Here is a 56,660-nt window from a genome sequence, read left to right as displayed (position 1 = left end):
TCGGGCTTCGGCGGCGTAATTGCCCCAACCCATCGCACTGCTGCCCGCCGCCATGGCGAAATTGCCGCTGCCGACGGCGCTGCCGTCCGCCCCCGTGGCCGAGTTGTAGAAACCGACGGCGCTGCTCCCGGCGCCACTCGCGCTGCTGCCGATGCCCACGGCACTGGCGCCGGCCCCGGTCGCGCCATCGTTGTTGTAGTTGCCAGCCGTCGCATCGGTCGAATTGACGCTGAAGAAGCGCACAGGCGTGCCGCCACCACTGACGCCCGCGATGGCCGCGTTCAACTGGCCCAGGTTCACCGCGTCAGTCAACTGTGTGCCGGCGGCGAGGTGGATGATCTGGCGTTGCGCGGTGCTCGAACCCACGGCCACGGCGTAGTCGCGGTCGGCGACGGCCTGATAGCCGATCGCGGTGCTGCCGATGTTCAGCGCCTGCGACTGGTAGCCGAAGGCGCTGCTGTAATTGCCCGTGGTGCGAACCCCCGTACCCACGGCCAGCGATGCCTCGCCGCTGGCAATCGCACCGTTGGAATAGGCATCCAGGGCGCCATCGCCGTCGATGTCCACGTTCGGTTCCGGGATGCCTTCCCCCTGGAAGAACGTGGAGATCGCCAGGCTGCCACTGCCCCAGGCGGTGGCGTAGTTGCCCAGTGCCGCACTTTGCTGGCCCTCTGCGCGGTTGTGTGCGCCCAGCGCGCTGCTGCCGAAACGGTTGGCGGTGTTGGCGTAGCCGAGCGCGTTGCTGTTGCCGCCATTGGTGAGGTTGAGGTTGCCCAGCGCGCTGCTGCCATATCCGTTGGTGGTGTTGGAATGACCCATCGCATTGCTCAAGGCGCCGCCTGCGGTGTTGGCATAGCCGAATGCGCCGCTCTCCTGTCCGCCGGCCGTGTTGCCACTGCCGAAGGCGCTGCTGGCCCGCCCCGACGCATTGTTCTGATAGCCGAAGGCGTTGCTCCCCTGACCCGTGGCGGTATTGTCCATCCCGTACGCACTGCTCGCCGTACCTCCCGCCACGTTGCTGAGGCCGAAGGCACTGTCCAACTCGCCGGCTTCATTGCCCGTGCCGAAGGCATTCCCGTCCCTTCCGACCACGACGTTGTCGCTACCGAAGGCATTGCCTTCGCCAAAGAAATCATGAAGGTCCACGACGTTGCGGTTGCCGAAGGCATTGCCGACGCTGGCGCTGTTGCTGGAGCCAAAAGCATTGCCGTCCGTGGCGGTGTTGTTCCTGCCGAAGGCCTGAGCCGACCCCTCGCCGTTCAAGGCCCGGTTGCCGTAGCCGATGGCGTTGCTTTGGCCATCGACCGTGCTGTTGTCGAAGCCGAAGGTGCTGCTGCGCTCGCCTCCTGTCAGGTTACCTACACCCACCGCAGTGGCGTAATCCGCCGATGCCACCACGCCCGCGCCCAGCGCGACCGACGATGTCCCCGTGGCGTGCGACGTCTCGTCCATCGCATAGAGGCCATCACCGTTCTTGTCGTACCAGCCGGACAGCACGATGCTGGCCGCGCCCGATGCGATGCCGGCGTAACCGAACGCAATGCTTCGCATCCCGCTCGCCTGGTTGAAAAGACCGAACGCACCGGCCCATTGGCCGCTGGCAAGATTTCCGTTGCCGAACGCCGTGCCCTCGAAGCCGGTCGCCACGTTGTAGTTGCCGAATGCCATCGAAAACTGTCCGCTGGCATTGTTGCGTTCGCCGTACGCGCTGGCGCCGACAGAACAGGTGGAATTGTCTGTCCCGTGTTCGCTGCCCTGGTTGGTCGTCGCCCCGGTCGGCGTGCCGGCGGTATTGATGCACGGGCTGTCGGCCGCAAGCGCAGGCATCGACAGCGCGCCCAGCAGGGCCAGGCTCAGAAGGGAAACAGCTGGCGCGGGCCGGCGGCCATTGGCTTGCATGTTCATGACTCCCCACTTCGGATATGGCGTCGGCGGAATGCCGGCCTTGAGGGGAGATGCGGAATGCGGGGACGAATCCGTTCATGCCGCGCTGGCCGTCGAGTCACATCGCGCCTGTGCGACACTCCACCCCGGCTCAACGGATGCCGGGCGAACCACGTGGAACCGCTATCCCCACCCGAGGTAACCCGCCTGCTGGCGCGCGCACGCGACGGCGATGCGCAGGCGATGGATGCGGCGTACTCGGCGGTCTACGCCGAACTCAAGCGCGCCGCGCGCCTGCAGCTGCGGCGCATGCGCGACGTCTTCGAAACCACCGCCCTCGTGCACGAGGCGTACCTGAAGCTGGGTGGCGCGCAACTGGCCGCGCAGGACCGCAATCACCTGCTGGCACTGTCGGCCCGTGCGATGCGGCAGGTGCTGGTGGACGATGCGCGCGCACGCAAGGCGGACAAGCGCGGTGGCGGGCAGGATGCGCTTACCCTGGGCGCGGCCGACATGGCCGGCGACGCCGCCGCGGTCGAGGTGCTGAAGCTGGACGAGCTGCTCGAAGCGCTGCACCGGCTCGACGAGCGTGCCGCGCAGATCGTCGAACTGCGCTATTTCGGCGGCTACACCGAGCCGGAGGTGGCGCGCATGCTGGACATCAGCGAGAGCACGCTGCGCCGCGACTGGCGGCGGGCGCGCGCCTTCCTGCTGAAGGAAACCACATGACCGACACCGCGGCGGAACGACAGCGGCGTGCGCTGGTGGTGTTCGACGCCGTCATCGACCTGGACGACGATGCGCGCGAGCCCCAGCTGCAGGTGCTCTGCGGCGACGATGCGCAGCTGCTGGACGACGTCCGCGCGATGCTGGCCGCAGATGCAAGCGAGGCCCAGCCGTTCCTCGGCAACGCGGCGGCCTGGGGCGAGGCCCTGCGCGAATCCGGCGAGGCATCGCACGACGAGGGCATGCCCGGTCGCCGGCTGGGCGCATGGCGCGTGGTCTCCGTGATCGGCCACGGCGGCATGGGTACGGTCTATGCGGTGCAGCGCAGCGATGGCGCCTACGCGCAGCAGGCGGCCCTGAAACTGATCCGCGCGGCGGCCGACTCGCCGGCGGCGCGCGAGCGCTTCCTGCGCGAACGCCAGCTGCTGGCGCAGCTGCAGCATCCCAACATCGCCACGCTGCTGGACGGCGGTTTCAGCGACGACGGCGATCCCTACTTCGTGATGGAGTTCGTGGAAGGCGTGCCCATCGACCAGTGGTGCGATGCGCACACGCTCGATCTGCGCCAACGGGTGAGGCTGTTCGGGCAGGTGCTGGACGCGGTGGCCCACGCGCATCGCCACCTGGTCATCCATCGCGACCTGAAGCCGTCCAACCTGCTGGTCGACGCCGACGGCCGCGTGAAGCTGCTCGACTTCGGCATCGCCAAGCAGCTCGAAGGCAGCGACGCCACCGCCACCAGCGACCGTGCGCTGACCTTCGAATATGCATCGCCCGAACAGTTGCATGCCGCGCCGGTCACCACCGCCACGGACGTCTGGCAGCTGGGGATCGTGCTGCACCGGCTGCTGAGCGGTTCGCACCCGTTCGGCCTGACACGCGACACGCCGCTGGCGGCGCAACTGCAACGGCTGGAACGCGAACCCGAACCACTGACGCGCGCCGCCTCGCACGCCAACGCGGAGCAGGCCACGCAGCGTGGTGAAACCGACGGTGCGGCGCTGGCCAGAGCGTTGCGCGGCGGCCTGGCCGTCATCGTCGAAACCTGTCTGCGGCGCGAACCCGAGGCCCGCTACGCGAGTGTGGACGCCCTGGCCAGCGACCTGCAGCGCTGGCTGGACCATCGTCCGGTGCAAGCGGCGCACTTGGGCAAGGGTGCGCGTGCGGCATTGTGGCTGCGGCGCAATCGTTTGCTCGCCGCGGCGGTTGGCGCAGTCGCGTTGGCGCTCGTCGCCGGTACCGGCGTGGCGCTGTGGCAGGCGAACGAGGCGCGAACGCATGCACGCGTTGCCGAGCAGCAACGCGGCGAAGCGCAATTGCAGGCCCGCCGGGCACGCCAGGCCCTGCTCCTGATGCAGGACGCGCTGTTCGGCGTGGCGCCGCAGGGCCAGTTGGAGGCGCAGTTCAGTCTCAATGATCTGCTGGTCCGCGCACGTGAGACGCTTGAGCAGGATCCGGCGCTGGATACGCATGCGCGCAAGGCGATGCAACGCACCTTGGCCAATCTCCATGCCGCCGGCCAGGACTGGGCCACCGCCGAAACGCTGTATCGACAAGGACTGCAAGACCCTGCGCCACCCTACGACCGTGACGACGCAACGGAGCTGGCCGCGCATTTCGGCAATTACGCGCAGGTGCTGGGGGTGACGGGCAAGCCGAAGGATGCGATCGTGGCCGCCAGGCACGCCGCCGACCTGCGCATGCAGTACCTGCCCGACAACGTGTTCGAACAGGCGGTCTCGCTGCGCAACCTCGGCGACGCCTATCTGGGCAACGGCGAGAACGACAATGCGCGCAGGAACTACGAACAGGCAATCGCTGCGTTCAAGCGCGTCGACATCACCGACCCGATCCAGGCAATCGATGTGCTGGTGGCTTCGATCGGCTTGGCCCGCGTGCTGAACGCGCAGGAACAGTACACAGCGGCGTTACAAACGGTTGAGGACGCCACAGCCTTCGCCGACAAGCAGGGACTGGCGTCGAGCTGGGATGGACGAGCGGTACTGTTGAGCCTGAAGGCCACAGCGCAGAAGCACCTGGGCGATGCCGAAGGCGCGCTGGCCAGCTTCCGCCAGGCGACCGACATCGCCGGCCGCATCTACGGCGCGGACAATCCTGCACTGGTCAATGGTCACATCGGCATCGGCGGCGCACTGAACGACCTCGGTCGCGCACACGAGGCACTCGAGGCCTACGCGCATGCAGAACGCATCATCGCCGGCAAGGCGGTGCAGCCCGGCACGGAGGCGAAGATCCTGGCCGGGCAGGGCATGGCCTGGGGCACGTTGGGCGATGCCGGCAAGCGCGCCGACCACTATCGCCGCGCATTGGCCACACTCGACAAGGTCGATACTCCACCGCTGATGGAGCTCAAGCGCAGGATCAGCGCCGAGGCATCGGCCACGCCAGAAGCGCGCTGACCGCAGACCTCGGCAGCCATCACCCGAAGGCCTGCCGCAGCGCACGCCGCCAGCCCGAGCTACAGCATCTCCGCCAGCGCCTGCGGTTCCACGCCGAGGAACCGACGGGCGAAGCCGGCGGCCATCGTCTTCGCCTGCTTCACCTGCGCGTCGTTGCCGGACTGCTTGCCATCGACGTAGAACACCAGCGGCAATCCAGCACCGGCCAGCAGCGTGTTGTACAAGGCGGTCTTGTCCGCGTTCGACGCGCGCGCGATGTCCGAACCCGCCAGCGTCGCGTTGAGCGAAGCGAACAGGCGTTCCTCGGCCGCGGCATCCGGTTCGGCGTCGGTACTGACGATGTGGGTGGCGACGATGAAGAACGTCATTGCACCCGCCAGCGTGTTGTCCCAGCCCTTGCCCTTGTACTTCTGCGCGAACAGTTCCTTGCCCGCACCGGCCAGTTGCAGGATCTGGCCGCGCTCCTCCGGCGTGCTGCCCAGGCTGTCGGCGAGGCTCTTCACCGAGGCATCGCCGGTCACCGGACTGAAGCGGGTGGCGGTCGGCGAAGGCGGCGCCGCCACGGACGACGAGGCGTACTCCGCGCAGCCTGCGGGCACCTTGTCGCCCTTGCGCTTCCAGTCCTCGCACATGGTCCGCATGGCCATGTCGCCGTTGATGCGGTCCATCATGATGCGGTTGTTGTCCATGAACACCTGGTAGGACGAGCGCTGCGCATGGGCTGCGGGCGCGACCGCGAACAGGAGCAGGCAGAGCGATGCGATGACAGGCGTGGACATGGGTGTTCCTCGTGGAATAGGTGGTGGGGAGGTGGATCGAGGCGACGACGGATGCGTGATCCAGGGGCTCACTGGAGCTTGAAGGCGCCGGTCAGGGTCACCCCGTAGATCGCGCCGTCGCGGCCGATGCGCCAGGCGGGGCCTTGCGACCCGGTGCGCCGCGGGTCGGGTTCGATGCCCCAGCCGCCCTCGAAGTCGAGGTTGTGGCCCGGCACGGTCGTGGTCCACAGCAGCGTGCCGGTTCGACCGTCCAGCGCTTGCAGGCTGTAGTCCTTGTTTCGGCCGTCTGCGGATGCCCGCCGTTCCGATGCGTAGAGCACGCCACCGGCCGATGCGAGTACGTGGATCTGCGCGGACACGCTGCGACGCCATGCCGCCGCGCCGTCGGACAACCGATAGCCCCACAACGCGCGGGTGCCGCCTTGCACGACTTCGACGACGAGCACGTCGCCCACGGCGACGCGGTTCTCGATCAAGGTGCCCGCGATTGGCTGGGTCGTCCATGCGATTGCACCGCTGCGTGGATCGAAGGCGCGCAGGGCATCGCCCGTCGGCTTCGTGCCATGCGCTGCAGCACCCAGCAGGCCCTGCACGCGGATGATCGCCTTGCCACCCGCCACCATCGGAACGCCATCGTCCGATCGCCACGCGCCACCGCCGCCGCTACTGCGCTCGACTGCGGGCTGGTCGGTGTGCCGCCACAACGTCTCTCCGGTACGCACATCGATGGCGTGCAACTGTCGCGTGGCGGGATCGGGCTGGTCCTTGCTGCGCGCGGAGAGCAGCAGGACATCGTCCGTCCGTGCGGCGGGACTGAAGGTGGGCTGGTAGTGCGCATCATCGTTGCGCATCGCCAGGCGAAACCCGCGGTTGCGCCAGAGCACCTGGTCGAGCGAAGGATTGAAACCGATCAGGTTGCTGACGCCCTCCCTGTTCGATTGATTGACGCCGGTAAGGCTGCCGCCGAGGCCGCGCAACGTCACGTTCGCGGCCGGCGTCAGCGAGCGCACGATGCGCCCCGCCTTGACGTCGACCACGTAGTAGTCGGTGGGTTCGCCGTTGTCGCGCGGATAGACCATCAGCACTTCGCCCGACGGCAATTCGAAGAAGGCCACGTTGCCGGTCGTTCCGCGCCGGTTGCCGACCGTGCAGATATCCGCAATCCGCCAGACGGTTTTCCCGGTACGCAGGTCCAGCGCCGACAAACCCGCATTGCCGTCGTTGTTGCAGCTGCCGGTCAGCATCAGCTCGCCGACCAGCAGCGGCGACCACGCACCCCACCAGCCGGGGCGCGTCTGCCACACGATCTTCGGTGCTTCCAGGATCGCCGGGGCCGGGAATTCGCGGCTGTTGCAGGTGGTACCGAAGGTGCGTCCCATCGCGCCAGGATCGGCACAGACAGGTATGGACGGCGCAGTGCGCAGGCGCGCGATGGCGGCGGCGCGGGCGGCCGGGGAGTCGTCAGCCTGTCCTGCGACTACGGGCCAGACCGGCGACACGGCAAGGACAGCAAGCAGGGAAATGGCGCGAACTGCGCGAGCGGTCATGGCTGTCATGGCGAACCCTCACAGCCGTCGACGGGGGTGAGTGTGAAATGCTCGTCGCCGGTGGTCTGCCGGGTGTGGTCACCGGCAGTCGTGCTGCCACCACCTTGGGTGGTCAGCCTCCCTGGCTTGTCCTCACCGTCGGGAAACACGATGGTGTACGTGCCCCGGCCCTTCCATTGCAGCCCGGGAATGTTCGGTGTGCGCACCAACGCGTAACTGCCCTCCATCCCGCCGGTGAATTCCGCACCGAACAGCTTGCCGTTCAACACGAAGGGAGCATCAAGGCCACACACCACCTGATTCACCGGATCGCCGCCGCCGGTCACCCGGTAGCCACTCTTCTTCGTATCGAACGACAGCGTGGCCTTGCCCACGCCACGCTTGCTGCGCGCCTCGAAGTCGATGCTGGCGCGCTCGCCCTTCTTCGCGGGATTCCGGTAGTCGAACGTCGCATCGGCCTTGACCTTGCCCTGCGGGTCGAGCGCGCTGGCGCCCTTCAGCGTGGCCTTGACCGTGCCGCCGGTCGGCATGCCGTCCTTCTTCGCCCGCGGCTCGGCGAACACCGTGTAGCGCGTGTCCGGCTTGGCGCCCTTGCGCTTGTCCGGCGTGCTGCGCAGCTTCAGGTCCACGCAACGGCCCGATTCCCATGGCGCCTTGCCGCCGCTGAACGAGCCTTGCAGCATCATCTGCGCGAAGGCGCGCATGAGGTTCTGCGTGCCCGCCACCATCTTCTCGGTATGGGCGGCTTCGGCCGGGCGGAATATGCTGTAGCCGCTGTAGTCCAGACTGCCGCCAGCCGGCTTGCCGTCCGGCGTGAAGCCGGTGTCCTGGTAGTACGACAGCGGCCCGTTCGCACCGTCGCCCTTCATGTCGATCTGGAAGAACTCGGAGGCGTTCGTCTGATCACCGCTGCCGATGGGCAACAGGTGGGCATCGTCGTCCAGCCAGCGCTCCTGCCGGTAACGCAGTGTCACTGCACCACGCTTGCCCCCCGCTCCCATCGTCGATGTCATCTCGAGGGTGACCGTCAGCTTGCCCGTGGCATCCGGGCAGGCGTCGATACGGACCTCCGTCTTGACCTTGCCGGTGACGCCGTTCTCGTTGATCGTCTGCTCCAGCGTCGTGCGCATGCCGTCCTGGGCGATGTCCATCTGCGCCGGGCCCCCATCGCCGTCGAACTTGATCGGGCCGTTCTGTGCGGCTTGGGCAACCTGCGCGTTCGACAGGCCACCGCTCACCAGGCTGCCCGTCAGCGCACCGCCGACCAGGCCGTAACCGGCCCCCATCATGCCGGCGTCGATCCCCGTACCGTCGAACGCTGCGGGCACCATCTTCGGCACCTGCGTCTGCGCCACCAGCGCCGACCGCTCTACCGCCAGGCCGAAGGCCTTCAAGGCGGCGATGGTCGGCGCTTCGCCTCCCAGCGCCTGCTCGACCCCGTTGGCCTGCATCAGCTTGTAGTGCAGCCAGTACTCCAGATGCGAAGCCTCGCGCGCGGACGGCAGCGGGCCTTCGGCCTGGAGCCTGGCCACGGCAGCCTGCATCGCGTCCGGCGTTGCCGCGGCAGGTGCCGCGGGCGGGGTGTCCTGCTGCCCGGGCGAACAGGCAGAGAGCAGCAGGGCCAGCGAGAAAGCGACGAACAGGCGGTTGGGGGTCATGGCGGTGTTCCGGTGGGCGGTCTCCGGTTAGCGGAAAACCGTCGCCGATCCAGTCACCACTCTGACGCCACCCGATGACACCCGCGCCGGTACGGTGCCGTGTTACCAGACGCGGGGTTGTCGGGACGTGCGCAGGACCCGCCTCGACATTCGGCGCGGATCCTCCGTGCATCGCCCGGCTGCAACGTCGCTGTCAGCCGGCCTGCGGTCGTAGCGTGCGCATGGCGCACGCTACGCGCTGGAGGTTACTGCGTGACCTTGATGATGCCGCACGCCACGCGTGCACCGGCGTTGCCGGCCGGCTGGCTGGCGTAGTCGTCCGGTGCGGCGTGCACGATCAGGGCACGGCCGGCGACGTCGTTGACGGCACCACCGCCCAGCGTGACGCCTTCAATGTGTGCATCGACCTTCGCCACGCCATCCGCATTCGCGGTCAGGTTGTTCATGTCGCCGGCGTGGTGCGCGCCGCTGCCGGCCTTGCCGTGCGCGGCGTTGAACGGATTGAAGTGCGGACCGGCGCTGCTGGCGTCGGCGGCGCTGCAGTCGCCCTTCTCGTGGATGTGGAAGGCATGCGTGCCGTTGGCCGGCAGGCCACCGATTTCGCCCGTCAGGTGCAGGCCCTTGCCCATCGGCGTGAGGGTGACGCTGCCGCTGACCAGGCTGCCGGACGCCGAGGCCAGCACGGCGACGGCCTGTTTGGCGGTGCTGGTGGTGGGGACGACGGTGGTCGTCGTCGACGCGGGCGAGGACGGAGACGGCGTGGTGCCGCAGGCGGCGAGCGCGAGGGCGGAAGCGGCGGCCAGCAAGGCAATGCGCATGGGAAGCTCCGGTTGCAGGGTGTGGCCGGCTACCGTAACGACCGATACCTTCATGTTCAATGAAAACGGAGGCGACCCGTCACCCGCGCTTGCGGCCGGGCCCCAGCTTGCGCGTCACCGTGTTGCGTCCCACGCCGAGCTTCGCCGCCGCTTCGGCGCGGCGACCGTGGGTCAGTTCCAGCGCCACCTCGAGCAGCGTGCGGTCGAGCCGCTCGCGCGCCTCGGCGTGCAGCGACTCCGCGCCTTCCAGCAGGCGACGCCGCGCCCATTCGCCGAGCGCGTGGTCCCACTCGCCGCGTCCGCCGGCGATCGGCGCGTGCGACAGCGCGCCCTGCAGGTCGGTGGTGTTGATGACGTCGGCCGGCGCCAGTGCGGCGAGGCGCCAGCAGACGTTCTCGAGTTCGCGCACGTTGCCGGGCCAGTCGTGGGCCTGCAGCAGGTCCAGCGCGGGATTGCTGAAACGCTTCGGCGCGATATCCAGCTTGCGCGTGGCCATGGCGAGGAAGTTCTCGGCCAGCTGCGGCACGTCGGCGCGGCGTTCGCGCAACGGCGGCAGCTGCAGGCGGACCACGTTGAGGCGGTGCAGCAGGTCGGCGCGGAAACGGCCTTCGGCGACCAGCCCGTCCAAGTCTTGGTGGGTAGCGGCGATCACGCGCACGTCCACGCGGATCAGTTCACGCCCACCGACCCGGAAGAACTCGCCTTCCGCCAGTACGCGCAGCAGGCGCGTCTGCAGCGGCAGCGGCATGTCGCCGATCTCGTCGAGGAACAGCGTGCCGCCGTCGGCCTGTTCGAAACGGCCGGTGTGGCGCTTCTGCGCGCCGGTGAACGCGCCGGCCTCGTGGCCGAACAGTTCGCTTTCCAGCAGTTCCGAGGGAATCGCGGCGGTGTTCAGCGCCACGAACGGTTTGCGCGCGCGCGGCGACTCGTGGTGCAGCGCATGCGCGACCAGTTCCTTGCCGGTACCGGTTTCGCCGGTGATCAGCACCGACAACGGCGCCTGCGCCAACCGGCCGATGGCACGGAACAGCGCGCGCATGGCCGGCGTGTCGCCGATCAGTTGCGGGGTGGGCGCGGCGTCGCTGTCCTGCGTGGCGTCCGCCGTCTCTTCCGCATCCGGCAGCGTGCGCGCGGCCAGCGCGACCGCGTCGTCGAGGTCGAACGGTTTCGACAGGAATTCATGCGCGCCGCCGCGGAACGCACCCGCGGTGCTGGCGACGTCGGTGTAGGCCGACATCACGATGACGGGCAGCTGCGGGTGCGTGGCCTTCAGCTTGTCCAGCAGCACCAGGCCGTCATCGCCCGGCATGCGGACATCGGTGAACAGCAGATCGGGCGCGCCGCGCGCACCCAGCGCGCTCAGCGCGGCGGCGGCGCTGTCGAAGCCGTCCACCGCATAGCCGGCGTCGCGCAGCGCGGTGGCGAGCACGAAGCGCACCGAGCGGTCGTCGTCGACCACCCAGATGCGGCGTGCGTCGGCGGCCGGGGTGGCGGCCAGGCGATCAATGGACATGACGTTCCTCGTCGGTGTCGTGCGGCGATTGCGGCAGCAGCAGGGTGAAGACCGTGTGGCCGGGGCGCGAGCGGTAGGTCAGCGACCCCTGGTGCTCGCGCGCCACCTGTTGAGACAACGCCAGGCCCAGGCCGCTGCCTTCGGCGCGACCGCTGACCAGCGGCAGGAACAGGTGCTCGGCGAGCGCTTCGGGCACGCCTCGGCCGTCGTCGACGATCTCCACCCGCAGCGCCATCGCGTGCAGGTGGTCGTGGATGCGCGACCCGTGTTCGACGCGGGTGCGCAGGATGATGTTGGCCGCACCCGCCTGCAGGGCGTTGCGTACCAGGTTCCAGACCGCCTGGGTCAGGCGGTCGGCGTCGCCGGACAGTTCCGGCAGGCTGGGGTCGTAGTCGCGCTGCAGGCGCACCGACCAGCCGCCTTCGTTCTCGGCCAGGCGCAGCACGCGCTCCAGCACGGTGTGGATGTTCAACGGCGCGTGCGGCCGTTGCGGCGAGGGCGACAGCAGTTGTTCCAGCAGGGTGTTGAGGCGGTTGATCTCGGATTCGATCAGTTCGATCAGCTCGCGCTCGTCGTCGTTGTCGTTGCGGTGCGCGGCCCGGCGGGCCAGCAACTGGGCGGCGCCCTTCAGGCCCGCCAGCGGATTGCGCAGTTCGTGCGCCAGCCCCTTCAATGCCGCGCTCAACGCATTCGGCAGCACCTGGGTGGGATCGAGCGCGGGAAACTCGTCGACCGGGTGCGCTTCCAGCAGCCAGCCGCCGCCCTCCAGCCGCGACAGCCAGCCTTCGGCGAAGCACGGCGACTCGCCCGGCATGCCCAGCGCCAGCCGGTGCAGGCGCAGGACGTCGCGGTCGGTGTTGTCAAGGAAGCGCGCCATGGCGTCGCCTTCGATCTCCAGGGCCGCCAGCGGTTGCCCGATCAGGCGGCGGGTACTGACGCCCAGCCAGCGGGCGAAGGCGGGGTTCACGCCGCGGATCAGGCCGGCGGCATCCGCCCAGGCCACCGGCGTGCTCAGCGCGTCGGTGGTGGGTTCGAAACGCATGGGGGACGGGGCCGGAGACGACATTGCACCAGTTTAGTGCAACGCCGTCCCCGGCATGCCATCAGGCCTCGTAGGCCGATTCGCCGTGCGCGGCGATATCCAGGCCCTCGCGCTCGGCGTCCTCGGCCACGCGCAGGCCGAACACGACCTTGGCGATCAGGAACGCGACCACCGACACCACGCCGATCCAGACGATGGTCAGGCCCACTCCGGTCGCCTGCTTGATGACCTGCGCGACCATGTCGAAGTCCTCGGGACCCGGGCCACCCAGCTTCGGCGAGTTGAACACGCCGGTCAGGAGGGCGCCGACGATGCCGCCGACCGCATGCACGCCGAACACGTCGGCGGTGTCATCGACCTTCAGCAGGCGCTTCAGGCCGGTGACGCCCCACACGCAGACCACGCCGGCGATGAAGCCGATGGCGACGGCGCCGAACGGACCCACCAGGCCGGCGGCCGGGGTGATGCCGACCAGGCCAGCCACCGCACCCGAGGCGACACCCAGCGCGGACGACTTGCCCTTGAAGATCTTCTCGGTGAGCGCCCAGGCGATCACGGCGGCGGCGGTGGCGACCAGCGTGTTGATGAAGGCCAGTGCCGCGCCCGCGTTGGCTTCCAGGTTGGAGCCGGCGTTGAAGCCGAACCAGCCCACCCACAGCAACGAGGCGCCGACATACGTCAGGGTGACGTTGTGCGGCTTCAGCGCGGTCTGGCCGTAGCCCAGGCGCTTGCCGACGAAGTACGCGCCGATCAGGCCGGCCACACCCGCGTTGATGTGCACCACGGTGCCGCCGGCGAAGTCCAGCGCGCCCAGTTCGAACAGGTAGCCACCGGTGGCCCACACGATGTGCGCGATCGGCAGGTAGCCGAAGGTGAACCAGATCACCGAGAACAGGATGACCGCGGCGAACTTCATGCGCTCGGCGAACGCACCGACGATCAGCGCGCCGGTGATGCCGGCGAATGTCGACTGGAACGCGACGAACACGTACTCCGGCAGGCTGACGCCGTCGGTGAACGTGGCGGCCAGCGTTTCCGGCGTCACGCCCTTCAGGAACAGCTTGTCCAGGTTGCCGACCCACGCGCCTTCGCCCGATAACGCCAGGCTGTAGCCGTAGACGATCCACAGCACCACCAGCAGCGAGAACACGGTGATGACCTGCACCAGCACGGACAGCACGTTCTTCGACCGCACCATGCCGCCGTAGAACAGCGCCAGGCCGGGCACCACCATCATCAGCACCAGCAGCGTGGATGTCAGCATCCACGCCACGTCGCCCTTGTCGACCGTCGGTTCGGCGGCGGCTTCCGTGGGCGCCGCTTCCGGCGCGGGCGCTTCGGTGACCGTCTCGGTGACAGTCTCGGCGACCACCTCGGCCGCAGGCGCGGCGTCTGCGGTCGCTTCAGCCGCCGGCGGCGGCGCGGGGTCCTGCGCGATGGCGGTCGCCGCCACGCCCAGGGTCATCAGGCCGAACGACGCGGCCAGGAAAAGCACGTGCGCACGGGTCTTCCACCCGGACAACAGTCGAGTCTTCATGTGGGGCTCCGAGTGTTAGAGCGCGTCCGCGCCGACTTCGCCGGTGCGGATGCGGATGACCTGGTCGATGGTGGTGACGAAGATCTTGCCGTCGCCGATCTTGCCGGTGCCGGCCGCCTGCTGGATGGCCTCGATGACGGCCTCCAGTCGCTCGTCGGTCACGACGGTTTCGATCTTGATCTTGGGCAGGAAGTCGACGACGTACTCGGCGCCGCGGTACAGCTCGGTGTGGCCCTTCTGCCGGCCGAAGCCTTTCACTTCGGTCACGGTGATGCCGGACACGCCCGCTTGCGACAATGACTCTCGGACCTCGTCGAGCTTGAACGGCCGGATGATGGCGGTGATCAGTTTCATGCGCATACCCCGATGGTGGATGGAACCGGCCGACCGGAGCCGGCCGGCGGTTTCAGGTCACCGGTGCGCGCAACCCCCTGGCCGCGTGCACGTGATCGGTGCGGAGCGATGCATGAACCGCCTCCGTGCCTGCCGCGATCGACTGCGGCAGGAGCGGATGACGTGGGAGGGAGCTGCGGTTCATGGACCTCTCCTGTGTTTCCCCGGTTACAGCGTTGGTGCGATCTCCGTGAATCGAAGACGGGTGGTGCCCCGGTTCCCCAACCGGTCGAACGCATCGCAGGACGATGCGCTCGATAAGGTGCGGCGATGGCGACGGGTGGGAGGGGAGATCCGTCGCCATCGCCGCGAGAACTCAGTGCGCGCCCGCTGTGCCGTGGAGGACCGGCGTGCGGCCCTCCACGTGCATCGCGATGTGCGCGTACGCCGGCATCAGCTGGCGTAGTACAGCTGGTATTCCAGCGGGTGCGTGGCCGCGCGGAACTTGGTCACTTCCTGCATCTTCAGCGCGATGTAGGCATCGATGAAGTCGTCCGTCATCACGCCGCCGGCCTTGAGGAAGTCGCGGTCCTTGTCCAGCGCGTCCAGTGCCTGGTCCAGGCTGGAGCAGACCTGCGGGATGTTCTTCTCTTCTTCCGGCGGCAGGTCGTACAGGTCCTTGTCGCTCGGCGCGCCCGGATCGATCTGGTTCTTGATGCCGTCCAGGCCGGCCATCATCAGCGCGGTGAAGGTCAGGTAGCCGGACTGCAGCGGATCGGGGAAGCGCATCTCGATGCGGCGCGCCTTCGGATTGGCGACCCACGGAATGCGGCACGAAGCGGAACGGTTGCGCGCCGAGTAGGCCAGCATCACCGGCGCCTCGAAGCCCGGCACCAGGCGCTTGTAGCTGTTGGTGCCCGAGTTGGAGAAGGCGTTGATGGCGCGGGCGTGCTTGAAGATGCCGCCGATGTACCACAGCGCCAGCTGCGACAGGCCACCGTAGCCGTCGCCGGAGAAGAGGTTCTGGCCGCCCTTGGCCAGCGACTGGTGCACGTGCATGCCGCTGCCGTTGTCGCCGACGATCGGCTTGGGCATGAAGGTCACGGTCTTGCCGTTGCGGTGGGCGACGTTGCGCACCACGTACTTCATGCGCTGCAGCTCGTCGGCCTTCTTGACCAGCGTGTTGAACTTGGCGCCGATCTCGCACTGGCCGGCGGTGGCGACTTCGTGGTGGTGCACTTCGACCTCGATGCCGACCTGTTCCAGCGTCTTGCACATCTCGGCACGCAGGTCGTGCAGCGAGTCGGTCGGCGGCACCGGGAAGTAGCCGCCCTTGATGCCGGGACGGTAGCCGCTGTTGGCGCCGTCGTAGCTCTTGCCGCTGTTCCAGGCGCCTTCCTCGGAGTTGACCTTGAAGAAGGTGTTGCCCATCTCGTTGGCGAACTGCACCGAGTCGAAGATGAAGAACTCGGGTTCCGGGCCGAAGAACGCCAGGTCGGCGACGCCGCTGGCCTTCAGGTGGGCTTCGGCGCGCTTGGCGATGCCGCGCGGATCGCGCGTGTAGCCCTGCATGGTGGCGGGGTCGAGGATGTCGCAGACCAGCACCAGGGTCGGGTCTGCGTAGAACGGATCGAGGTAGGCGGTGCTGGGGTCGGGCAGCAGCACCATGTCGGACTCGTTGATGCCCTTCCAGCCCGAGATCGACGAGCCGTCGAACATCTTGCCGTCTTCGAACAGCGAGGCATCCACGATGCTGGCCGGGAACGTGACGTGCTGTTCGATACCGCGCATGTCGACGAAGCGCAGGTCGACGAACTCGACCTTGTTGTCCTTGATCAGCTTTTCAACGTTCTCCAGGGACATCTCGAAACCTCGGGTTGGATAAGAATGTCCGGATATAGAGCAATCGCCGTGCCAACCTCGAATCACCGGCAAGCCATTGATTTACATGGACTGGATTGACGCTGCCTTCACGGATGATCCCTTTTTTGGTGCACTTGTCGGCCGTCACAACCCAAAACAGTGCATGGCCGTTTCCCTTATTCTTTGCCACCCCTTCCCAGCGCTTGGCCACGATGACCGACCTGTTCGCCGCACTGCTGCTCGGCATCCTCGAAGGCCTGACCGAATTCCTGCCCGTCTCCAGTACCGGCCACCTGCTGATCGCGCAGCACTGGCTGGGCGAGCGCTCGGACTTCTTCAACATCGTCATCCAGGCCGGCGCGATCCTCGCGACGACCCTGGTGTTTCGGCGCCGGATCTGGGAACTGACGACCGGCTGCTGGCGTGACGCCGAGGCCCGCGACTATTCGATGAAGCTGGCCGCCGCCTTCCTGGTCACGGCGGCGGTCGGGCTCCCGGTCCGCCTGGCCGGCTGGGAACTGCCCGAGACCGTCACCCCGATCGCCTGGGCGCTGATCATTGGCGGCGTCTGGATGCTGGTGGCCGAACACTTCGCCGAGAAGCGGGGCGATGTCGCCACGATCACCTGGAAGGTGGCGATCCTGGTGGGCCTGGCGCAGGTGGTGGCCGGCGTATTCCCCGGCACTTCGCGCTCGGCCGCGGCGATCTTCATGGCGATGCTGGCGGGTACCAGCCGGCGCTCGTCGGCGGCGGAGTTCGTGTTCCTCGTCGGCATTCCCACCATGTTCGCGGCCAGCGGCTACGCCTTCCTGGAGCTGGTGAAGGATGACGCGCTGGGCAGCGAGAACTGGGGCGAGGTGGCGCTGGCCTTCGCCGCGGCCACGGCGACCGGCTTCGTGGTGGTGAAGTGGTTGCTGGGGTTCATCAAGTCGCACCGCTTCACCGGCTTCGCGATCTACCGCATCGTGCTGGGCGCGCTGCTGCTGTTGCTGATGCCGGTCGGCAGCTGAGGCGAGCGAAGGAGAGAAAGCATGCGGGGAATGAGAACTGCGGTTGTCGCCCTGCTTGCCATCTCCTTGACTGCTTGTGGATGCGGAGGCAATGAAGAGGCTACTGCTGCGGCACGTGCACTGTCGCAGGAGCGCCTCGCCAAGCTGCATGCCGACCTCGCCCGCCTGAGAACACCCGATGACCTGCCATCAGGGCAGTGGCATGCGATGAAGGACATTCCCGCCGAATTCTCCGATCTGCATCCACGCGAGTTGCTCTTCGACGGCCGCTCCGCCCATGTTCATCTGTCCGGCTGCGTCGACGACAAGGTCATGCTGGTCGCAACCGGTCTGGATGGTAACGGCCGGCGGCTTATCCGCCTGCTGCCAGCAGAGGTAGATCGCGGAGCGATCGTGCTCTGGACGGCCCCTCCCGGCGGCGAGCGCTGAAACAACCGCCAGCGACCGTCTTCACCCCATTCCAACCTATCACGCGTTTGCATACCGCCACCCTGATGGAGAACGCCATGAAACGACTGCTGCTGCTTGCCCTGCCGCTGGCCCTGGCAGGTTGCCCGAAACCCGTGGAACAGGCTCTGCCGGCGCCGTCCGCGACGACGGCCGCTGCGACACCGGCCCCTGCCACCGTCGATGCATCCCCACTGCTCTCCCAGTACCACTGGCAACTCATGGACGCGACCGACGCGCAGGGCAAGCGCATCGATGCCCTGTTCGCCCGCGCCGACAAGCCACTGCAACTCGACTTCAAGGAAGGACGACTGGGCGTGTCCAACGCCTGCAACCGCATGAGTGGCACCTACACGCTGTCGGACACCAGCCTCACGCTGGGGCGCCTGACCTCCACGATGATGGCCTGCACCGACAACGCACTGATGGCGCTGGACCAGGAGATCGGCAAGCGACTGGAAGGCACGCTGAAGATCGCCGCCACGCAGGACGGCGTCGCCCAGTTGGCACTCACCACCGCCACCGGCGACAAGCTGCTGTTTGCTGGCAACCCGACCGCCGACACCCGCTTTGGCGGCCACGGTGAACGTGTATTCCTTGAGGTAGCCGCCGAGACCAAACCCTGCAGCCACCCGCTGATCCCCGACAAGCAGTGCCTGCAGGTGCGTGAGGTGAAGTACGACGACAAGGGCCTGAAAGTCGGCACGCCCGGCGAGTTCGAGCACTTCTACGACAGCATCGAGGGCTACACGCACGAGCCCGGCGTACGCAACGTGCTGCGCGTCGACCGCTATACGGTGAAGAACCCGCCGGCGGATGGATCCTCGAACGCCTACGTGCTGGACATGGTCGTGGAGTCGGCCAACGAGAAGCAGTGACGCGTCTGCCACCGATGCGCGTCGTGCCGGCATGACGCGCATCGGCCTGGTGGACCAGCCGCTATAGTGGCGCGTCACCGACTTCGACGCGCGACTGATGAACCACCCCGCAAGGAACGCTTCCCTCCCGTGGATCGCCGTCGCCCTGCTGACCGCATCCGCGCTGCTGATGTGGTGGCCGGCGCTGAGGACGCCGTTCTGGGGCGACGACTACGTCTTCCTGCATGCCGCGCACGGGACCAACGCGGCCGGCGCGCCATGGTGGTCGGATTTCTGGCCGTCGTCGCCGCCGCGGTTCTGGCGCCCGCTCTCGCAGGAAGGCTATTGGCGCTGGATCGATGCGGTGCTGGGCGGCAGCGCGCATGCCGCGCACGTGGTCAGCCTGGTGCTGCACGCGTTGGCCACTCTCGGTGTCGCGCTGTTCGCCTTCCGCCTGGCGCGTGCGTGCCGCTGGGCGAACGCCGGTCGCATCGCGGCACTCGCCGCCGCTGCGTACGGCGCGCTGACCATGCACCTGTTGCCGGTGCATTGGGCAGCAGCGGCGAACAACGCGATGCTGACGCTGTTCACCACGCTGCTGCTGGCGGCCTGGGTCAGCGCGCGCGACAACGCTACCCACCGGTTGCGCCCCCTCCTGCTGGCCTCACTGCCCGTGTGGCTGGCGCTGGCGCTGCTGAGCAAGGAATCGGCCGCGCTGACGCCCGCGTTGATGCTGGTGGTCGCCGCATTCGTCGTCGTGCGCCGGCTCGACCGCGGTGAACTCGTCGCCTGGCTGGCCTGTGTGGCCGTCGTCGCGATCTGGCTGTCGTTGCGCTCGCGTTTCACCGCCAACACCGACGCGTCCTACGAGCTGAGCCTCGGCGGCAACGTGCTGCGCAACGCCGCCTCGTTCGTCGCCTGGCTGTTGAACGTCCCGCGCGAAGCGATGCGCATGGCGGTCGCGGGCGAGCGCATGCAGGGCCTGGCCTGGATCGCCGCCACCGCGCTGCCGATGCTGGCCGCGTGGGCGATCGCCGGCTGGCGCGGCCGCACGTTGCTGACACCGATGCAGTGGTGGTGCGTCGCGGCCTTCGCGGGGCTCGCGTATGCACCGTACTTCCTGTTCGCCTGGAACAGCTACGAGTACTACGCCGCCATCGCCGTGATCCTGCCGATCGTCGTGCTGGCGCGCTGCGTCGCTGCCGACGGTACCGCGCTCGTGGTCGCCGCCCTGATCGCCGTATCGTCGTGGATCGCCGTGGAAGGCACGCGGCGACTGGATCATCCCGGCCTCATCGGCCGTGCGTACTGGGCGGAAGCGACCCTGCAGGCGCTGGAACGGCAACCCGTCGCGACGCCGCTGCACGTCAGCGTGGCGGACGAGCAGCGCTTCTACGCCATCGGCCAGATGGGCCTGGCGTGGCGGCTGGGCGTTCCCCCGGCACAGATCCACGTGGCGCGCGACTGTCCGACGTCGGGCACGTGCCTGGTCATCGATGCCGATGGTCGCTGGCGCTGGCGGCCACCCACCGACTGATGCGGATCACGCCGGCAGGGCGGCCGGTCGGCGCTTGAGCACGACGCGCGTCCTTGGCCAACGGTCGTGCCAGCCGCGCGGATCGTCGTCGTCGGCGAACAGGATCGAGAAGGCTTCGAACGGCACGATGCGGCTCAGGCTGCGCAGCAATGCCTGCCCGAAGGTGATCGGGCGACCGGCCTCGTCGACGACGCGCGTGCGGGTCAGCAGCTTGCCGATGGTGGTTCCCGTGGCCCCTTCCATCAGCGTGTAGTAGACGATGATCGCCGCGAAGCCGATCAGCTGGTCCTGCCACCAGGGCAGCTGTTCCACCCAATCCAGCACCTCGTCGCCGCCGACGATGCCCGCCGCGACCATGCCGAGGAAAATAATGCCGACCACGATGAGCCGGTCGATCATCCAGTGGACGAAGCGCCGGAGTTTCGTCGCCGGCGTGAGTGCCGCCGCCTCGACGGGGGCGTCGGCGACAGCACTGAGGGGACTCTCGTAAGGATTGCCCCCGTCCGGCGGGTTCATCCGCTGACCGTCGCGTTCAACGTATACGTTCCATGCACCAGCGCTTCGCCCAGCACGTGTCCCTGAATCGCGCGTTCGACATCGCCCGCGGTGAAGCGCTGCGGCAGATCGAGCATGGCGACGTCCAACGCGAACAGGCGGAAGAAGTACCGGTGCGTGCGCAGGTCGTTGAACGGCGGATACGGGCCGTCGTAGCCGTAGTAGTCGCCGCCCATCTGCGCGTCGCCGGCGAACCAGCCGGTGTAGTCGTTCAGACCCTGTCGCGCACCGGCCGGCCCCGCGGGTTGCCGCTTGCCCTTGGCGGTGACGCCGTCGCTGCAGCTGCCCGCGGCGATCTCGCGCACGTCGGCGGCGATGTCGGCCATCGCCCAGTGGATGAAATGCGCGCGCGGCTGTTCGACCGGGATCTGCAGGTCGTCGCGGCCGACGGTCTCGGGCACCGTCGGCGCATCCGGGTCGATGCACAGCAGGGCGAAGGACTTCGTGCCGTCCGGCACGCCCTCCCACGCGAGGTGCGGATTGCGGTTGGCGGCGAAGCCGTCCGGCTGGCCCATCGCGAACTCGGCCGGGATGGGGGCCATGTGCTTGAAACTGTCGCTCCACAAACGCATGCGTCGCTCCTGCAGGAAGAGGGGAAATCAGGTTTCCGGATAGCCCAGGCGTACCGCGACCGGCGTCAGCGCAGCGAACGGACCGGCCAGTGCCTGCGCGTAGTGGCGCCAGTGGCCTTCCGGGAAGCGGCGCGCACCGGATGACGGCGGCAGCGGCAGTTGCGCGCCCAGGGCCTGGCCCAGCGCCTGCGCCACGGCACCGGCGTCGTCCTTGATCGCGTCCATGCGGATCAGGCGGCTCGGGTACAGGTCCTGCTCGTGCAGGTCGGCGATCTGTGCGAACAGGCCGGCCAGCCAGGTCGCGCCGGCTTCCAGATCATCCAGCGCCAGCGGCGCGGGCGAACCGAAGGCCAGCCAGTCGATCAGCGCATCGCGCGGATCGCGCACGGCCACGATCAGCAGCGCCTCCGGCAGGTGCGGCCGCAGCGCATGCAGCAGCGCGTTGTCCCACGAGATCAGCCAGTCGACCACGCCGGTATCGACCGAGCGGTTCTTCAGCGTGGTGCGCCAGTCGGCGATCAGCGCTTCGCCGGTCAGTTCGCCCGACAGCAGGCGCGCCGGGGTGAAATAGCTCTGGAAGCCATCCTTCGGAGGCTCGGGGAGGAAGCGGTCGCCACGCAGGCGGTCGCTGACATAGCCCAACACGCCGGCGAGCGATTCGACCACGGTGCCCGGGGGGCCCCACAGCAGGATCGGACGCGGCTCGGACGAGGCGACGACCTCGCCCAGTTCGGGCCACGGACCGGTCGCGCCGGTCTGTGTCCACAGCGGCAGCCGCGAGGGCGCGAGCTCATGCGCGAGGGCACCCCAGCTGCCGACCGCCTCGGCGTAACGACCGGCGCGATCGCGCACGAACGCCTGCCAGCCGCGCAGGCTGCGCTGCTGATCGGGATTCTGGGCGTTGCTGGCCAACTCGCCGACGCGCGCGATCGCCGCCATCGGATCGCGGCGCAGCAGGCCTTCGACGATGCGCTGCTCACCGCTGGCGCGGCCGGGATCCAGTTCCACGATGCGACGCGCCACGGCTTCGGCGGCATCGTCTTCGCCGGCGGCGTCCAGCACCGACATCTGCGCTTCCATCGCGGGGATGTGCTGCGGCATCGCCGCCACCCAGCGATCGACGACGCTGCGCGCTTCGGCGCTGCCGACGGTTTCGAACAGCAGGCGCGCCAGCCACAGGTCATGTGCATCGGCCGTCGTGGCAAGCGCGGCATCCAGCGTGTTGCGCGCATCGTCCTGCGCGCCCAGGCGACGCCAGGCCTCGATGATCGCCAGCACCGTGTCGCGGTCGCGCGGCTGTCCGGCGAGGGCGATGCGCAACGCAGCGAGGGCTTCTTCGTTCTGTCCGGCGGCCAGTCGCAGGTGGCCGATGTAACGATGCAGCGCCGGCGCGTTGTTGATCGCCACCAGCGGCACCAGTTCGTCGGCGGCATCGGCGGGTCGGCCCTGCCGGCGGATCAGGTCGGCGATCAGGCTGCGCAGGTTGTCGGAGCCGGGCACCTTTTCGACGACGGTGCGGAACGCCTGTTCCGCGAAGGCCCAATGGCCCATCCCCATGTGGATGAAGCCGAGCGCGTAGCGAAGCTGCACATCGTCGGGCGCCTGCTGCAGCGCTGCGGAGACGATCCTGATCGCCTCGTCCGCGTTACCGCGGCGCAGGGCCACCATGCCGGTGATCGCCGCCAGCTGCGGATGGTCGGGTGCCACGCGCGCGGCCAGGCGGGCCAGCCGCTCGGCTTCGTCCAGGTCGCCGCGGCCCAGGGCCAACTGGCCCTGGATCACGTAGGCGGTGAACTGGTTGGGATCCAGCACCGTCGCCTGGCTCAGCGCCGCCTGGGCGTCCTCGTTGCGGCGACTGCCCACCAGCACGCCGGCGCGCGCCAGGTGCAGGTCGGCATTCTCCGGCGCCAGCGCGATGGCGCGGTCGATGGTCGCCAGCGCCGCGTCGGGCTGGCCGCCCTGCATCTGGGCGGTGGACAGCCAGCGCAGCGCCTGCGCGTCGTCGGGGCGTTCGGCCACCAGGGCTTCGGCGGCGGTCAGGGCCTCGGCCACGGCGCCACGGCGCAGGGCGTCCAGAATCGGGTCGTACATTGCGGTTACCAGCGTTCGGTCAAACGCCGATTGTACCGGGGCTTCCCGGCTCAGGCGGCGCTGCCGGCCAGGCGCTCGGCCACCCAGCGCTCGGCGTAGCCATCGCCGGCGGCGTTCTCGATGAAGGCGCAGTGGCCACCCCACGGCGCGATCTCCAGCGTGGCCTGCGCCGGCAGCGCCCAGTCGCGGAACGTGTCGAACGGGATCACCGGATCGTCCTCGGCCATCAGGATGTGCGTCGGCACGCTCAGGCCGGCCAGCCGCGTCCCGGAAATCGCATAGCCGTCGAAGTAGGCGTCCAGCGTGCCGAACGCCGTGTGCCGCTGCACCAGCCAGTCGGTCAGCGCGCGGATGTCGAGCGCCAGCACGGTGTCGTCGAAATCGTGGCGCTGCGGGAACAGGCTGCGCTTGCGCTCCAGCGAGCGGCGCCATTTGCGCGCGAAGTACCAGTCGTACAGCGGCAGCCCGTTCTCGATGCTGTCCATCGTCGTGGCCGGATCCAGCAACGGGCAGACCGCCGCCACGTGCGCCAGCGCCAGCCCGGCCTCCGGCGCGCGCAGCGCCAGCCGCAGCGCGAAGTTGCCGCCCAGCGAATAGCCCGCCACCCGCATCGGCACGTCGCCGGCGAACCGCCGCGACACGTCCAGCGCGGCATGCACCACTTCGTCCAGCCGGTTGGAGTGGAACAGGTCCTCGTTGAGGTGGTGGGTGTCGCCGTGGTCGCGGAAGTTCAGCCGGAACACGTCGAACCCGCGTGCCAGCAGCTGCGCCGCGGTCAGCCGCATATAGTTGGAATCCGCACTGCCTTCCCAGCCGTGCAGCAGCAACACCAGGCCACGCGCCTCGCGTCCTGCCACCTGGCTGTGGAAGCCCTGCAGGCGGACGCCGTCGCCGCCGTCCACGATGTGCTCCAGCGTCACCGCGCCGCTGGCCGCCAGCGCGCGCAGCGCACGCCGACGGCGCAGCGCACTGGAGCCCAGCACCGATTGCAGGTGCGGGTTGCGCAGCCAGCGCGGGGGACGGAAGTCGGCGGCAGTTATCATGGGGTCATCGCGGCAGGATCGGCACGAGGGTGGCACCGGCGGGCCGAGTATTCCCTCGAATACGTCGGAATGCCGTCACGACGGCCGCTCAGGCGTCGGCCATCGCCCGGACGATGCGCTCGCGCGACAGGTCGGCGATGCGCCGGCGGCCTTCCACGTCGGCCACGCGGATCGGCTCCAGGAAGCAGATGTCGGCCGTGCGTGCCGGTTCGCCCAGCAGGCGCACGAAGTTGGCGAAGAAGCTTTCCTTCGGCCCGAACGCCACCACCGGCTGCGCGCTGCCGCGCGCGCCATAGCGCAGCGCCACCGGCTGGACCGGCACGCCGGCTTCGACCGCGGCCAGGAAGATACGCGCATGGAACGGCCCTACCGAGCGTCCATCGCGGGTACGGCCCTCCGGGAACACGCCGACCGGCCGGCCCTCGCGCAGGCGCTGCATCATCGCCTGCAGCACGCCACCCAGCGATTCCTGGCTGCCGCGCTGGTGGAAGATGGTCTGCCCCTGCGCCGCCAGCCAACCCACCACCGGCCAGCCACGGATCTCCTGCTTGGCCACGAAGCCCATCATGCGCTGGCTGTGCAGCGCCTCGATGTCGATCCAGCTGACGTGGTTGGCCACGAACATCGTCGGGCCCGGCAATGGCGTGCCGATCCGGCGCAGGCGGAACCCGAAGATCCGCATCAGCCCACCGGACCAATGCCGTACCGCCACGTCGCCGATGCTCTCCTCGCCCACGCGGATCCACACCAGCACCGGCGACAGGCACAGCAGGGTGATCGGCAGGAAGACCAGCAGGTGGATGAGCAGCAACGGCACGCGATACGCGTAACGGAATACCCGTGCCACGCCGCTGCCGCCAGCAACATGAACAGGGGGCGGCGTCATGCTGTCACGATAGCAGGAGTCAGGGGTGGAGGGGCAGGAGCGAGTGGAAAGAAGTGAGGAGTGGGGAGTGAGCAAAGGCAAAAGTTCTCGCTTCCCTCACTCCTCTCCGCTCCCCACTAGGTCCTGGGCACGACGGCCAGGGTCAGCCGCGACACGCAGACCAGCTTGCCGTCGTCGTTCTCGATGCGGATCTCCCACAGCTGGGTGCTGCGACCGACATGCAGCGCCCGTGCGGTGCCGGTGACCACGCCGCTGCGCATCGCGCGCACGTGGTTGGCGTTGATCTCCAGGCCCACGACCATCTCCTTCGTGGTGTCCACGCACAGGTTGCCGGCCACGCTGCCCAGCGTCTCGGCCAGCGCCACCGATGCGCCGCCATGCAGGATGCCGTACGGCTGCACCGTGCGCGCGTCCACCGGCATGGTGCCGCGCAGCCAGTCCTCGCCCGCCGCGGTCATGACGATGCCGAGGTTCGATACCAGCGTGTTGGCGGCATGGGCGTTGATGGCGGCGAGATCGACGGGAGCGCGGAAAGCCATGGCGTTTCTCTGGAGGAGTGAGCGGAGAGGAGTGAGGAGTGAGGAGTGAGGGGAGGCAGGAGCGCGGGCGTTACTCACGCCTCACTCCTCTCCACTCACTCCTAGAGAATGGGCACCAGGCCCGCGCCGAAGGCGGTCAGCACGCGCGTGTACAGCCACTTGGCGCCGACATCGACTTCGGGGAAGTCGCCCACCGCCACGTAGCAGCGCTGGAAGGCCGGATCCTTCGGACCGACCGGCAGCGGGCAGTCCGGGCCGGGCTGGAACTCGTAGCTGGTCGCATAGCGCCAGGGCCAGATGTCGAAGATGGGCAATGCCTCGGACACCTTGCCCAGGCTGTAATCCAGCCCGGAAAACAGTGGTGGCTTGGCGCGCGGCGCGATCGTCCAGGCATTCTCCGGCGACATGTCGCGGCGGATGCTCCCGGCCAGCGCCTGCGCGAACGCGGTGTCGTTGATCACCACCGCCGCCTCGGTGTTGTAGTTCTCCGAGCGCGGGTCGAAGTTGTGCGTGCCGATCACCGCGATCTCGCCGTCGATCACCATCGACTTCGCATGCAGGCCCATGCGCACGCCCGCACGCTTCAGCGGCAGCGGCTCGGCCGCCGCGCCGCTGCTGAAGAACGACGGCCGCGACTCGGTACGCTGCAGGCGGCGCGTGGTTTCGCCCGCGCCGGCATCGGAGGCCGACCTGCTGGAGGGACCGATCGAACCGGAAGGACCGCGCATGCCGCGGCTGCCGATGCCCTCCGGCGCGGCCACCGGCGGCCCTTCCGGCATCAGCGCGGCGTAGTCCACCGGCGCGTCTTCCGGGAACGGCTTGTACTCGTGGATCCGGAAGCCGAACTCGCGCAGGTAGCGGCGCTTGTACTTGAACGACATCGAATAGACGATCGGGTTGTCGGTCGCGGCCAGGCTGTTGGTCGACACGGTCACCTGCGGCGGCGGCTGGCGCTTGCGCATCTCGCGGAACATCGCCTGCGCCTGCTTCGACATCACCAGGTACGGCGTCTGCAGCAGCACTTCCGACTGCGCGCCGCGGATCAGCGCTTCCAGCTCCGGCGCCGCGGGCGCGTCGTCGTCGCGGCGCTCGCGCCGGTGCTTCTGCGGCAGGTCGGCGATGTAGCGCACCGCCCCGACCTGGAACGCCGGTTCGACGAACAGCCTCTCCACCACCTGCGGATCGCTGGCCTGCGCACTCGCGGCCTGCACGCGCTCCGGGCGCAGGTAGCGCGGCACCGGCATCGCCGGCACGCCCTCCTTCAGCAGCGTGCGGCCGACATCGTTCAGCCGTTCGGCGGGCACGCTGCGGCGCGCGTCCCAGAACGCCTGGAAGTTGATGGCCATCGCCGCCGCTTCCGGTCCGGCCACCAGCACGTCGCGGTCGCGGAAGTTGTACTCCGCATCCCAGTCGAAATAGTCGTCCTGGTAGTTGCGGCCGCCACTGATGCCGATGCGGTCGTCCACCAGCAGCAACTTGGTGTGCATGCGCTGGTTGAAGCGGCGGAAGCAGCACAGCACGCTGCCTGCGTAGTCCAGGTAGTTGAGCTTGGCCTTGCCGAAGCTGGGGTTGTAGATGCGGATGGCGAAGTTCTGGTGCGAACCGGACAGCGCGGCGAGGATCTCGAGGTCGGCGATCGCCGACAGCTGGTCGATCAGCACCCGCACCTTCACCCCGCGCCGCGCCGCGGCCAGCAGTTCGTCCAGCACCAGCCGCGCGCTGTCGTCCTTGTCGAAGATGTAGGTCTGCAGGTCGATGCGTTCGCGCGCGCTGCGGATCAGGTTCAGCCGCGCCAGCAAGGCGTCGGATCCCTTGTCCAGCATCACCGCGTAATGGCGCGGCGACGCGGCGGTGGATTCCGCGCGCGCCTGCGCCGCCAGGTCGTACAGCGGCGACGCGACCGCGCAGGCATCGGCCTGCGTGCACTCGACCACCGTCGAGCGGGCGGCGGCGGCGATGCCGGCGGCGCGGTCGCGCTGGCGGTCGGACAGGCTGGCGCAGGCCGTGCCCAGCAGCGCAAGGCACAGCACCGCGCCCCGCGCGGCGAGTCGGGGGAAACGGCGGTTCACGGGGTTTTTCCGCTCCGGATGCGCGCGCGCAGCACGAACACCACGCGGTCGCTGACCGCCAGCATCCAGTCGTCCATGTCGTAGTCGCTGCGGCGCACCGCGCCGGTCGCCACCACGTCGCAGTCGACCGCGGCGCGCGCGCAATCGGCGGGTGCCACCTGCAGGCTGCGTGGCCGGCTGATGCCCTTGATGCTCAGGTCGCCCTCCAGCGTGCCGCCGTCGTAGAGCAGCATCGGGTCGTAGGGTTTGGAGGTGAAGGTGACCACCGGATAGCGGTCGGCATCGAAGAACTTCTCGCTGCGCGCCCAGTCGCCATAACGCTCGTGGTCGATGATCTCCACGTCGCGCGTGTACATGCGCAGGCGCACCTGCTGGCGTCCGTCCGGCAGGTGCTCCACCGAGCCTTCGTAACGCCGGAACACGCCGTCCAGCACCTGCCCCCAGCGCGTGCGCAGTTCGAATCCCAGCCGCGTGTGCGCCGGATCGAAATCATTACGCCCCTGCTGCGCCAACGCGGGCGCGGCGCACAGCAGGGCCAGGCACAGCACGGCCAGCCAGACGGCCAGCGGCAGATCGGACTTCATGGCCACCAGAAGGCGGAGAGCTGCGCCACACCGGGTTCGATCGCTGCATCCACCGGCAGCGTCAGCACCACCACGCCGCCGGGCGGCATGCCGCGGTACTCGCTGGTCACGCCGGAATACATCAGCGCGGCCAGCTGCTCGAAGCCCGGGTTGTGGCCCACCATCAGCAGGCGCTCGGCCTCGCGGTGCTGGTCGGCCAGGTCGGCCAGCGTGCCGGGCGTGGCCTCGTAGATGCGCTCTTCCAGCCGCTGCTCCACGTAGCCGATCGCCGCCAGCACCGACTCCAGCGTCTCGCGCGCGCGACGCGCCGGCGAACACAGCACGCGGTCCGGCACCAGGCCCTGCTCCTTCAGCCAGCGCGCCACGGCCTCGGCCTCGGCCAGGCCCTGCGGCGACAGGGGACGGTCCAGGTCGGACTGGCCGGTGGTCGCCGGTTCGGCATGCGCATGGCGCAGCAGGATCAGTTCACGCATGGGGTACTTTCTCCTAGGCCCTAGGCCTTCTTGATCCATTTCAACAACGGTTCCCAGTCGGCCTGGTGCTCGCGCACCTGGGCCGAGCGGTAATCGAACAGGCTGCGGCCCAGGCCGGCCATGACCACGTAGGCCTGGGTATCGCGCAACTGGGTGATGACCGGGTACGGCCAGGTCTTCAGCATCTCCACCGCCTGCTGCGAGGCGTTGGTCCACGGCTTGCTGCGGTTGACCACCAGCCCGACCGGCAGCTTGCGCTTATGCACGCGCGGCACCTTGGCCATGGTGTTCAGGAAACCCACCGTCGCCTCGATGTCCAGCGCCGACGGCAGCACCGGCACCACCACGGCGTCGGCCTGTTCCAGGAAGCTGTCCAGGTCGTCGGCCATCGCGCCGGCCGGCGCGTCGATCACCACCCGCTCGGCGTCTTCCGGCAGCCAGGCCTTCCAGGCGCGCTTGCCGCTGGCGTCGATCGGCAGCACCGCGGTGTCCAGTTCCGCCCGGCGCTCGGCCCAGCGGGTGGAGGAATGCTGGGGGTCCACGTCCACCAGCACGGTGCGTTTGCCATCCAGTGCGAAGTACGCCGCCAGATTGGTCGCCAGGGTCGTCTTGCCCGCGCCGCCCTTGGAGCTGGCGACCAGAATCGTCTTCATGCGCGCACCTCGTTGCTGGAGAACCCGGAGGGTACACCGGGGGCGGTGAAGCGGAAACCGGGAATCGGGAATGGGGAATAGGGAATGAATTGTCCGGGGGCCGGCGGCTGCGTGGACCTGCGGACTCGGTTGCCCGAGGGGCATCGTTCGTTCTGGCAGGTGCCCGCTCCCGCCGAGGCCACGATCCCGTTTCCCCGTTCCCCGTTCCCGCCCCTGCTATCTTTCCCGTCCCCACGGACCGGACGCCCCATGAACGAGCTGCAGGACCTGACCGCGCTGATCCGCGCCAACACCCCGCTGATCGTCGTCGAGACCCAGGACGAGGCCCGCGTGGTGGAACTGTTCCGGCAGGCGCTGGGCCAGGTGTGGCGGGCGCTGTTCCGCTGGAGCATCACCGAGGGCCTCCGCCGGCTGGACATGGACCGCGAGGACGACGCCGTCGGCCCGCCCGACGCCAGCGCCGCCCTGCAGGCCATCAAGCAGGCCGAGCAACGCGGCATCTACCTGCTGCTCGATTTCCACCCCTACCTGGGCTACGCGAGCAGCCAGCGGCAGCTGCGCGACATCATGCAGCGCCGCCACAGCCTGCCGCACGTGGTGGTGCTGGTCGGCGCGAAGATCGAACTGCCGGCCGAACTGGAAGCCCTGGCCGTGCGCTTCAACCCGCGCCTGCCCGACGCCCACGCGCTGCTGAAGATGGTGCGCGAGGAAGCCGAGCACTACGCGCGCGAACATGGCGGTCGCCGCGTCGAGGCCGATGGCGAGGCGGTCAAGCAGATCGTGCGCAACCTGCAGGGCCTGAGTCTGGTCGACGCGCGCCGCATCGCGCGCCAGCTGATCTTCGCCGACGGTGCGCTGACCGCCAGCGACCTGCCGGCGCTGAACAAGCTGAAGTTCGAGTTGCTCAACCGCAGCGGCCACCTGCATTACGAATACGACACCGCGAAGTTCGCCGACGTGGCCGGCGCCAGCCGCCTGAAGCGCTGGATCGAGCAGCGCCGCGCGGTGTTCGTCTCCGGCAATCCGCCGCCCGGCCTGGACCTGCCCAAGGGCGTGCTGCTGCTGGGCGTGCAGGGCTGCGGCAAGTCGATGCTGGCCAAGGCCACCGCCGCCGGCTTCGGCGTGCCGCTGCTGCGGCTGGACTTCGGCACGCTGTACGACAAGTACCACGGCGAGACCGAGAAGAACCTGCGCGCCGCGCTGGCCTCGGCCGAACAGCTGGCGCCGTGCGTGCTGTGGATCGACGAGATCGAGAAAGGCCTGGCCAGCGGTGGCGACGAGGATGGCGGCGTCTCGCGCCGCGTGCTCGGCTACCTGCTGACGTGGATGGCCGAGCGCAAGGCTGGCGCCGGGAGTGGACAGGTGTTCCTCGTGGCCACCGCCAACCAGGTGCAGGACCTGCCGCCGGAGCTGCTGCGCAAGGGACGCTTCGACGAGATCTTCTTCGTCGACCTGCCCTCGCCCGACGCCCGCGTCGAGGTGCTGCGCGTGCACCTGGCGCGCCGCGCGCTGGACCCGGAAGGCTTCAAACTGCCCGCACTCGCCGCCGCCGCGAACGGCTTCTCCGGCGCGGAGCTGGAACAGGCCATCGTCTCGGCGATGTACGCCGCGCATGCCGAGCAGAAACCGCTCGACACCGACCTGGTGATGCACGAGATACGCAGCACCCGCCCGCTATCCGTGCTGATGGCCGAACAGGTGCAGGCGCTGCGAGAGTGGGCGCGGGAGCGGACGGTGCCTGCGGACTGAAGGGCTGCGAATCAACCCGCGCGCGGAGGCGAAACGACGATCAGCGCTGGGGAGCGGCGTATGGGTCCATCCGCATCATCGTCGTCAGCTCTTGCAAGCTGGACGCTTTCGTCTCCACCGTGCACGTGTACGATCGCTCGATCTGCCAGCGCCGGCACGCACCGCCACTCGCTCCGTAAACGCAATGCCGTGTGCCGACAGGATCCGCAACGCCGCTGTAGCCGGCCCGCTCGCACTGCCGCATCGCCAGCTGATCCGCCCTGCGGATGGCGCCGGAGGAGCTCTCCGAATACTCCATCTCGTACGCGATCCTGACCGTGGGGCTGGACGAGCCCTGATCACCTGAAACTGACCATCCGCCAGACGTCGCGCAACCGGCAAGCAAGACCAAGGGTAGGCAGAGCAAACGTACGTTCATGTAAATTTCCTTTTCACATCGTGGGCGATATCCGGATAGTGCTCCCTGAATCGTGGGGCTGCAACCGGACAGGACCCTGTCATTCGTTCCTGTGCACACTCCGCGAGTCTGGGCGACACCATCCATGCACCGAAGCGGCGACTGTCGTCCAGCATCACAACATCGCCACGATCCCTTCCGCAACGGCGCGCCACGCCGCGCTCTGGCTGCCCACGATATCCATCGTGTGCGCCAGCAGGAACAGGCCGATGATCGGCAGGTACGGACCTTTCAGCACGGGCTGGCGATAGCGGAACTTCGCCAGCAGCATGAAGACGATCAGCGTGACGTAGAGGAAGACGATCACCAGCAGGATGCCCTGCATGCCACCCACCACGAACAGGCCCAGGCGTGCCAGCCCGGGCGTCGCGGTGACCAGCGCGGCTGCCACCACGCATGCGACATGCTGGTGCACGTGGCGGCGGCGCCATAGTGCCAGTGCGTAGAACACCAGCAGCAACACCAGCCCGTTGACCGGCTGCGCCAGCATCGACAGTGCCGCGTTCCGCGACATCTGCGTGAGCCCGTTCTCGAACGCGTGCTTCATCACCGGCACGGCGGTGACCGCGAACAACACGATGAGGAACAGCGAGCACCAGCCCAGCCGGCGATGCAGGTCGGTCCGCCCGGCCCGGATCAGGAACGGCTGCACGCCCAGCAGCACGAACCACGCCAGCGCCACCAGCACATGCAGATGGACCACCACCGCCACGTCCATGGTGCCGGCGCGACTGAAATACCCGAAGAACGGTGTGCCCGGTACGGGTGGCGTGAAGCCCGCGACGACAAGGGCCAGCAATGCCAGGAAGAAGAACCCGATGTTCCGGTAAGGACGCCCCGCCTGCGCGGCCACGCGCCGCATCTCCCCCATGCTCGCTTCCATTACCCGCCTCCGCTGGCATGCCTTGCTGTGGGTACACGCGAAAGCCCGAGGAATCCGGCAATGGCGAGTCGAGCCGTTACCCGGCGAGGTCTCGGCCACGTCCCCACCGCCGTCAGTCCCGTCCGGTCCACCAGCGCGCGCCACGGATGAAAGCGTACTGCACCGCCATCGGCAGCAGGCCGAACACCACCATGCAGAACACGACCGCGACCACGACGAACAGGACGGCATCGACCGCCAGCAGCGACAACGGTCTTGCGTGGCCGCCCATCGCGACCCGGCCGGAACCCAGCACGAAGGCAAGCAGCAGCGGCGCCACCCCGATGACCGCGCCGACCACACCCGTCCCGATCAGCGTCTGCCTCAGCTGCCGACGCTGCCATATCCTGCGTTCGTCCTGCGTCCGCATGTGCTCAGGCCGGTATCTTCATCCACACGATCGCCGCCAGCATCGCCGCGACCAGCAGGACGAGGCTCGCCAGGCCGAGTTTCACGAAGATGTCGTGCCGATGACGCGCGAAGGCCAGGAACAGCAGCGTGGACGGCGCCGCGACATCCATGACGACCTCGATGGGATGCCAGTACACCCAGATGTGTCCAACCGCCACGAGCGCGAGCGCCGCCATGAGATAACCCATGCGGGCCAGCGGCGAGAACAGCGGATCACGCAACGCATGGGATATGGACTGCACTCCTTTCGAGGATCACGCACCGTGGACGTCAGGGCCCAGCCGATGCCCGGTACTGCGCCAGACGCTGCTCGAGCGTACCCGTGTGCAACTCGAACAGATGGTTGTCGAAGTCGTGGACATACGGTTCGCAGGATGGGTGCAGCCGAGGGCGGCTTTCAACGGCGAAGCCGTTCTACCCATCAGTGCTCCATCGTGAAACCAGGTCGTACGCAGCTGCGGATCGAGCATCTGCGACCGTGGGCAGAGTACGCGGCGTCTCGCGTCAAATGCGATGGGTATCGCCTTGTGGTTCCATCCATCCCAAGGGCAATCTTTAGCCGCTTCACACGCGGCGGTAATCCATCGCGACCGCGCCACAGCGCAGCGGCGTCGCAGAAACGAGTTCAAGCCGTCGCGCGCGCGGCAATCCACCCTGGTACAGCGTCGGACCATGGCCGGCGATCCGGGGATGGACGAGGAACCGGTACTCGTCGATCAGGTCTAGCCGGTCGAGTGCGTTGGCGAGCAGGCCGCTGCCCAGCAGCACGCCGTCGGGGGTCGCGTCCTTGAGCGCCTGCACGCCCGTGCGCAGATCACCGGCGATGCGGTGGCTGTTAGTCCACGGGAAATCGGTGCGCGTCGACGACACCACGTACTTCGGCTTGGCCTGCAGCTTGTCCGCCCATTCGCGCAAGGCCGGTGGCGCGTCGACGTCGCCACGGGCGACCGCCGGCCAGTAGCTCTCCATCATTTCGTAGGTGACGCGGCCCCACAGCATCGCGCCGTGGTCGTCCATCAGCCGGGTGAAGAAGGCATGCGTCTCGTCGTCGACGATGCCTTCCTCGTGATCGACGCAGCCGTCGAGGGTGAGGTTGAGGCTGAAGGTCAGGAGGCCCATGGTGTCTTTCGTTCCGGAGGCTCGATGGTTACGCGATGCGGCACGACGCCGGAGTCACGACGATGGCGTGGTGGCTGCCAGCGCGGATACCGGCACCAGCTGATCCTCCACCGGCTCGAGCGGAATTTCGGGAAGGAACTCGATGATGCAGTCCATCATGTCCGCCTGCGCCGAAGAATGCACGGAGGGCAGCGCGAAGGCGTCCGACCGCGCCTGCGCACTTTCCCACTGCGCATACGCATACCAGATGCCATCGGTGCCCTTGTGCAGCCGGGATCCCAGGCCGCCACGCTGCGCGCGGATCAGCGATGTCAGCGTGGACCAAGCCGCGATGTACTTCGCTTCCTTGTCGGGATGCACCCTTGCCCGATAGATCACGCAGAACCCCAGTCCATCAATCACGTTTGAAGCTCCTTGGTATGGGACGGGCGCCGGTCGCCCGGGTGAAATCGACCGGCGCTACGGCGATCAATCGATGAACGTCCACGTATCGGCGCCATCGAAGCGCCTGACGACCAGGGCGTCCACAAGCGCCGGATCGAAGTTGCGCAGGTTGACGCCGTGGCGGGCTCCGGGCGTCGGATCCAGCGGCTCCCAGTGGGTGACGATGCCGCAGGTCCTGCAGCGGACGTTGCGCAGGGTGCGATCCCCCCAAGACGTAGTCCTCGGTGCTCCCGGGATGGCCTTGGATCGTCACGGTGCCGAAGTCGTAGAACGCCCAGATACCTCCCGTGCGACGGCACAGCGAGCAGTTGCACGTCAGTACCTCCTTCGGCATGGCGGGAAGCGTGAGGCGGACGGCGCCGCAATGGCAGGCGCCTTCGAGCGAGGGGGCTGAAGTTTCGTGGTTCATGGCCGGCATCCTGGCTTGCTTTCTCGGACAGCGCCCCAGTCGAGCTTCGAAGCGAATCGCTTCGGCTTGAATGATGTGTCGGGTGCGGGAACCCGTGTCACTTGGGCGGCGGTGGCGGCGCTTCTGCCAGCGTGCCCGTGCTGTAGTGGCCGCCTGCGGCTGCGCAGTCGACATTTCGCGCCGGCTCCCACTTGATGGCCGTGCCGGTGACGACCGGCTGCACGAACCGCCATGGCCAGAAGCCGAAGCGCTGGGAGCCGTTGTAGTGGATCACGGCATCGGCACCTGCCGCTTTGGCATCGGCGATCACCATGGGGAGGATGTCGTTGACGCTGCCGTAGCTGCCCTTCCCGTACTTCAGTTTCCTGAGCGTGGTGTAGGTGTGGTCGGCGGGCGGCGTACCGGTGAACAGACAGATGCCGGCGCCCTGCGCCTGTTGCGAAGGCGCCGGATCCGTCGTCTGGGTCTGGGCACCGCAGTATTGCGAAACGCAGGCGAGCGCGACGCCCACCATCAATTTTCCGAACATGGATTCCCCTTTCCTGTTGACCATGGTGTGCTGCTGAAACGGCACGCGAAACGTCGGCACTCCCCCGCCGACGGATCAGCCGCTCAGCGATGTGCCGCCGGCCGGAGATGATTCTCGGATCCCGTGGACGACGCTGGCAAGCGCCTGCGCCTCATCCGATCCTATGTACCGACAGCGATGCGTCAGCGTGCTGCACCTGCGGCCAGCAGCGCACGGTACTCCGGATTCGCCGGCGACCAGTCGGCGGGCGGCTCGCCTGCGATGCCGTTGGCCTGCAACTGCCTGCGTATGGCGGCGAGTTCGCCGTCACGCAGGAATACGTCCGCATAGTCCTCCGGCATGCGCTGCTCGCCGGGCGGCCGCTGGAAGAGCTGCATGGCGTTCTCGTACACCCAGGCGAAGCGGCGCAGGCGCTCGCGCGCCGCCGTGCGCTCGGCATCGGTATCGGCCCATTGCACCAGCGGCGCCAGCGCGATGAAGGATGTGATCAGAATGGACGTATCGGCGGCCATCAGCGTGTAGATGCGCTTGCAGGCGGTTCGCGCATCGGCAGGCAGCTCGCCGACCTGCGCGCGGCATCGCTGCGAGATGGGCGACAGGCCCGGCATGGCGATGGCCGCCGTCATGGCGATCACCGCGATGTCCGCCATGTCCTTCGGCGTGGCGGGCCGGCCCAGCCTGACATCTTCGCCGATGGCGGTCGCCAGCGCCGGCTCCAGCGCGGGTGCCGGGACCTGTCGCAGCGTCGTGGCCAGCAGCAGGCCGACGTCGTCGAAGTGCCCACGGTAGTGGGTCGCGTTGGCGGCGGCCTGCCAATACCGCTCGGCGGCGTTCGCGTCCTTGCGTTCGATGGCGTCGTGGTAGGCGGCGAGCAGGACTTCCGCATTGGCGGTGTCGGCGGCCATCAGGCGTTGCAGCAACCGACCGCGGTCGCAGCGGGCCTCGTTCTTCGGGCAGGCATTCAACAGCGCCCAGTCCACCACGGGGTCATCGCCGGTGGATGCGGCGTAGGCGGCCTCGATCCATGTCCGGGACTGGGCCCAGGCGCGCGCCTGGATCTCCGCGTCGTCGCCGCTTCGTGGCCACAGCCAACCGGCGACCAGCAGATCACGCGGCGTGCCGCGTGCAGCGACGGCGCGCAGATGCGCTTCGACATTCGCGCGCCAAGTGGCGTGCCAGGCGTCGTTGGCAGCTGCCAGCTGCGGATCGGATTCGACCCGGCCCGGCACGTCCGGAGGTGGACCCTCCTGTGCGAACGACGGCGATGCCGACAGCACCGACGCCATCACCACCAGCCACGTACCGATCTGCATTGCCGTGCGCATTGCCCACTCCTGTCGGGAACGGCGGCCACGTTCGCACGAACGATGCATCCTGCGCCAGCGGCCTCTGCCTCTGGCATTCCCGCGAAGGCGCGAAGCGCGTCCCGACGGCCGAGTGGCCGGTGACCCGGTGTGCTCGTTTGCCAGCCATGAAGTCGCTGGGCCCCCGCCTGCGCGGGGACGACGGCGGTTGTACAGGCCGTCGCTAGAGCACCAGCCGTCCCACCACCCACGCCCACATCGGCAGCGTCACCAGCGACAGCAGGATGCCGTAGCCGACCAGCGCGGCGGCCAGGCGCGGGGCGAGCTGGTGCGAGATCGCCAGTGCGGCGGCGGTGATCATCGTCGGCATGGCCGACTCCAGCACGTTGGCCTGCAGCATCTCGCCGCGCATGCCGAACGCGAGCGACAGCGGCACGGCGAGCGCCGGCATCACCAGCAGGCGCAGCAGCAGGCCGACGGCGAGCGGCTTCAGTTCGTCGCGCGGAAGTTTCAGCTGCAGGGTCAGGCCTACCGCCAGCATCACCAGCGGCAGCATGGCGTCGGCCAGTTTCTGCAGCGCGGACGCGATCCACGCGGGCGGCTGCTCCGGCATCAGCGTCAGGCCGAACAGCAGCGCCCACACCGGCGGGAACTTGAGGATGCGCAGGACGATCTCGCGCGCCGTCGGCGGCGCGTCGCCGCCGTAGGGCGCCAGCACGTACAGCCCGAACGTCGACAACAGGATGAAGGTACCGAACTGGTCGTAGACCACGGCGTAGGGCAACGCGTGTTCGCCCAGCAGCGCACGCACCATGGGATAACCGATGAAGCTGCTGTTGCACAGCGCCACGCACAGCAGCAGCACGGCATGCTCGTCGCGGCGGAACTTGAACACGCGCGTCGCCAGTGCGACCAGCGCGACGGTGGCCACGGTCAGCAGCCAGGGCGTGACCACCACGCCCATCAGCGAGGGATCCAGCTGCAGGCGCGGCACGTAGGTCAGCATCGCCGCCGGCAGGCAGACGTACAGCACCACGCGGTTGATCACGTCGCCCGCGTTGTCGGGAAACGCGCGCAGGCGGGCGAACGCCATGCCGAGCGCCAGCATGGCCAGGATCAGGGCGAAGGCATCGAATGCCATGTGCGGCGGGAGACGACGTGGGGAGCGCAGGATCGCACAGTGGCGAAGGACGCGCTGCGGGACCTTGGTCGCACCGCGATCAACACCGCTTCCCGTCACCCCGGCGCAGGCCGGAATGACGGGGTCATGCACGCAGGGCTTATCATGGCCGCATGACGAACCCCGCCTTCCCCTCCGCCTCCGGCCCGATCACCCTCGACGGTCCTGACGGCGCACTCGAAGCCCATGTCGACTGGCCGGAAGACGGCGAGCCGGTGAAGGCCATCACCGCGATCGTCTGCCATCCGCTGCCCACCGAAGGCGGCACGATGCACAACAAGGTCGTGGTGATGGCCGCGCGCAGCCTGCGCGAGCTCGGCGCGGTGACGGTGCGCTTCAACTTCCGCGGCACCGGCGCATCGGATGGCCTGTTCGACCACGGCGACGGCGAGACCGACGACCTGCGCGCGGTGGCGGAGTGGTTGCGCGAACAACGCCCCGGCACGCAACTGTGGCTGGCCGGTTTCAGCTTCGGCGCGTACGTGTCGCTGCGCGCCAGCGCCGACCTGCAGCCGGACGCGCTGGTCTCGATCGCGCCGCCAGCCGGTCGTTGGGATTTCGCCGCGATCGCGCCGCCGACCTGCCCGTGGCTGGTGATCCAGGGCGAGCAGGACGAGATCGTCGAGCCGCAGGCGGTGTACGACTGGATCGATACGTTGAAGCAGCCGCCGGAACTGATCCGCATGCCGGAAACCAGCCACTTCTTCCACCGCAAGCTGATGGACCTGCGCGGCGCCATCAAGCACGCGATGAAAGGCTACGTGCCGGCGTGATGGCGGACGACGCACGCACCACGGCGCCCACGCCGTCGCAGGTGTACGCGCGCGGCGCGGCGCAGGGGCAATGGCAGGACGACCCGGCGCAGCATCCCGCGCTGGCGCAGCTGGACCGCATCCACACCACGCTGCTGGCGGAACCGGCGTCGCCGGGGCTGTTCGGCCGCCTGTTCGGCAAGGCACCGGAGACGGTGCAGGGCCTGTACTACTGGGGTGAGGTCGGGCGCGGCAAGACGTTCCTGGTGGACCTGTTCTACGACACCCTGCCGCTGCCGACGTATTCGGTGTCGCAGAACAAGGCGCACGGCGAGGGCGGCGGCAAGTACCGCACGCACTTCCACCGCTTCATGCGCGGCGTGCACGAACGGTTGCGCGAACACGCGGGCGAAAGCGATCCGCTGGCGAAGATCGTGCGCGAGGCGCGCGGCAAGCTGCGCGTGCTGGTGCTGGACGAGTTCTTCGTCACCGACATCGGCGATGCGATGCTGCTGGCGCGGCTGCTGGAGCGCATGTTCGCCGAAGGCATCACGCTGGTGACCACGTCGAACACGGCGCCGGAGAACCTGTACAAGGACGGCCTGCAGCGCGCGGGCTTCCTGCCGGCCATCGACCTGCTGCAACAGCACTGCGTGGTGCTGCGCTCGGACGGACAGGAAGACTACCGCCTTCGCGCGCTGACGCGTTCGCCGGTGTACCGCACGCCGCTGGATGGCGAATCCGATGCGTGGCTGGCGTCGCGCTGGCGCGAGCTGACCGGTGGCGAGGACGCGCATGCGGGCAACATCGAGATCGACAGCCGCAAGATCCCGGTGCGCGGTCGCGGCAAGAGCATCGCGTGGTTCGATTTCGCTGCGCTGTGCGAGGGCCCGCGCGGCACGACGGACTACATCGAGGTCGCGCACGAATTCAACACGGTGTTGCTGGGCGGCATTCCCACGTTCGACCGCATGAACGAGGACGCGGCGCGCCGCTTCGTCAACCTGATCGACGAGCTGTACGACCGCCACGTCAACCTGGTCTGCACATCCGCCGCTGCGCCGACCGCGCTGTACACCGGCACGCGACTGCAGGGCGCGTTCGAACGCACGGCCTCGCGCCTGATCGAGATGCAGAGCGCCGAGTACCTGGCCACGCCGCACAAGGCCTGAGCAATGGAGCGCGTGCCCGCCGCGATCGCCGACGCACTGCAGCGGACGATCGAAGGCGGTGGCCGGATCTGCGTGCTGACCGGCGCCGGCATGTCGGCCGAGAGCGGCATTCCCACCTTCCGCGGCACGCACGACAGCCTGTGGTCGCGCTTCGATCCGATGCAGCTGGCGACGGCCGAGGCATGGTGTGCGGATCCTGCGCTGGTGTGGGGCTGGTACCGCTGGCGGATGCAGCTCGTCCGCGATGCGCAACCGAACGCGGGGCACGTGGCGCTGGCGGATCTCGCGCGTCGCGTGCCGCTGTCGCTGGTCACCCAGAACGTAGACGACCTGCACGAACGCGCCGGCAGCATCGTCGACGCGCACGTGCACGGCAGCCTGTTCGCCCTGCGCTGCTTCGCCTGCGGGCGGACGCACCATGGTCCGCTCGACGACTACGTGGATGGTCAGCAGAAGGTCGCGCCGCTGCGCTGCACGGCCTGCGGGGACGCCATCCGCCCCGGCGTGGTGTGGTTCGGCGAAGCGTTGCCCGACGACGCGTGGGCTGCCGCGACGGGCGCAGCGACACGCTGTGCGTTGATGCTGGTGGTCGGCACCTCGGGACTGGTGTATCCCGCCGCCGGCCTGCCCGCGCTGGCGCGTCGCCATGGCGCGACGGTGGTCGAGATCAACCCGGAGCCGACCGTGCTGTCGGCGGAGGCCGATCATGTGTGGCGTTCGACGGCGGCGCAGGCACTGCCGCAGCTGTTGGCCGTCTGACGCGTCCAATCGAAAGCTTCACGCACCGCTCGCCAGACTCGCAACGACCGCCGCGGAGGAGACCGCCATGAAACCCATCGTCCGTGTTCCGCTGTTCGCCGCGCTCGCGGCCGCGCTGCTCGCAGGCTGCGAACGCGCGCCCAAGCGGGAAGACGTCGAAGCCGCCGCGCAGACCGCGGCCGAGGTCGCCGATCCCGCGCCACCCGTCACCGGGCGGGAAGCGCCGCAGTTCCAGTTCTCGGACGACGACATCGGTATCGCGCTGGCGCCGACGCCTGGCTTCGCGCTGCGTCGGGAGTCCGACGACGCCCCGTCCGAGGGCGGCTGGAATGGCTTGGCCGGCCCCGGTGTGCGAGGGCAGCCATTGTTGAGACTGGTGCTCGAAGGCTCGGGCCCGGGAATCGCCGCCGAGCTGCACATCGGCACCAGCACCGACAGCCATGCCGTGGTGACATGCCTGCAGCCATCCGAGGCTTCTATTGTCGGCACCTCGGATGAAATTCGCATCGATGGGCAGCTGTTCCGCCATTTCCATGTCGTCGACGCGGGGACGGGCCATTACGCACCTCGAACGATGGATGCCTACCGTTCTGTACGGAACGAGCGCTGCATCGCGATCGACCTTGTGGTGTTCCCCTCTCTTGCCAACAACCCGGCCGCTATACCGCCGTTCGACGAAGCGACAGCGCGGGCACGATTGCAGGAAGCACTGGCAGCGGTGCGGATCACGCGGTGATCGGCTCCATTCCTTCTCCCCGTGAAACGGGGAGAAGGTGCCCGGAGAGCCTGCCCCGTACTTGATACGGGGGCGGATGAGGGGCGCTGTTTGCACAGATACGTCAGCGCTCAATGCTGCCGATATTGATCGCATGCTGAGCCATCCGGACAAGCGCACAGGCGACCGGCTCCGTTCGCCCCTCACCCGCCTTTGGCACCCTCTCCCCGCACGCGGGGCGAGGGAGACTCCACAGAGGCGCGGGTTACTGCAGCTGGCGCCGCACGAACGCATCCACCGCATCGGTATACGCGGACGGCAACCCCAGCTCGCGGTTCACCTCGCCATGCGAGAGATCCTCCGGCAGTACGTCCGTCGCCACGCCCAGGGTCTTCGCCTTCTCCACCATCGCGCGGCCCTGCGGGCAGGCATCCTGGCGGCGTGTTGAGCAGACGAACAACATCGGCACTGCGTCGCGGCTGAGCTGGTGGTAGGGCGAAGCGGCGATCCAGTCCGCGGGATTGCGGCCGAACGCGGCGTCGTAGATGCGCGGCAGCGGCGGCTGCTTCATCGTCAGCGGTACGTCCAGCGCGCCGCTGTCCAGCGAGACCACGCCGCGCGGCCGGGTGGCACCGGCCTCGCGCCACAGCGTAGAGGACGCACCGACCAGCGAAGCGAGATGCGCGCCGGCGGAATGGCCCATCAGCAGCACGCGCGAGGCATCGCCGTTCCATCCCGGCGCTCGCTTCTGCACGGCAGCGAGCGCACGCGCGACGTCGCGCGCCTGGTCCAGCGGCGCGGTGTCGGGACGCATGCGGTAATTCGTGGAGATGAAGATGTAACCCTTCGGCAGCCAGTACGCGGCCTTGTTCTCGACCACGCCGGGATTGTCCTTGTTGCCGTTGGCCCAGCCGCCGCCGTGGACGAACAGGAGGATCGGCGCGTTGTGCGCCTGGGCCGGCAGGTAGACGTCGAAGCGCTGGCGCGGGTCGCTGCCGTAGGACACATCGCGCAAGGCGCGTGCGCCGGCCGGCAGCGCCGGTGTGCGTGCGGCCGGCTGGCGCGAGGCCTCGCGCATCTCCTGCAGGCGTTCGCGGAAGGTCTGCGCCGCAAGCGGCAACGCGGTGAGCAAGGCGCAGGCCAGCAGGCCGGCGTGGAGCAGGCGCATCTTCATCGGCTACCTCGTGGTGGGAACGTCAGCCCGTGCGCAACCACAACCGCGCGCGCAGGCCGTGGGGGGAATTCGGCAACAGCCGCAGTTCGCCGCCGTGCTGGCGGGCGACGCGGTCGACGATGGGCAGGCCCAGCCCGCTGCCACCCTGCGCCTGGTCGTGGACGAAGGGCTGGCGTGCACGCTCGGCGGCTTCGGCGGACAGGCCCGGGCCGGCGTCGGCCACCTCGACCACCCATGCCGGACCTTCCGCCCACAACCGCAACGACAACGGCAACGCGCCATGCCGCTCCGCGTTGACCAGCAGGTTCTCGACCGCGCGCAGCAGTGCCATCGGTTTGCCGGGCAGCAGCGCATGTTCGGGCAGTTCGACGTGCCACGCTTTCGACATCGCTGCGACCGCGTGGCGGCAGATCGCGGCGAGGTCGACCGACTCGCTGCCTTCGTCGCGGCCATCGCGGGCGAAGGCGATGAACTGGCCGAGGATCGCGTCCATCTCCGCGATGTCGCGGTGCATGCTGGCGGTCAGCTCCGGATCGGTGCCGGGCACCATCTCCAGTGCGAACTGCAGGCGCGTCAGCGGCGTGCGCAGGTCGTGCGAGATGCCGGCCAGCAGCAGCGCGCGCTCTTCGGCGGCGGCGCGTACGTCGCGGCTGGCGTCGCCCAGCGCGTGTGCCAGTTCCACCACTTCACGCGGGCCGCGTGCATGCACCGGCGGTGGCGCGTCGCCACGCACGATGGCCGGTGCAGCCGCCGCGAGCAGGCGCAGCGGTTGCACAAGCCGACGGGCGAAGTAGGCCGCCGCCAGCCATACCAACGCCACGCAGCCCACCAGCATGAAGACCGAGAACCGGCGCATGCCGGTGCCGGGACGGTCGTAGGCGAACGACACCCACAGCGGTTCGCGCGTGGCCGGTTTCAGCCAGATCACCCGCAGGCCACGCCCGGCATCCATCCGCAGTTCGCGACCTGAGCCCAGCGTGCCGGCGGCCTGTTCGCGCAGTTCCCGCAGCAGCGGCGCGAAGCGCGGTCGCGCGTCGGCCGGCGGCGTGGAGCGCACTTCCAGCCCGGCGTCTCGCAACTGCGCGACGGTCTGCGCATGGGGCTGATGGCGGTCGAGCGCTTCGACGACGGCGGCGAATCCCTGCATCGCACGCAGCAATTGGTCCGCCGCGGGCCGCGTGGCCAGTTCGCGCCCCAGTGCGAGCGCCAGCACGCCCGCGCCGACCAGCACCAGCGCGATCACCAGCACCAGTTGGCCGAACACGCTGCGCGGCACGGGCGTCTTCATGCTGCAGCCTCCGGCGGCACGAATACATAGCCCACGCCCCAGACCGTCTGGATCAGCCGCGGCTGTCGGGGATCGTCTTCCAGCAGGCGACGCAGGCGCGCGATGGTCACGTCCATGCTGCGTTCGAAGGCCTCGTGCTCGCGGCCGCGCGCCAGGCTCATCAGACGATCGCGGCTGAGCGGTTGGCGCGGATGCCGCAGCAGCACGGAGAGCACGGCGAACTCGCCGCCGGTCAGCCGCAGCAGTGCGCCGTCGCGGGTCAGTTCGCGTCGCCCGAGGTCGAGGCGGAAGGGACCGAACGCCACCTCGCCGCCCTCGGCCTGCGGCGCGCCCGCCACTGGCCGCGTGCGCCGCAGCACCGAGCGGATGCGCGCCAGCAGTTCGCGTGGATTGACCGGCTTGGGCACGTAATCGTCGGCGCCGATTTCCAGCCCGACGATGCGGTCGATCTCGTCGCCCTTCGCGGTCAGCATGACGATGGGCGTGGCATCGCCCTGCCCGCGCAGGCGCCGGCAGATCTCCAGCCCGTTCTCGCCCGGCAGCATCAGATCGAGCACGATCAGGTCGAAGTGGCCGCGATCCAGCGCCTGCCGCAACTGCGCCGCATCGCCCACGCCGCGCACGTCGAAGCCCTGCGACTGCAGGTAGCGCTGCAGCAGCTCGCGCAGGCGCAGGTCGTCGTCGACCAGCAGCAGGCGGGGGGAAGTCTCGTCCATGCAGCCACTATCGCCCGCCGTCGCGACGGCCCGCAAACCCCGTCGCGGGTCGGTGTGTAAGCAGATGTTTCAGACGTCCGTGGCAGACACATCCACTGGCAAGTCCGACACACCTGCGGCCGTGGCGCCGCCTACCGTGGTCCTGCCGCCACCTCCCCCGTGCGGCCACCCCATCCCCGACGAGGATTCCGCCATGAGCAAGACCCCGTTCCTGATCGCCACCATATTCGCCCTGTGCGCCACCACCGTGTTCGTCGACCACGCCGAAGCGCGCGAGCGCAGCCGCGCCGTGCAACGTACCGGGCAGGGCGGCAGCGTCGCCGTCGACCGCAGCAACGCGCGCTTCGACAGCCAGCGCCAGCGCGCATGGCAGGCCGACGGCCAGGGCAATGCCACCGGCTCGCGCAACGGCAGCATCGCCGGCGCCAACGGCGGCAGCGCCAGTGTCGACCGCAGCGCCTACCGCAACGCCGACGGCAGCGCCGGCCGCCAGGGCAGCGCCTACGTCAACGGCCCCCACGGCGGCACCGCCAGCACCAGCGGCGGCATCAGCCGCGATGCCGACGGCAACGTCAGCGGCGCGCGCAGCACCACCGCCACGGGCGCCAACGGCAACGGCTACGCCGGCAGTACGACGGTGTCCGGCGGCACCGTGACGCATACCGGCACCTGCACGAACGCCAGCGGCGAAACCATCGCCTGCCCGCGCGGCCGCTGAGGCCTTCCTCCCCACGTTCTCCGCAGGCGCGGCGGGCTGGCGACCCCCTACGCCGCACGGATGCATTCCCGCACCGCCGCGCCTGCTCCTGTTCCCCACCGGAGATCCCCGATGTCCCGTTCCATCCTGCTTCCCTTGGCCACCGCACTGTCCGTGTTCGCGCTGGCCGCCCCTGCCACCGCGCAGCAGCGCAAGCTCACCGACGAACAGAAGGCGACGCTGCTCGAGCGCCTGAAGGACGCCGACGCCAACGGCGATGGCCTGATCGACAAGGCCGAGGCCGAGGCGAAACTGCCGCGCGTGGCCAAGCGCTTCGGCACGCTGGATGCCGACGGCGACGGCAAGCTTTCACCCGACGAAATGCGCGCAGCCGGCCAGAAGATGGCCGCGCGGCGCACGCGCTGAGCCCGTGCGATGGAGGACATCCGCCTGTTCGCCGGCTTGCCGCTGCCGTTGCTGGTCCTGGTGGCCGTTGCCGCGCTGGAGGCGGCATGGCTTGCGCGGCGCGGCGTGCGCTACGACTGGAAAGGCTACTGGGCTTCGTTCGGCGATGCCGCCGGGCGTGCGCTGCTCGGCCTGCTTATCCAGGGCGGTGTGGTGGGCGTGCTGCTGTTCGCGATCTGGGAGTTCCGCCTGACCACGCTCGCCATGGACCAGGCCTGGCACTGGATCGCGCTCTTCCTCGGCCAGGAGTTCTGCTACTACTGGATGCATCGCGCCGACCACCGCGTACGCTGGTTCTGGTTGAACCATTCGGTGCACCACTCGGCCGAGCAGTACAACCTGTCCACCGCGTACCGGTTGGGCTGGACCGGCAAGCTCACCGGCGCAGCGCTGTTCTTCGGCCCGCTGGTCTGGCTGGGCTTCCCGGTGCCGTACGTGCTCGGCGCCCTGGCGGTGAACCTGCTGTTCCAGTACTGGCTGCATACGGAACTGGTGCCGCGGCTGCCGCGCGCGGTCGAGTTCGTCTTCAACACGCCGGCGCACCACCGCGTGCACCATGCCAGCAATCCGGAATACCTGGACTGCAACTACGGCGGCGTGCTGATCGTGTTCGACCGGCTGTTCGGCACCTGCCGCGAAGAACGACCGGACGTGCCGATCCGCTACGGCCTGGTGGAGCCGGTGCGCAGCTACAACCCGGTGAAGATCGCCTTCCACGGCTGGGTGAAGCTGGCCCGCGACCTGCGCCGGACGCGCAGCCTGCGGCAGGTGGTGCTGACCCTGTTCGGGCCGCCGGGTTACGCGCCGGGCGCCATCGCCGAGCGCCGCCCGGATCGCTGAGAGTGGCCGGGGCAGGCGCGGGGGGCGACAATACGCGCCCCTCGCGGCCCCACGCCGCCCGCCTGCCGAGCCCCATGACCGCCTTCGTTACGCCCGACCGCATCCGCAGCCTGTTCGCCCAGGCCATGTCCAACATGTACCGCACCGAGGTGCCGCTGTACGGCGACCTGATCGAGCTGGTCGGCGAGGTCAATGCGGCGACGCTGCAGAAGGATCCCGCGCTGGCCGCTCGCCTGGCGCGCAATGCGGAAACGGAACGACTGGACCTGGAGCGCCACGGCGCCATCCGCGTCGGCACGCCGGCCGAACTGGCGATGCTGGGCCGCGTGTTCGCGCTGATGGGCATGCACCCGGTCGGCTACTACGACCTGACCGTGGCCGGCGTGCCGGTGCACGCGACCGCGTTCCGTCCGCTGACCGAGGCGGCACTGGCCGCCAATCCGTTCCGCATCTTCACCTCGCTGCTGCGGCTGGAGCTGATTGCGGACGAGGCACTGCGTGCGGAAGCGGAGACGATCCTGGCCAGGCGCGACATCTTCACCGCCGGTGCGCGTGCGCTGGTGGCGCAGGCCGAGCGCGATGGCGGATTGAATGAAGCCGATGCGCAGCGCTTCGTCGCCGAGGTGCTGGAGACCTTCCGCTGGCATGGCGACGCGACCGTGTCGTTGGCCACCTACGAAGCGCTGCACGGCCTGCACCGGCTGGTCGCCGACGTGGTCAGCTTCCGCGGCCCGCACATCAACCACCTCACCCCGCGCACGCTGGACATCGACGCCGCGCAGGCCGCGATGCTCGAGCGCGGCATCCAGGCCAAGGCGCTGATCGAAGGTCCGCCGCGCCGCGCGGTACCGATCCTGCTGCGCCAGACCAGCTTCAAGGCGCTGGAAGAGGAAGTCGCCTTCCCCGACGCCACCGGCACGCTGGTACCCGGCCGCCACAGCGCGCGCTTCGGCGAGATCGAACAGCGCGGCCTGGCACTGACGCCGGCCGGCCGCGAACTCTACGACCGCCTGCTGGCGCAGGTGCGGCAGGCCGGCGGCGCGGGCAACACGTCGGCGGACTACCCGCAGCGGCTGGCTGCAGCGTTCGCGGCCTTCCCGGACGACGAAGCGACGCTGCGCCGCGAAGGCATGGGCTACTTCCGCTATCGCCTGACCGACAGCGGCGCCGCCTTGCCGGCCACCGAGCGCGCGGCGATGACGCCGGACGCGCTGGTCGAGGCCGGCCATGCCGTCGTCGATCCCATCGTCTACGAGGACTTCCTGCCGGTCAGCGCCGCGGGCATCTTCCAGTCCAACCTGGGAGGCGGCGAACAGCGCGCGTACGACGCGCACGCGAACCAGGAGGCGTTCGAGGCGGCGCTGGGCAAGGCGATCGACGACCCGTTCGCGCTGTACGCGCAGGCGCAGGACGCCTCGATCACGGCACTGCGGGCTTGATGGCGGTTCCCCTCTCCCTGCGCCGCGCGGAGAGGGTGCCGAAGGCGGGTGAGGGGCGAACGGAGCCGGGGCAGCGAACGCGTCGGATCGAAACAACATGGTGGGTATCGAACGACCTGACGTGCGCCCCACCATCGTGCGCGCCCCTCATCCGCCCCGTATCACGTACGGGGCAGGCTCTTCGGGCACCTTCTCCCCGCCTAGCGGGGAGAAGGACTCGATGAGAAATCCGTGAAACCCGCGTCCTGCCGACGCCCGCTGTTCCACACTACATTTGGTGTTGACGCTTCCATACACCCCCACTATCTTGTGGCCGTCGGTTCTGGGGGTGGCTAGCCTCCGGATGAAAAGGGAAGCCGGTGACGCCTCGCGCCACTCCGGCACTGCCCCGCAGCGGTAATTGGGAACGACCCCGCCACACAGCACTGAGGCCCAGCCTCGGGAAGCGGCGGACTAGGAGGAAGGCCTGCCTTCCGTGCCCATGAGTCCGAAGACCTGCCGACAGCCGCGCGTTGCACACCGCGCGGTGCCGGCCGCGGATTCTCCGGGGGGAGATGGCTGGCGAAGCAGGGCGCCCGCAGTCCGTCTGCGTGGTCTCGGTCCCTGCGACGCCGCTTCCCCACTGTGACTCTCCATCCGGCCTGACGCGACCCCGCGAGGGACGGGCCGCCGCGTGCACCACGCATGGAGGATTCTCGTGACCCAGATCGACACCGCTGTCGCCGACGCCGGCACCACCCCGTCCCAGAAGGACGCGTTCGCCCTGACCCCGCCGCCCACCGCCACCGCGATGAGCGTGACCAAGCGCAACGGCGGCCGCGAACCGGTGGACCTCAACAAGATCGTGCGCGCGGTGCAGCGCAACTGCGAAGGCCTGCACGCCATCGACCCGATGCGCGTGGCCACCCGCACCATCTCGGGCCTGTACGACGGCGCCAGCACGCGCGAACTGGACGAACTGTCGATCCGCACCGCCGCGCTGCTGACCGGCGAAGAGCCCGAGTACAGCCGCCTGGCCGCGCGCCTGCTGGCCGCCTACATCGCCAAGGAAGTCACCGGCCAGGAGATCCACGCGTTCTCGCAGTCGGTGACGCGCGGCCACGAGGTCGGCCTGATCAACGACCGCTTGCTGAACTTCGTGCAGACCAACGCGCGCAAGCTCAACGACGCGCTGGACGCCTCGCTCGACCTGCACTTCGACTATTTCGGCCTGCGCACGCTGTACGACCGTTACCTGCTGCGCCACCCGCACACGCGCAAGGTCATCGAGACGCCGCAGCAATTCTTCCTGCGCATCGCCTGCGCACTGAGCGAGGACGTACCGGAAGCGCTGGCGCTGTACCGCCGCATGGGCAACCTGGACTACCTGCCCAGCTCGCCGACGCTGTTCAACAGCGGCACCACGCACGAGCAGCTGTCGTCGTGCTTCCTGCTGGACTCGCCGCAGGACACGCTGGAATCCATCTATGCCAAGTACGGCGACATCGCGCAGCTGAGCAAGTTCAGCGGTGGTATCGGCGTCAGCTACACCCGCGTGCGTTCGCGCGGCTCGCTGATCAAGTCGACCAACGGCCACAGCAACGGCATCGTGCCGTGGCTGAAGACGCTGGATTCCTCGGTCGCCGCGGTCAACCAGGGCGGCAAGCGCAAGGGCGCGGCCTGCGTGTACCTGGAGACGTGGCACGCCGACATCGAGGACTTCCTGGAGCTGCGCGACAACACCGGCGACGAAGCGCGCCGCACGCACAACCTCAACCTGGCCAACTGGGTGCCGGATCTCTTCATGAAGCGCGTCGAGGCAGACCAGGAATGGTCGCTGTTCGATCCACGCGTGGTGCCGGAGCTGACCGACCTGTATGGCGCGGCGTTCGAACTCGCCTATACGCAGGCGGAACTGCAGGGCAAGGCGATGAAGACCATCTCGGCCCGCAAGCTGTACGGCCGGATGATGCGCACGCTGGCCGAGACCGGCAACGGCTGGATGACGTTCAAGGACAAGTGCAACGCAGCCAGCAACCAGACCCTGCGCGCCGGCAACGTCATCCACCTGTCCAACCTGTGCACCGAGATCCTCGAGGTCACTTCGGCCGAAGAGACGGCGGTCTGCAACCTCGGTTCGATCAACCTGGCCAAGCATTTCGACAGCGATCCGGACACCGGCCGCATCTGGTTCGATTTCGACAAGCTCGCCGAGACCGTGCGCCTGGCCGTGCGCCAGCTGGACCGCGTGATCGACCTGAACTTCTATCCGATCGAAACCGCGCGCCGCGGCAACCTGCGCTGGCGCCCGGTCGGCCTGGGCTGCATGGGCCTGCAGGACGTGTTCTTCAAGCTGCGCCTGCCGTTCGACAGCGCCGAAGCACGCACGCTGTCGGCGAAGATCGCCGAGACCATCTACTTCCACGCGCTGGAAACCTCGGTGGAACTGGCGCAGGAACGCGGCCGCCATCCGTCCTTCGCCGACACCCGCGCCGCCAACGGTGAGCTGCAGTTCGATGCCTGGAACGTCGTGCCCGAGAACACGGAGCGCTGGGACGCGCTGCGCGAGCGCATCAAGGAGCACGGCCTGCGCAACTCGCTGCTGATCGCGATCGCGCCGACCGCGACCATCGCCTCGATCGCCGGCTGCTACGAATGCGTGGAGCCGCAGGTGTCGAACCTGTTCAAACGCGAGACGCTGTCGGGCGACTTCCTGCAGGTCAACCGCTACCTGGTGGACGAGCTCAAGAAGCTGGGTCTTTGGACGCCGGAAACGCGCGACGCGATCAAGCTGTCCGAAGGGTCGGTGCAGGGCCTGCCGCAGGTGCCGGAGGCGCTGCAGCAGGTCTACCGCACCGCGTGGGAACTGCCGATGCGTTCGCTGATCGACATGGCGGCCGGCCGCGGCGCCTTCATCGACCAGTCCGCCTCGCTCAACCTGTTCATGGAAAGCCCGAACATCGGCGCGATGTCGTCCATGTACATGTACGCGTGGAAGCAGGGCATCAAGACAACGTACTACCTGCGCTCGCGCCCGGCGACGAAGATCGCCAAGACCACGGTCAGCACCGTCGCGACCACCGAGCCCAAGCGCGAATACACCCCGACCGAAGCCATCGCCTGCTCGCTGGAGAACCCGGAAGCCTGCGAGGCCTGCCAGTAACCCAACCCCTGCGTCGGCTCCGGCCGACGGACCCTGGAACAGGAACACGGATGTTCCCGGCGCATGGATGCGCCAGCCTCTGATTTCGAGCCCCTCTCCCCCCGGGAGAGGGGTTGGGGGCGCCTCGATAGCCGTTGCGACTCAATGATGTTGAGCGAGCCGCAGCGAGTCATGAAGGGTGGCCATCCGGCTGTTCACCTCCTCCACTCGCTGTGGCTCGCTTTGGCATGCAACTGCCGAAAGCGACTGCGGCACCCCTCATCCGCCCTACGGGCACCTTCTCCCGGAGGGAGAAGGAGAACCACGAGACCACCGCACCATGTCCGCACACCCCAAGCAGATGCTGCTCGACCCCGGTTTCGAACTGACGCTGCGCCCGATGCGCTACCCGCAGTTCTATGACATGTACCGCGACGCCATCAAGAACACGTGGACAGTGGAGGAGATCAACTTCCAGATCGACATCACCGACCTGCACTCGAAGATGACGCCGGCCGACCGCCACCTGATCCACCGGCTGGTCGCCTTCTTCGCCACCGGCGATTCCATCGTGTCGAACAACCTGGTACTGAACCTGTACCAGCACCTCAATGCGCCGGAAGCGCGCATGTACCTGTCGAGGCAGCTCTACGAGGAAGCACTGCACGTGCAGTTCTACCTGACCCTGCTGGACAATTACCTGCCCGACCCGTCCGAGCGCTTCAAGGCGTTCGCCGCGGTGGAGAACATCCCGGCGATCAAGAAGAAGGCCGACTTCTGCTTCAAGTGGATCGACAGCATCCAGGACATGAAGCGGATCGAGACGCGCGAACAGCGCCGCCAGTTCCTGCTCAACCAGATCTGCTTCGCCGCGTGCATTGAAGGCCTGTTCTTCTTCGCCGCGTTTGCCTACGTGTATTACTTCCGCTCGCGCGGCCTGCTGCCGGGCCTGGCCAGCGGCACCAACTGGGTGTTCCGCGACGAGAGCTGCCACATGGAGTTCGCATTCGAATGCGTGCGCACGGTGCGCGAGGAAGAGCCGGACCTGTTCGACGACCGCATGCAGCAGCAGGTCTACGACATGCTGGAAGAGGCGATCGAGTGCGAGGTACAGTTCGCCGAGGACGTGCTGTCCGGCGGCGTGGCCGGCATCTCGACGCGCGACATGCGCCAGTACCTGCAGCACTGCGCCGACCAGCACTTCGCCAAGCTCGGCATGCCCAAGCGCTACGACGTACGCAACCCGCTGCCCTTCATGGAGCTGCAGGACGTGCAGGAACTGACCAACTTCTTCGAGCGCCGCGTGTCCGCCTACCAGCTGGGCGTGCAGGGCGAGGTCGGCTTCGACCACGCGTTCTAGCGCCAACCCCCTGTAGGAGCGACGTAAGTCGCGACCACGGCAATGAAAACTCCATGTCGCTGCACCGCCCCTGCAAGATCGGCGCAGGGTACCGCGGCATAGCCGTCCTCCAGGTATCCTGGCCATTCGTTCATGCGGTCGCGACTCACGTCGCTCCTACAGCAGCCGAAAACCCCGCGCGCTATGCTGCCCTCGGGAGCACGCGAACCGGAGTACTACCATGACCGATCTGCCTACTGCGGAAGCTCGCCCCACCGAAGCGCGGCTGCTGCACATGGTCTTCCCCGACCACACCAATCACCTGGGCACGCTGTTCGGCGGCCAGGCGCTGGCGTGGATGGACATGTCGGCCTTCATCGCCGCCTCGCGCTACGCGCGTACCACGGTGGTCACCGCACGTTCGGAACAGGTGGACTTCAACCAGCCCATCCACAAGGGCGATCTGGTGGAAGTGGTGGCCCGCGTGGTCAAGGTCGGGCGCAGCTCGATGAACGTCGACGTGGAAGTCATCACCGAGAACCTGCTGACCGGCGAACGCAAGCTGTGCACGCGCGGCCATTTCGTGATGATCGCGCTCGACCCGCTGGGCCGGCCTACGCAGGCACCGCCGCTGACCTCTGCGTCGTAGGGCGGGCTCAAGCCCGCCTTCGTGTGGCGTGGATCATCGTGGACGATGATCAAAGGTGCGCGCTCCGATGCTTGTCGTCGCGAGCGTCGGGATGGCAATGGCGGGCCTGGGCCCGCCCTACGTCGTCTATGCAGCCTGATGTCGCCTGTGCTGCCCCGTAGGGCGGGCTCAAGCCCGCCGTCGTGTGGCGTGGATCATCGTGGACGATGATCGAAGGCGCGCGCTCCGATGCTTGTCGTCGCGAGCGTCGGGATGGCAATGGCGGGCTTGAGCCCGCCGTACGTGTGTTCGATGGCAATGCCGGCGGCTTCGAGCGCGGTGCGTGTCGGCGCATCACCTGACGGCGTGACCGGGCGCGTCAGGTCCCACAGGAAGCGCACACGGAATCCGGCCGCGGCTGCGTCCTGTGCCGACCACAGCACGCAGTAGTCGCGCGCCAGGCCGCAGACATGCACCTCCTCGATGCCGCGCTCGTGCAGCCAGCCGGCCAGGCCGGTGGTCGGCCGCGTGCCATCCGGCCCGTGGTTTTCCTGGAAGGCGCTGTACGAGTCGACCTGCGGGCGCGTGCCCTTGCGCAGGATCAGGTCGGCCGGCGTCCAGTCCACGCCGGTCGCCAGCGCCGCCCCGGGCGTGCCCTGCACGCAATGGTCCGGCCACAGGACCTGCGGCTGGCCGTGCAGCGAGATCGTGTCGAACGGCGCGCGTTCCGGATGGCTCGACGCGAACGAGGCATGCCCGGGCGGATGCCAGTCCTGCGTCGCCACGACGGTGGTGTAGCGACGGGATGCGAGCAGTGCGGCGATGCCCGGGACGATGGCGTCGCCGTCGTGGCAGGCGAGCGCGCCGCCCGGCATGAAATCGGGCTGCAGGTCGATGACCAGCAGGGCGATGGACGGAGCGTACGGCGTCGACATGGCAGCGGCAGGAATCCGGAGCAGCGACGTGCAGCCTAGCAGCCGCGTCGTCTCGGTGCCTTGCATTCGTGCAAGGCACCGCGCTTCGATCCGCCTGCGCTACGCCGCGCGGACCAGTCCGGCCCGCAGCGCGTGCGCGGCCGCCACCATCCGCGTCAATGCCTCGCGCACTTCTGGCCAACCACGCGTCTTCAAGCCGCAATCCGGATTGACCCAGATCTGCTCCGGCGCCAGCACGGCGCGCGCCTTCTCCAGCAGGTCGATCATCTCGCCGCCGGTGGGAATGCGCGGCGAATGGATGTCGTACACGCCCGGCCCGATCTCGTTGGGATACCGGAACTTCACGAACGCGTCCAACAGCTCCATGCGCGAGCGCGAGGTCTCGATGGAGATGACGTCGGCATCCATCGCCGCCACCGCGTCGATGATGTCGTTGAACTCGGAATAGCACATGTGCGTGTGCACCTGAGTGTCGTCGGCGACGCCCGCGGCGCTGATGCGGAAGCATTCCACGGCCCAGTCCAGGTAGGCCTGCCAGTCCACACGCCGCAGCGGCAGGCCTTCGCGCAGGGCGGGCTCGTCGATCTGGATGACGCGGATGCCCGCGGCTTCCAGATCCAGCACTTCGTCGCGCAGCGCCAGCGCGATCTGCCGGCAGGTCTGCGCGCGCGTCTGGTCGTCGCGCACGAACGACCACTGCAGCACGGTCACCGGCCCGGTCAGCATGCCCTTCATCGGCCGGTCGGTCAGTGACTGGGCGTACTGCGACCAGCGCACCGTCATCGGCGCGGGACGCGACACGTCGCCGTAGATCACCGGTGGCTTCACGCAACGCGAGCCGTAGCTCTGCACCCAGCCGTTCTTCGTGAAGGCGAAACCGTCCAGCTGCTCGCCGAAGTACTCCACCATGTCGTTGCGCTCGAACTCGCCGTGCACCAGCACGTCGATGCCGATCTCTTCCTGGAAGCGCACGCAGCGCTCGGTCTCCTCGCGCAGGAAGGTCTCGTAGTCGGCATCGGACAGCTTGCCAGCCTTGTTGCGCGCGCGCGCCTCTCGCACCTCGCGGGTCTGCGGGAACGAGCCGATGGTGGTGGTCGGATACGCGGGCAGTCCGAGCAAGGCGGCCTGGGCGATACGACGCTGCGGATACGGCGAATCGCGGTCGATGTCACCCGCCTCCGGCGAGGCTAGGCGTGCCGCGACTTCGGGACGATGGACACGCGCGGACTGGCGACGCGATTCGAGGCGGTCGCGGGCCAGCGCGAGCCCAGCATCGGCGGCGCGTGGATCCTGCAACGCGTCGGCCAGCAGGCGTAGTTCCTCGATCTTCTGGCGCGCGAAGGCCAGCCACGACTTCAGGTCGACCGGCAGCGCCTTCTCGCCCGTGAGGTCCACCGGCACATGCAGCAGCGAGCACGATGGCGACAGCCACAGTGCATTTTCGCCCACATGGCCTTGTGCGTACTTCGCCAGGATCAGCGCGTTGTCGAGATTGGTGCGCCAGATATTGCGGCCGTCCACCAGCCCCGCCGATAGCACGCGCCCCTTCGGCAGCTGCTTCAGCACCTCGTCCAGTTGCTCCTTGCCGCGCACCAGGTCGACGTGAAGCCCATCGACCGGCAGCGCGCAGGCGAGCGGCAGGTTGTCACCGAGGCGACCGAAGTAGGTGGCGAGCAGCAGCGACGGCCGCGTTCCCTTCGCCAATGCGGCGTAAGCGCGGAGATAGGCATCGCGGGCGGCATCGTCCAGATCGAGCACCAGGCAGGGCTCGTCGATCTGCACCCAGTCGGCGCCGGCGTCGTGCAGCTTCGACAGCAGGTCCGCGTACACCGGCAGCAGCCGGTCCAGCAACGCGAGGCGGTCGCTGCCGTCCACCGTCTTCGCCAGAAGCAGGAAGCTCACCGGTCCCAGCAGCACCGGCCGTGCAGCGTGACCGGCGGCGCGGGCCTCCAGGAATTCCGCGACCGGCTTGTCACCGCGCAGGCGGAAGTCCTGCCCGGCGTGCAGTTCCGGCACCAGGTAGTGGTAGTTGGTGTCGAACCACTTGGTCATTTCCAGCGCGCGCAGGTCGGTGCCATCGCGCTGCACGCCGCGGGCGAGGGCGAAGTAGCCGGCGAGCGGATCGGCGTCCGCCAGCGTGCGATAGGCGTCGGGAATGGCATCGAACAGGAAGGCGGTGTCCAGCATGTGGTCGTACAGCGCGAAGTCGTTGCACGGCACCACATCGGCGCCGGCATCGCGTTGCAGCTGCCAGTGGCAATGGCGCAGGTCGCGTGCGGTGCGCTGCAGGTCGTCGGCGGTGGTGTCGCCGCGCCAGTAGCTTTCCAGGGCGGCTTTCAGTTCGCGCTTCGCGCCGATGCGCGGGAAGCCGAGAGTGGTAACGGTGGTCATGGTGCGTGTCCTCATGCGTGGCGGATGAGGAACGAAGGAACCGCGCGCCGGACCGGAGCCCGCCACGCCAGCGACCTTCGCCCCCGCGGGCGAGCCGGAGTGCCGAAGTCGGGCGCAGGAGGACGCATCCGGGGCAGGCACGCGCGGACACGGGCTCCGGCCACCTCCCCTCGGAAGCTCCAGGTCAGTCGGAGGACGGTCGTGTCCTCCGGCCAGGGCAGGTCTTCGGGCTCATGGACGGGCGCGGGTGCGCTGGCCTACTTTCCGCC

General features: G+C 68.5%; 51 protein-coding genes and 2 riboswitches (2 of these 53 running past the window's edge). Of the genes, 18 read left to right on the top strand and 33 right to left on the bottom strand.

The annotated features are described in order from the left end of the window. On the bottom strand, positions 1–1,905 hold the 5' portion of the coding sequence (locus ACGHX3_RS00730) for a hypothetical protein (RefSeq protein WP_394696038.1). 1,494 nt of this gene lie to the left of the window's left edge; 1,905 of the gene's 3,399 nt are visible here — the first part of the coding sequence; its start codon is at positions 1,903–1,905; its stop codon lies beyond the left edge, outside the window. Between the two features lie 153 nt (positions 1,906–2,058). Here ACGHX3_RS00730 and ACGHX3_RS00725 point away from each other — a divergent pair, with 153 nt between their 5' ends. Then, entirely contained in the window at positions 2,059–2,613 is a 555-nt protein-coding gene (locus ACGHX3_RS00725; RefSeq protein ID WP_394696037.1) for an ECF-type sigma factor, read from the top strand. Next, positions 2,610–5,030 (top strand): protein kinase, encoded by a 2,421-nt coding sequence (locus ACGHX3_RS00720; RefSeq protein WP_394696036.1) that lies wholly within the window; start codon positions 2,610–2,612, stop codon positions 5,028–5,030. The genes ACGHX3_RS00725 and ACGHX3_RS00720 overlap by 4 nt, the downstream gene beginning before the upstream one ends. Before the next feature lie 59 nt (positions 5,031–5,089). Here the strand turns inward: ACGHX3_RS00720 and ACGHX3_RS00715 are convergent, their stop codons facing one another. The 9 genes from ACGHX3_RS00715 to glnA all read right to left on the bottom strand — a co-directional run bounded on the left by ACGHX3_RS00715 (position 5,090) and on the right by glnA (position 16,120). Beyond that, complete coding sequence (locus tag ACGHX3_RS00715; protein ID WP_394696035.1) at positions 5,090–5,809, bottom strand: DUF6683 family protein; 720 nt, start codon at positions 5,807–5,809, stop codon at positions 5,090–5,092. Positions 5,810–5,877: 68 nt separating this feature from the next. After that, entirely contained in the window at positions 5,878–7,365 is a 1,488-nt protein-coding gene (locus ACGHX3_RS00710) for a PQQ-binding-like beta-propeller repeat protein (protein WP_394696034.1), read from the bottom strand. Beyond that, positions 7,362–9,014 (bottom strand): hypothetical protein, encoded by a 1,653-nt coding sequence (locus ACGHX3_RS00705; protein WP_394696033.1) that lies wholly within the window; start codon positions 9,012–9,014, stop codon positions 7,362–7,364. The genes ACGHX3_RS00710 and ACGHX3_RS00705 overlap by 4 nt, the downstream gene beginning before the upstream one ends. Positions 9,015–9,259: 245 nt before the next feature. Beyond that, a complete protein-coding gene (locus ACGHX3_RS00700) occupies positions 9,260–9,832 on the bottom strand; it encodes a superoxide dismutase family protein (RefSeq protein ID WP_313929383.1) in 573 nt (190 codons plus the stop codon). A 79-nt stretch (positions 9,833–9,911) separates the two neighbouring features. Further along, entirely contained in the window at positions 9,912–11,345 is a 1,434-nt protein-coding gene (gene ntrC, locus ACGHX3_RS00695; RefSeq protein WP_213601958.1) for a nitrogen regulation protein NR(I), read from the bottom strand. Next, positions 11,335–12,387 (bottom strand): nitrogen regulation protein NR(II), encoded by a 1,053-nt coding sequence (locus ACGHX3_RS00690; RefSeq protein WP_162336040.1) that lies wholly within the window; start codon positions 12,385–12,387, stop codon positions 11,335–11,337. Before ACGHX3_RS00690 ends, ntrC begins: the two co-directional genes overlap by 11 nt. Before the next feature lie 61 nt (positions 12,388–12,448). Continuing rightward, entirely contained in the window at positions 12,449–13,759 is a 1,311-nt protein-coding gene (locus ACGHX3_RS00685; RefSeq protein WP_394697207.1) for an ammonium transporter, read from the bottom strand. 180 nt (positions 13,760–13,939) lie between these two features. Then, on the bottom strand, positions 13,940–14,278 hold the full coding sequence (locus tag ACGHX3_RS00680; RefSeq protein ID WP_055941078.1) for a P-II family nitrogen regulator: 339 nt from the start codon (positions 14,276–14,278) through the stop codon (positions 13,940–13,942). A 432-nt stretch (positions 14,279–14,710) separates the two neighbouring features. Further along, positions 14,711–16,120 (bottom strand): type I glutamate--ammonia ligase, encoded by a 1,410-nt coding sequence (gene glnA / locus ACGHX3_RS00675; RefSeq protein WP_162336042.1) that lies wholly within the window; start codon positions 16,118–16,120, stop codon positions 14,711–14,713. 212 nt (positions 16,121–16,332) lie between these two features. Here glnA and ACGHX3_RS00670 point away from each other — a divergent pair, with 212 nt between their 5' ends. From ACGHX3_RS00670 to ACGHX3_RS00655, 4 genes are all read left to right on the top strand, one after another. After that, positions 16,333–17,130 carry an undecaprenyl-diphosphate phosphatase gene (locus ACGHX3_RS00670; RefSeq protein ID WP_162336043.1) on the top strand — a complete coding sequence of 266 codons (798 nt, stop codon included), beginning with the start codon at positions 16,333–16,335 and terminating at the stop codon, positions 17,128–17,130. 21 nt (positions 17,131–17,151) lie between these two features. Then, entirely contained in the window at positions 17,152–17,559 is a 408-nt protein-coding gene (locus tag ACGHX3_RS00665) for a hypothetical protein (RefSeq protein ID WP_394696032.1), read from the top strand. Positions 17,560–17,636: 77 nt separating this feature from the next. After that, positions 17,637–18,455, top strand: a complete 819-nt coding sequence (locus tag ACGHX3_RS00660; protein ID WP_394696031.1) for a DUF4377 domain-containing protein — start codon at positions 17,637–17,639, stop codon at positions 18,453–18,455. Positions 18,456–18,552: 97 nt separating this feature from the next. Further along, on the top strand, positions 18,553–19,971 hold the full coding sequence (locus tag ACGHX3_RS00655) for a hypothetical protein (protein ID WP_394696030.1): 1,419 nt from the start codon (positions 18,553–18,555) through the stop codon (positions 19,969–19,971). Positions 19,972–19,977: 6 nt separating this feature from the next. Here the strand turns inward: ACGHX3_RS00655 and ACGHX3_RS00650 are convergent, their stop codons facing one another. From ACGHX3_RS00650 to ACGHX3_RS00605, 10 genes are all read right to left on the bottom strand, one after another. Next, complete coding sequence (locus ACGHX3_RS00650) at positions 19,978–20,487, bottom strand: RDD family protein (protein ID WP_394696029.1); 510 nt, start codon at positions 20,485–20,487, stop codon at positions 19,978–19,980. Continuing rightward, positions 20,484–21,098 carry a YbhB/YbcL family Raf kinase inhibitor-like protein gene (locus ACGHX3_RS00645; protein WP_394696028.1) on the bottom strand — a complete coding sequence of 205 codons (615 nt, stop codon included), beginning with the start codon at positions 21,096–21,098 and terminating at the stop codon, positions 20,484–20,486. Before ACGHX3_RS00645 ends, ACGHX3_RS00650 begins: the two co-directional genes overlap by 4 nt. Before the next feature lie 27 nt (positions 21,099–21,125). After that, entirely contained in the window at positions 21,126–23,189 is a 2,064-nt protein-coding gene (locus ACGHX3_RS00640; protein WP_394696027.1) for a tetratricopeptide repeat protein, read from the bottom strand. 50 nt (positions 23,190–23,239) lie between these two features. After that, complete coding sequence (locus tag ACGHX3_RS00635; RefSeq protein WP_162336047.1) at positions 23,240–24,232, bottom strand: YheT family hydrolase; 993 nt, start codon at positions 24,230–24,232, stop codon at positions 23,240–23,242. An 88-nt stretch (positions 24,233–24,320) separates the two neighbouring features. Next, positions 24,321–25,118, bottom strand: coding sequence for a lysophospholipid acyltransferase family protein (locus ACGHX3_RS00630; RefSeq protein WP_394696026.1), 798 nt, complete (start codon positions 25,116–25,118; stop codon positions 24,321–24,323). Positions 25,119–25,234: 116 nt separating this feature from the next. Further along, complete coding sequence (locus ACGHX3_RS00625) at positions 25,235–25,657, bottom strand: hotdog fold thioesterase (protein WP_213601978.1); 423 nt, start codon at positions 25,655–25,657, stop codon at positions 25,235–25,237. Between the two features lie 101 nt (positions 25,658–25,758). After that, on the bottom strand, positions 25,759–27,726 hold the full coding sequence (locus ACGHX3_RS00620; protein WP_394696025.1) for a phospholipase D family protein: 1,968 nt from the start codon (positions 27,724–27,726) through the stop codon (positions 25,759–25,761). Further along, positions 27,723–28,310, bottom strand: a complete 588-nt coding sequence (locus ACGHX3_RS00615) for a YceI family protein (RefSeq protein WP_394696024.1) — start codon at positions 28,308–28,310, stop codon at positions 27,723–27,725. The genes ACGHX3_RS00620 and ACGHX3_RS00615 overlap by 4 nt, the downstream gene beginning before the upstream one ends. Next, positions 28,307–28,783, bottom strand: coding sequence for a histidine phosphatase family protein (locus ACGHX3_RS00610; RefSeq protein WP_162336051.1), 477 nt, complete (start codon positions 28,781–28,783; stop codon positions 28,307–28,309). The genes ACGHX3_RS00615 and ACGHX3_RS00610 overlap by 4 nt, the downstream gene beginning before the upstream one ends. 20 nt (positions 28,784–28,803) lie before the next feature. Further along, complete coding sequence (locus tag ACGHX3_RS00605; protein WP_162336052.1) at positions 28,804–29,436, bottom strand: ParA family protein; 633 nt, start codon at positions 29,434–29,436, stop codon at positions 28,804–28,806. A gap of 249 nt (positions 29,437–29,685) precedes the next feature. Here ACGHX3_RS00605 and ACGHX3_RS00600 point away from each other — a divergent pair, with 249 nt between their 5' ends. Continuing rightward, a complete protein-coding gene (locus ACGHX3_RS00600; protein ID WP_394696023.1) occupies positions 29,686–31,185 on the top strand; it encodes an AAA family ATPase in 1,500 nt (499 codons plus the stop codon). 572 nt (positions 31,186–31,757) lie between these two features. Here the strand turns inward: ACGHX3_RS00600 and ACGHX3_RS00595 are convergent. From ACGHX3_RS00595 to ACGHX3_RS00560, 8 genes are all read right to left on the bottom strand, one after another. Next, the gene (locus ACGHX3_RS00595; RefSeq protein WP_394696022.1) at positions 31,758–32,525 is read right to left on the bottom strand and encodes a hypothetical protein; all 768 of its coding nucleotides are present in this window, start codon (positions 32,523–32,525) and stop codon (positions 31,758–31,760) included. A 112-nt stretch (positions 32,526–32,637) separates the two neighbouring features. After that, entirely contained in the window at positions 32,638–32,934 is a 297-nt protein-coding gene (locus ACGHX3_RS00590) for a hypothetical protein (protein WP_394696021.1), read from the bottom strand. Between the two features lie 4 nt (positions 32,935–32,938). Then, positions 32,939–33,196, bottom strand: a complete 258-nt coding sequence (locus ACGHX3_RS00585; RefSeq protein WP_394696020.1) for a hypothetical protein — start codon at positions 33,194–33,196, stop codon at positions 32,939–32,941. 343 nt (positions 33,197–33,539) lie between these two features. Beyond that, positions 33,540–34,094: a dihydrofolate reductase family protein gene (locus ACGHX3_RS00580; protein WP_394696019.1), complete on the bottom strand. Its 555-nt coding sequence runs from the start codon at positions 34,092–34,094 to the stop codon at positions 33,540–33,542. Between the two features lie 54 nt (positions 34,095–34,148). Further along, a complete protein-coding gene (locus tag ACGHX3_RS00575; protein ID WP_394696018.1) occupies positions 34,149–34,496 on the bottom strand; it encodes an antibiotic biosynthesis monooxygenase family protein in 348 nt (115 codons plus the stop codon). A 548-nt stretch (positions 34,497–35,044) separates the two neighbouring features. Continuing rightward, positions 35,045–35,476: a hypothetical protein gene (locus ACGHX3_RS00570; protein WP_394696017.1), complete on the bottom strand. Its 432-nt coding sequence runs from the start codon at positions 35,474–35,476 to the stop codon at positions 35,045–35,047. Positions 35,477–35,658: 182 nt separating this feature from the next. Then, positions 35,659–36,801 (bottom strand): hypothetical protein, encoded by a 1,143-nt coding sequence (locus tag ACGHX3_RS00565; RefSeq protein ID WP_394696016.1) that lies wholly within the window; start codon positions 36,799–36,801, stop codon positions 35,659–35,661. Between the two features lie 202 nt (positions 36,802–37,003). Beyond that, positions 37,004–37,921: an AEC family transporter gene (locus ACGHX3_RS00560; protein ID WP_394696015.1), complete on the bottom strand. Its 918-nt coding sequence runs from the start codon at positions 37,919–37,921 to the stop codon at positions 37,004–37,006. Between the two features lie 152 nt (positions 37,922–38,073). Between ACGHX3_RS00560 and ACGHX3_RS00555 the strand changes: the two genes are divergently transcribed. The 4 genes from ACGHX3_RS00555 to ACGHX3_RS00540 all read left to right on the top strand — a co-directional run bounded on the left by ACGHX3_RS00555 (position 38,074) and on the right by ACGHX3_RS00540 (position 41,379). Next, positions 38,074–38,733 carry an alpha/beta hydrolase gene (locus tag ACGHX3_RS00555; RefSeq protein ID WP_394696014.1) on the top strand — a complete coding sequence of 220 codons (660 nt, stop codon included), beginning with the start codon at positions 38,074–38,076 and terminating at the stop codon, positions 38,731–38,733. Beyond that, complete coding sequence (gene zapE, locus ACGHX3_RS00550; protein WP_394696013.1) at positions 38,733–39,884, top strand: cell division protein ZapE; 1,152 nt, start codon at positions 38,733–38,735, stop codon at positions 39,882–39,884. The genes ACGHX3_RS00555 and zapE overlap by 1 nt, the downstream gene beginning before the upstream one ends. A gap of 3 nt (positions 39,885–39,887) precedes the next feature. Then, the gene (locus ACGHX3_RS00545) at positions 39,888–40,643 is read left to right on the top strand and encodes an NAD-dependent deacetylase (RefSeq protein ID WP_394696012.1); all 756 of its coding nucleotides are present in this window, start codon (positions 39,888–39,890) and stop codon (positions 40,641–40,643) included. A gap of 67 nt (positions 40,644–40,710) precedes the next feature. Beyond that, complete coding sequence (locus tag ACGHX3_RS00540; protein WP_394696011.1) at positions 40,711–41,379, top strand: hypothetical protein; 669 nt, start codon at positions 40,711–40,713, stop codon at positions 41,377–41,379. Between the two features lie 244 nt (positions 41,380–41,623). Here ACGHX3_RS00540 and ACGHX3_RS00535 read toward each other — a convergent pair whose 3' ends face one another. From ACGHX3_RS00535 to ompR, 3 genes are read right to left on the bottom strand one after another with little or no spacing between them, the layout of a single operon-like run. Then, positions 41,624–42,532, bottom strand: coding sequence for an alpha/beta hydrolase (locus ACGHX3_RS00535; protein WP_394696010.1), 909 nt, complete (start codon positions 42,530–42,532; stop codon positions 41,624–41,626). A 22-nt stretch (positions 42,533–42,554) separates the two neighbouring features. After that, complete coding sequence (locus ACGHX3_RS00530; protein WP_394696009.1) at positions 42,555–43,820, bottom strand: ATP-binding protein; 1,266 nt, start codon at positions 43,818–43,820, stop codon at positions 42,555–42,557. Then, on the bottom strand, positions 43,817–44,536 hold the full coding sequence (gene ompR, locus ACGHX3_RS00525) for a two-component system response regulator OmpR (RefSeq protein WP_394696008.1): 720 nt from the start codon (positions 44,534–44,536) through the stop codon (positions 43,817–43,819). Before ompR ends, ACGHX3_RS00530 begins: the two co-directional genes overlap by 4 nt. A 193-nt stretch (positions 44,537–44,729) precedes the next feature. On the opposite strand from ompR, the gene ACGHX3_RS00520 reads away from it, so the two are divergent. From ACGHX3_RS00520 to ACGHX3_RS00490, 7 genes are all read left to right on the top strand, one after another. Next, on the top strand, positions 44,730–45,254 hold the full coding sequence (locus ACGHX3_RS00520; RefSeq protein WP_394696007.1) for a hypothetical protein: 525 nt from the start codon (positions 44,730–44,732) through the stop codon (positions 45,252–45,254). A 111-nt stretch (positions 45,255–45,365) separates the two neighbouring features. Continuing rightward, the gene (locus tag ACGHX3_RS00515) at positions 45,366–45,659 is read left to right on the top strand and encodes an EF-hand domain-containing protein (protein WP_394696006.1); all 294 of its coding nucleotides are present in this window, start codon (positions 45,366–45,368) and stop codon (positions 45,657–45,659) included. Between the two features lie 9 nt (positions 45,660–45,668). Continuing rightward, entirely contained in the window at positions 45,669–46,538 is an 870-nt protein-coding gene (locus ACGHX3_RS00510; protein WP_394696005.1) for a sterol desaturase family protein, read from the top strand. A gap of 74 nt (positions 46,539–46,612) precedes the next feature. After that, a complete protein-coding gene (locus ACGHX3_RS00505) occupies positions 46,613–47,977 on the top strand; it encodes a VOC family protein (protein WP_394696004.1) in 1,365 nt (454 codons plus the stop codon). Between the two features lie 300 nt (positions 47,978–48,277). Continuing rightward, a riboswitch (cobalamin riboswitch) is annotated at positions 48,278–48,495 on the top strand. A 272-nt stretch (positions 48,496–48,767) separates the two neighbouring features. Beyond that, positions 48,768–51,119 carry a ribonucleoside-diphosphate reductase subunit alpha gene (locus tag ACGHX3_RS00500; protein WP_394697206.1) on the top strand — a complete coding sequence of 784 codons (2,352 nt, stop codon included), beginning with the start codon at positions 48,768–48,770 and terminating at the stop codon, positions 51,117–51,119. 319 nt (positions 51,120–51,438) lie between these two features. Then, complete coding sequence (locus ACGHX3_RS00495; protein WP_394696003.1) at positions 51,439–52,458, top strand: ribonucleotide-diphosphate reductase subunit beta; 1,020 nt, start codon at positions 51,439–51,441, stop codon at positions 52,456–52,458. Positions 52,459–52,678: 220 nt separating this feature from the next. Beyond that, a complete protein-coding gene (locus tag ACGHX3_RS00490) occupies positions 52,679–53,086 on the top strand; it encodes an acyl-CoA thioesterase (RefSeq protein ID WP_394696002.1) in 408 nt (135 codons plus the stop codon). Between the two features lie 194 nt (positions 53,087–53,280). Here the strand turns inward: ACGHX3_RS00490 and ACGHX3_RS00485 are convergent, their stop codons facing one another. Continuing rightward, positions 53,281–54,000, bottom strand: coding sequence for a nicotinamidase (locus tag ACGHX3_RS00485; protein ID WP_394696001.1), 720 nt, complete (start codon positions 53,998–54,000; stop codon positions 53,281–53,283). Positions 54,001–54,099: 99 nt separating this feature from the next. After that, positions 54,100–56,391: a 5-methyltetrahydropteroyltriglutamate--homocysteine S-methyltransferase gene (gene metE / locus ACGHX3_RS00480; protein WP_394696000.1), complete on the bottom strand. Its 2,292-nt coding sequence runs from the start codon at positions 56,389–56,391 to the stop codon at positions 54,100–54,102. 198 nt (positions 56,392–56,589) lie between these two features. Further along, positions 56,590–56,660, bottom strand: a riboswitch (cobalamin riboswitch) (it continues 164 nt past the right edge of the window).

This window comes from Pseudoxanthomonas japonensis (assembly GCF_043632995.1).
GTDB classification, from domain to species: domain Bacteria; phylum Pseudomonadota; class Gammaproteobacteria; order Xanthomonadales; family Xanthomonadaceae; genus Pseudoxanthomonas_A; species Pseudoxanthomonas_A japonensis.
This window is presented reverse-complemented; position numbering and strand designations above follow the sequence as displayed.

Coding starts and splice junctions, on each gene's coding strand:
- metE (WP_394696000.1), bottom strand. CDS start 56,391: ATGACCACCGTTACCACTCTCGGCTTCCCGCGCATCGGCGCGAAGCGC.
- ACGHX3_RS00580 (WP_394696019.1), bottom strand. CDS start 34,094: ATGGGCCTCCTGACCTTCAGCCTCAACCTCACCCTCGACGGCTGCGTC.
- ACGHX3_RS00515 (WP_394696006.1), top strand. CDS start 45,366: ATGTCCCGTTCCATCCTGCTTCCCTTGGCCACCGCACTGTCCGTGTTC.
- ACGHX3_RS00540 (WP_394696011.1), top strand. CDS start 40,711: ATGAAACCCATCGTCCGTGTTCCGCTGTTCGCCGCGCTCGCGGCCGCG.
- ACGHX3_RS00530 (WP_394696009.1), bottom strand. CDS start 43,820: ATGAAGACGCCCGTGCCGCGCAGCGTGTTCGGCCAACTGGTGCTGGTG.
- ACGHX3_RS00600 (WP_394696023.1), top strand. CDS start 29,686: ATGAACGAGCTGCAGGACCTGACCGCGCTGATCCGCGCCAACACCCCG.
- ACGHX3_RS00570 (WP_394696017.1), bottom strand. CDS start 35,476: ATGTTCGGAAAATTGATGGTGGGCGTCGCGCTCGCCTGCGTTTCGCAA.
- ACGHX3_RS00690 (WP_162336040.1), bottom strand. CDS start 12,387: ATGCGTTTCGAACCCACCACCGACGCGCTGAGCACGCCGGTGGCCTGG.
- ompR (WP_394696008.1), bottom strand. CDS start 44,536: ATGGACGAGACTTCCCCCCGCCTGCTGCTGGTCGACGACGACCTGCGC.
- ACGHX3_RS00665 (WP_394696032.1), top strand. CDS start 17,152: ATGCGGGGAATGAGAACTGCGGTTGTCGCCCTGCTTGCCATCTCCTTG.
- ACGHX3_RS00595 (WP_394696022.1), bottom strand. CDS start 32,525: ATGGAAGCGAGCATGGGGGAGATGCGGCGCGTGGCCGCGCAGGCGGGG.
- ACGHX3_RS00650 (WP_394696029.1), bottom strand. CDS start 20,487: ATGAACCCGCCGGACGGGGGCAATCCTTACGAGAGTCCCCTCAGTGCT.
- ACGHX3_RS00490 (WP_394696002.1), top strand. CDS start 52,679: ATGACCGATCTGCCTACTGCGGAAGCTCGCCCCACCGAAGCGCGGCTG.
- ACGHX3_RS00485 (WP_394696001.1), bottom strand. CDS start 54,000: ATGTCGACGCCGTACGCTCCGTCCATCGCCCTGCTGGTCATCGACCTG.
- ACGHX3_RS00615 (WP_394696024.1), bottom strand. CDS start 28,310: ATGAAGTCCGATCTGCCGCTGGCCGTCTGGCTGGCCGTGCTGTGCCTG.
- ACGHX3_RS00655 (WP_394696030.1), top strand. CDS start 18,553: ATGAACCACCCCGCAAGGAACGCTTCCCTCCCGTGGATCGCCGTCGCC.
- ACGHX3_RS00535 (WP_394696010.1), bottom strand. CDS start 42,532: ATGAAGATGCGCCTGCTCCACGCCGGCCTGCTGGCCTGCGCCTTGCTC.
- ACGHX3_RS00610 (WP_162336051.1), bottom strand. CDS start 28,783: ATGCGTGAACTGATCCTGCTGCGCCATGCGCATGCCGAACCGGCGACC.
- ACGHX3_RS00505 (WP_394696004.1), top strand. CDS start 46,613: ATGACCGCCTTCGTTACGCCCGACCGCATCCGCAGCCTGTTCGCCCAG.
- ACGHX3_RS00670 (WP_162336043.1), top strand. CDS start 16,333: ATGACCGACCTGTTCGCCGCACTGCTGCTCGGCATCCTCGAAGGCCTG.
- ACGHX3_RS00605 (WP_162336052.1), bottom strand. CDS start 29,436: ATGAAGACGATTCTGGTCGCCAGCTCCAAGGGCGGCGCGGGCAAGACG.
- ACGHX3_RS00520 (WP_394696007.1), top strand. CDS start 44,730: ATGAGCAAGACCCCGTTCCTGATCGCCACCATATTCGCCCTGTGCGCC.
- ACGHX3_RS00510 (WP_394696005.1), top strand. CDS start 45,669: ATGGAGGACATCCGCCTGTTCGCCGGCTTGCCGCTGCCGTTGCTGGTC.
- ACGHX3_RS00645 (WP_394696028.1), bottom strand. CDS start 21,098: ATGCGTTTGTGGAGCGACAGTTTCAAGCACATGGCCCCCATCCCGGCC.
- ACGHX3_RS00500 (WP_394697206.1), top strand. CDS start 48,768: ATGAGCGTGACCAAGCGCAACGGCGGCCGCGAACCGGTGGACCTCAAC.
- ACGHX3_RS00495 (WP_394696003.1), top strand. CDS start 51,439: ATGTCCGCACACCCCAAGCAGATGCTGCTCGACCCCGGTTTCGAACTG.
- ACGHX3_RS00705 (WP_394696033.1), bottom strand. CDS start 9,014: ATGACCCCCAACCGCCTGTTCGTCGCTTTCTCGCTGGCCCTGCTGCTC.
- ACGHX3_RS00635 (WP_162336047.1), bottom strand. CDS start 24,232: ATGATAACTGCCGCCGACTTCCGTCCCCCGCGCTGGCTGCGCAACCCG.
- ACGHX3_RS00715 (WP_394696035.1), bottom strand. CDS start 5,809: ATGTCCACGCCTGTCATCGCATCGCTCTGCCTGCTCCTGTTCGCGGTC.
- ACGHX3_RS00565 (WP_394696016.1), bottom strand. CDS start 36,801: ATGCGCACGGCAATGCAGATCGGTACGTGGCTGGTGGTGATGGCGTCG.
- zapE (WP_394696013.1), top strand. CDS start 38,733: ATGGCGGACGACGCACGCACCACGGCGCCCACGCCGTCGCAGGTGTAC.
- ACGHX3_RS00710 (WP_394696034.1), bottom strand. CDS start 7,365: ATGACAGCCATGACCGCTCGCGCAGTTCGCGCCATTTCCCTGCTTGCT.
- ntrC (WP_213601958.1), bottom strand. CDS start 11,345: ATGTCCATTGATCGCCTGGCCGCCACCCCGGCCGCCGACGCACGCCGC.
- ACGHX3_RS00680 (WP_055941078.1), bottom strand. CDS start 14,278: ATGAAACTGATCACCGCCATCATCCGGCCGTTCAAGCTCGACGAGGTC.
- glnA (WP_162336042.1), bottom strand. CDS start 16,120: ATGTCCCTGGAGAACGTTGAAAAGCTGATCAAGGACAACAAGGTCGAG.
- ACGHX3_RS00555 (WP_394696014.1), top strand. CDS start 38,074: ATGACGAACCCCGCCTTCCCCTCCGCCTCCGGCCCGATCACCCTCGAC.
- ACGHX3_RS00630 (WP_394696026.1), bottom strand. CDS start 25,118: ATGACGCCGCCCCCTGTTCATGTTGCTGGCGGCAGCGGCGTGGCACGG.
- ACGHX3_RS00720 (WP_394696036.1), top strand. CDS start 2,610: ATGACCGACACCGCGGCGGAACGACAGCGGCGTGCGCTGGTGGTGTTC.
- ACGHX3_RS00700 (WP_313929383.1), bottom strand. CDS start 9,832: ATGCGCATTGCCTTGCTGGCCGCCGCTTCCGCCCTCGCGCTCGCCGCC.
- ACGHX3_RS00560 (WP_394696015.1), bottom strand. CDS start 37,921: ATGGCATTCGATGCCTTCGCCCTGATCCTGGCCATGCTGGCGCTCGGC.
- ACGHX3_RS00625 (WP_213601978.1), bottom strand. CDS start 25,657: ATGGCTTTCCGCGCTCCCGTCGATCTCGCCGCCATCAACGCCCATGCC.
- ACGHX3_RS00545 (WP_394696012.1), top strand. CDS start 39,888: ATGGAGCGCGTGCCCGCCGCGATCGCCGACGCACTGCAGCGGACGATC.
- ACGHX3_RS00660 (WP_394696031.1), top strand. CDS start 17,637: ATGAAACGACTGCTGCTGCTTGCCCTGCCGCTGGCCCTGGCAGGTTGC.
- ACGHX3_RS00640 (WP_394696027.1), bottom strand. CDS start 23,189: ATGTACGACCCGATTCTGGACGCCCTGCGCCGTGGCGCCGTGGCCGAG.
- ACGHX3_RS00590 (WP_394696021.1), bottom strand. CDS start 32,934: ATGCGGACGCAGGACGAACGCAGGATATGGCAGCGTCGGCAGCTGAGG.